This is a genomic window from Streptomyces sp. NPDC051180, assembly GCF_040689545.1.
GTDB lineage: Bacteria > Actinomycetota > Actinomycetes > Streptomycetales > Streptomycetaceae > Streptomyces.
Genome location: NZ_JBFBBC010000016.1, coordinates 113,074 through 168,873, shown reverse-complemented (window position 1 = coordinate 168,873; position 55,800 = coordinate 113,074). Strand labels below are relative to the sequence as shown.

The following is a 55,800-nucleotide window of genomic DNA, read 5'->3' as shown; positions in this document are numbered from 1 at the left end:
TTGGCACGCTGTTGAGTTCTCAAGGTGCGGACGCTTCCTTCGTTCCTGTTTCCAGGCCCTCCGGGCGCTTCCTTCGTTTCCGACTCTATCAGATCCTTTCGGTGTCTGATTCCCAGTCAGCGGGATTTGTCTTTGCGGCTGTTGGGCCGTTCCGACGAGTGAGACTTTAGCGGATTTCCTGCCTCCGACGCTAATCGGGCAGCTGCGCTCAGTCCTTCGAACGCGGATTCCTCATTTCGCAAAAACACACGGAAAGCGAGACGACACGGCAAAGCGTCGTCAGCTTCTGAGGATCTTGCGGAATGGCTGTCCGGGGCCGACCGGAGTCGGTGCTCACGTCGGACAACTCGGAGAACACTACGGATCGGGGAATCCCGTGTCAACCCCGGGCCTGGGGCGTAGCCTCTCCGTATGAGTACGCATGCGCACACCACCCAGTGGTGGGCCGCCTGACCGGCGGCCCGCACCGACGCATGTGACAAGCGGCCGCCGTCCCGGCGGCCGTTCGCGTATCCCCCTCCGGGGAGGCGGCCCTCGGGTCGGCGCCTGGAGCAGAGGGAGAACGAACGCGATGACGACGATCTTCAGCGGGGTCAAGCCCACCGGGCATCTGACGCTGGGCAACTACCTCGGAGCCGTGCGGCGGTGGGTCGAGGTGGACCAGCACCGGAGCGAGGCGCTGTTCAGCGTCGTGGACCTGCACGCGCTGACCGTGGAGCACGACCCCGCACGCGTGCGCCGGCTGAGTCGGCAGGCGGCCACGCTGCTGCTGGCGGCGGGGCTGGATCCGGAGAGGTGCACGCTCTTCGTGCAGAGCCATGTGGACGAGCACGCGAGGCTGTCGTACCTGCTGGAGTGCACGGCCACCGACGGCGAGCTGCGGCGGATGATCCAGTACCGGGAGAAGAGCGAGCGGGCGCGGGCGGCCGGCGAGGGCGTGCGGCTGTCGTTGCTGACGTATCCGGTGCTGATGGCGGCGGACATCCTGGCCTACGGGACGGACGAGGTGCCGGTGGGTGAGGACCAGCGGCAGCACGTGGAGCTGACCCGGGACCTGGCCGTGCGGTTCAACCAGCGGTACGGGCACACCTTCACCGTGCCGAGGGCGACGCAGCCGAAGGTGGCGGCGCGGGTGATGGACCTCCAGGACCCCACGTCGAAGATGGGGAAGTCGCACGCGAACGGCGCCGGGATCGTCTATCTGCTCGACGACGCGGAGACCGTGCGGCGGAAGATCATGCGGGCCGTGACCGACAGCGGTCGGGAGGTCGTCTACGACCGGGGGCTCCGGCCGGGGCTCGCGAACCTCCTCGATCTGATGGCCGCCGCGACGGACGGGAACCCGGAGGAGCTGGCCGGTGTATACGAGTCGTACGGATCTTTGAAGAAGGACACGGCGGACGCGGTCGTCGAGCTGCTGAGGCCGCTGCGGGAGCGGCATGCCGAGCTCGCGGCGGACCCCGGTCATGTGGACCGGGTGCTACGGGACGGGGCCGAGCGGGCCCGGGAGACGGCGCGGCCGGTGGTGGACCGGGCCTATCGGGCGATCGGACTGTTGCCCGCCGGGTGACGGAAGGCGTTGCGGTAGTCGCGCGGGCTGGTGGCGAGGTGCGAGGCGAAGTGCTGGCGCATCGTGATCTCGCTGCCGAAGCCCGCGCGGCGGGCCACCTCGGGGAGGGGGTGGTCGGTGCGTTCGAGGAGTTTCTGGGCGGCGGCGACGCGCTGGGTGATGAGCCAGTGCAGGGGGGTGGTTCCGGTGGTGGCCTGGAAGTGGCGGGCGAAGGAGCGGGGGGACATGCCGGCGCGGGCCGCGAGGCTCGCGACGGTGTGGGGTTCGGCGAGGTGGGCGAGTGCGTGGGCTCGGACGTCGGCCAGGGCGTCGGCGTCGCGGTCGGCGCGGGGGGTGGGGTGCTCGATGAACTGGGCCTGGGTGCCGGTGCGGAAGGGGGCGGTGACCATCGAGCGGGCGATGGCGGCGGCGGCCTCGGCTCCGTGGGCGGTGCGGACGAGGTGGAGGCAGAGGTCGATGCCTGCGGCGGTGCCGGCCGAGGTCCAGATGCCCGAGTCCTCGACGAAGAGGGCGTCGGGTTCGACCTGGACGGCGGGGTGGCGGTCCGCGAGGGTCCGGGCCAGGTGCCAGTGGGTGACGGCCCGGCGGCCGTCGAGGAGTCCGGCGCGGGCGAGCACGAAGGCGCCGGCGCAGAGCGAGGCGACGGGCACGCCGGCGGCGTGGGCGCGGCGGAGCGCGTCGAGGACGGGGGTGGGGAGGTCGGCGTCGGGGTTCTCGATGCCGGGGACCACGACGAGGTCGGTGGCGGTGAGGTCGTCGAGCCAGTCGAGCGCGCGGTCGGGGGTGAGGGTGAGTCCGCCGCGGAGGGGGACGGGGGTGTGCGGTTCGGCGGCGGCGCGGCGGAGCTCGAAGGGTGGGACGCCGCGGAGGGTGCGGTCGCTGTCCCAGACCTCGGTGATGACGGAGATGTCGAAGGCGCGGACGCCCGGGAAGGCGAGGAGCGCGATGCGCTGGGGGCGGGGCGCGGGTGACGGCGACACGTCTGGCAGTAAATCATCGATCGCTGTCATTCGCCCTGCTGGGAGGCGGGCCCCGGCGGGGGCACGATCGTGGGTATGGAGATCGCGGAGAACGCAGCGCTGGTGGTCATCGACGTGCAGAAGGGCTTCGAGGAGGAGTTCTGGGGGAAGCGGAACAACCCGGCCGCGGAGGGGAACATCGCGGCCCTGATCGACCTGTGGCAGGAGACGGGGCGTCCGGTCGCGTTCGTGCGGCACGACTCGGTGGAGGGTTCGCGGTCGCCGCTGCGGACGGGGTACGCGGGGAACGCGTTCAAGGACTTCGTCGAGGAGCGGCGTGGGAAGGGCTCCGGTCCGGAGCTGCTGGTGACGAAGACCGTGAACTCGGCGTTCTACGGGGAGCCGTCGCTGGACGGGTGGCTGACCGGGCTGGACGTGGCGCAGATCGTGATCGTGGGGATCCAGACGAACATGTGCAACGAGACGACGGCCCGGATGGGCGGGAACCTCGGGTACGAGGTGGTGTTCCCGCTGGACGCGATGCACACCTTCGACCTGGACGGTCCGTTCGGGTGGTCGCGGAGCGCCGACGAGCTGTCCCAGGCGACGGCCGTGTCGCTGCACGGCGGCCGCTTCGCGAAGGTCGTGTCGACGGAGGACGTGGTGAAGGGGGTGTCCGCCGGGGTCCGGTGACCCCGGCGGGGCCGGGTCAGCTGTTGCCGGAGGCGAGCTCGCGGCTGCGGTCGCGGGCGGCTTCCAGGGCGGCGATGAGGGCGGCGCGGACGCCGTGGTTCTCCAGCTCGCGGATGGCGCTGATGGTGGTGCCGGCCGGGGAGGTCACGGCTTCGCGGAGCTTGACCGGGTGTTCGCCGCTGTCGCGGAGCATCACGGCGGCGCCGATGGCGGCCTGGACGATGAGGTCGTGGGCCTGGGCGCGGGGCAGGCCGAGGAGGATGCCGGCGTCGGTCATGGCCTCGACGAGGAAGTAGAAGTACGCCGGGCCGGAGCCGGAGAGGGCGGTGGCGGCGTCCTGCTGGGACTCGGGGACGCGGAGGGTCTTCCCGACGCCGCCGAAGATCTCCTCGGTGTGGGCGAGGTGCCCGGGGGTGGCGTGGCTGCCCGCGGAGATGACCGACATGCCCTCGTCGACGAGGACGGGGGTGTTCGGCATGACGCGGACGACCGGGGTGCCGGCGGTCAGGCGGTCCTCGATGAAGGAGGTGGGGATGCCGGCGGCCGCGCTGATGACCAGGCGGTCGGCGGCGACGTGGGGGGCGAGCTCGTCGAGGAGGCGGCCCATGTCCTGGGGCTTGACGGCCAGGATGAGGGTGTCGGCGCGCTTGGCGGCCTCGGCGTTGGTGACGGTCTCGACGCCGTAGCGGGTACGGAGCTCCTCGGCGCGTTCGGCGCGGCGTGCGGTGACCAGGAGGTTCGCGGGGCGCCAGCCGGCGCGGATCATGCCGCTGAGGAGCGCTTCACCGATCTTGCCGGTGCCGAGGACTGCGACGGTCTGGGTCATGGCTCTGTTCACCTCGCCGGAGGGGGGTACGTGTCGTCATCCTCGCACCGGCGGGCCGGGTGGTGTGCGGGGTGTCCGAGGGGCGGTCAGGCGGTGCGCCGGCGGAGGGTGGCGGCGCCGAGGACGAGGACGAGGACGGCGCACCCGGCGACGACGAGCAGATCGCGCACGAAGGCGCCGGTGACGTCGGGGTGGCGGAGGACCTCGTTCATGCCGTCGACGGCGTACGACATGGGCAGGACGTCGGAGACGGCTTCGAGGGCGGGGGCCATCCGGTCGCGCGGGGTGAAGAGGCCGCAGAGCAGCAGCTGGGGGAAGATCACCGCCGGCATGAACTGGACGGCCTGGAACTCGGACGCGGCGAACGCGGAGACGAACAGGCCGAGGGCGGTGCCGAGCAGGGCGTCGAGGAGTGCCACCAGGAGGAGCAGCCAGGGTGAGCCGATGACGTCGAGGCCCAGGAACCAGACGGCGAGGCCGGTGGCGAGGGTGGACTGGACGACGGCGAGCAGTCCGAAGGCGAGGGCGTAGCCGCCGATGAGGTCGGCCTTGCCGAGGGGCATGGCGAGGAGGCGTTCCAGGGTGCCGGAGGTGCGTTCGCGGAGGGTCGCGATGGAGGTCACCAGGAACATCGTGATGAGCGGGAAGATCCCGAGGAGCGAGGCCCCGATGTTGTCGAAGGTGCCCGGGCTGCCGTCGAACACGTACCGGAGCAGGAAGAGCATCACGCAGGGGACGAGGAGCAGCAGGGCGATCGAGCGGGGGTCGTGGCGCAGCTGACGCAGGACGCGGGCGGCGGTGGCGAGGGTGCGTGCGGGGCTCATGTGCGGGGCTCCTCGTGGGCGGCTCGGGCGGCTGCGGCGTCGACGAGGTGCAGGAAGGCTTCCTCGACGGTGGCGGTGTCGTTGCGACGGCGGAGGTTGTCGGGCGTGTCGTCGGCGAGGATCTCGCCCTCGCGCATGAGGAGGAGCCGGTGGCAGCGTTCGGCCTCGTCCATCACGTGCGAGGAGACGAGGAGCGTGGTGCCCCGGTCGGCGGCGATCCGGTGGAAGAGCTCCCACAGGTCGCGGCGGAGGACGGGGTCGAGGCCGACGGTGGGCTCGTCGAGGACCAGCAGCTCGGGGGTGCCGAGGAGGGCGACGGCGAGGGAGACCCGGCTGCGCTGGCCGCCGGAGAGCCGGCCGGCGAGGGAGTCGGCGTGGGTGGTGAGGTCGACGTCGGCGACGGCCCGGTCGACGAGTTCGCGACGGTCGTGGCGGTGGGCGCGGCCGGGGAGCAGGACGGCGGCGAAGTAGTCGAGGTTCTGTCGGACGGTGAGGTCGTCGTAGACGGAGGGGGCCTGGGTGACGTAGCCGATGCGGGAGCGCAGTGCGGGGTCTCCGGCGGGGCGGCCGAGGACCTCCAGGGTGCCGCCGACCTTGGCCTGGGTGCCGACGATCGCGCGCATGAGGGTGGTCTTGCCGCAGCCGGACGGGCCGAGGAGGCCGGTGATCCGGCCGGCCGGGACGGTGAAGTCGAGGGAGCGGAGGACGGTGCGGTCGCCGCGGGTGGCGGTGAGGCGGTGGGCGGTGATGGCGGGAGCGGGGGCGGTGGGGGCGGGGTGTGTGGGGGCGGGGTGTGTGGGGGCGGGGTCGTGGGAGGCGCCCGCCGGGTAATTCACCATGTGATGAATAATGCGCCGGGGGGTGCGGGGCGTCAAGGACGGGGCGGGTGGCTGTTTCTCGGCGCGTGGCGGTTCGTGCGTGGCGCTTCGTGCTTTGCGCGGTGTGCTGGGCGCTGGGCGCTGGGCGCTTGCGGAAAGGGGGATGCCCGCGGCCCCTGGGGTGGGGTGCGGGCATCGGTGGCGGTGTGGGCCGGCGCGGGCCGGTGGTGGGGTTGTGCCCACCCGTTCCGCCCTTGCGGAACAGTTGCCCACAACGGGGTGGGCGCGGCGCTCGGTTATTTGCGCTTGGGGTTCTTGCGGGTGGCGGGGTTGCCGGTGCGGGAGGTGCGGCGCTTTTCGTAGCGGGTGACGGCGGTTTCGTACTCGGCGCGGTGGAGCTTTTCGCCGGGGGCCTCGAAGAGGCAGCGGAGGGCGTAGGCGAGGAGGGAGCCGATGAACCCGATGGCCTTGAGGCTGCGGAGGGACTCCTCGCGGGCGGGGTCGGCGGGCCGCCGGCCGAAGCCCTCCCAGGTCTTGCGGAAGGCGATGGCGCTGCAGACGGCGAACATGATGACGACCAGCATGTTGACGAAGCCACCGACGGCCGCGATCTCCAGCCCCTCGTAGGCGAAGCGCAGCACGAAGCAGGCCGCGACCGCGGCGGCCAGCGCGCCGAGCGCGAGGCCGGCGCGGCGCAGGGCGTAGCCGCCGCTGTGGTCGAGCCAGCTGGTGCCGAAGAAGCGGATCTCCTCCGGCTGCGGCCCGGCGGGCGTGCCGCCCGAGGGGCCGCCGGTCGTCTGGGGGGTCTGCTCGTCGTCGCTCACGAGGTCGATTATCCCCGGGACGGGGGTGTACGGGCTCAGACGCAGCGCGGTGCGACCATGCCGTCGCTGCCCGTGTGCACGTAGGCGTCGGAGACGTATTCGCCCGCTGCGATGCAGTCCCAGATGTTGGTGGTCCCGTACGGTCCGCCCACCCACTCGCCGTACTTCTGGCAGTGGATCGCGACGGTGGCGCCGAGCGCCAGGGTGCGCACGATCGCGTACTTGGTGCTCGGGCCCGAGCGCACGTTGACCCGGTAGCCCGGCGCGACCTCGTAGCGCGTGGCCGCGGCCAGCGTGTTCATGGCGTCCATGGTGTCCTCCCCCGTTGGCGGAAAAGCGCTCCGCCGAGTTTCACTCTCCGCGACGCGCAGGCTAGCAAGCCCCACCGACTTCGGGGGCGTCATGGACTAGGCTCCGTCGAGTTCGCGCGGGTGCGCGCGACGTGACGGGGAATCACACGGGGGTGGGCGATGCCACCGTTGCGCAGTACCGGATCCGACCGGGAAGCGGAGGGGCCCGAGTACGCGGGCGACTACCGCCTCCAGGCGTGTCTGGGAGCCGGCGGCATGGGCGTCGTGCACCTCGCGGCCTCGGCGTCCGGGCTCCGGCTCGCGGTCAAGGTCGTACACGCACGGTATGCGGAGGACCCCGAGTTCAGGGCGCGTTTCCGCCAGGAGGTCGCGGCCGCACGCCGGGTGAGCGGGGCCTTCACGGCGCCGGTCGTGGACGCCGACCCCGATGCCGTACGCCCCTGGATGGCCACGCTCTACGTGCCGGGTCCGACCCTCGCCGACCAGGTGAAGCGGAACGGCCCGCTGTCCCCCGCCGAACTGCGCCGGCTCACCGCGGGGCTCGCGGAGGCGCTGCGGGACATCCACCGCGCCGGCGTCGTCCACCGGGACCTCAAGCCCAGCAACGTCCTGCTCACCGACACCGGGCCCAAGGTCATCGACTTCGGGATCTCCCGGCCCGTCGACAGCGACCTCCACACGGAGACGGGGAAGCTGATCGGCTCGCCGCCGTTCATGGCGCCCGAGCAGTTCCAGCGTCCGCGCGAGGTCGGGCCAGCGGCGGACGTCTTCGCGCTCGGCTCGGTGCTGGTGCACGCGGCGACCGGGCACGGCCCGTTCGACTCCGACAGCCCGTACATCGTGGCGTACCAGGTCGTCCACGACGAGCCGGACCTCACGGGCGTGCCGGCGGAGCTGGCGCCGCTCGTGGCGCGCTGCCTGGCCAAGGAGCCCGCCGAGCGGCCGACCCCGGCGCAGATCATGTCGGCGCTGCTGCCGCCCTCGTACGAGGCGGAGGCGTTCATACCGGCGCAGCGGCGCCGGCCCTCCCTGCCGGAGGACGGTGACACCGGCCCCTCGCCCGCGTGGGACGCGGACACGCCGGTGCGGGCCGCCGCGCCGGTGCCGCCCCGTCGCCGGCGGCTGGTGGGGCGGATCCGTCCGCGTCCGACGGCCGCCGTCGTCGCCGTGCTGGCGCTGGCGGGAGCCGGGCTGTACGCGGCGCTGGGCGCCCCGGCGGGCGGCGTGCCCGCGGCCCCCGACCGCCCCGACGAGGTGGCGACGGTCTTCACCGGCTGGTCGGCGACCCTGCAGGAGAAGGGCCCGACCGCCGCGCCCGCCTGTACGCCGGGCAGCGGGGCGCTGTACTGCACGGCCCGCGGCGTCGGCCTCTCGCGGCTCGACCCCGTGACGGGCCGCGTGCTGTGGTCGCTGACCGCCCCGGTCGAGTCGGAGGCGCCGACCGCGCCGGTGCTGCTGGCGGAGGGTCTGGTGGGAGCCGCCACTCCGACGGGGCCGCTGAAGGCGTACGGGGCGGGCGACGGAGCGGCCGGCTGGAGCGCCGGCGGGGAGCTGCCCGAGGTGTACCGCGCGGCCGGCCCGTCCGTGGTGCTGACCGACGGGCGGGGCGGGGTCCGGGCGGTCGACGGCACGACCGGGAAGGAGCTGTGGCGCCACGGCCTGCCGTCCTTCACGGCGCCGGTGCTCGGCTCGTACGACGGCCCGTCCGGGCTGCTCACGGTCTCCGAGATCTCGGACGACGGCACGCGCACGCGGGTGGCCGCCCTCGACCCGCGGAGCGGCGAGACGGTGTGGCAGCGGAACATGGCCGGCGACCTCGACCCGGTGGGCCGCACCGGGGACGGTTCGCTGGTCCTCGCCGACCACTACGACACGTCGCTGGTCGACGGTCTCGTGCTGGTGGGCCCCGGAGACGACGGCGACGGCGCCGTGCGCCGGCTGAAGCTGCCCCACCGGCTCGACCTGCGCGGCATCGCCGTGGACGGGTCGGTGGTCCATCTGCTGGAGGCGGACGGGCATCTGACGGCCTTCGACACCGCGGCCGCCAAGGGCCGGGTGCTGTGGGACCTGGAGACGGCGGCCGGGAACGTCTCGCCGCCGGTCCTCGGGGCCGGTGGCCGTCTCTACTTCTCCGTGCAGGACGGGCGGCTGCTCGCCGTCGACACCGCGCGCGGGGCGCTGGTCGGCCAGACGCGGCCGCGGCTGCGCAACGGCCGGCTCGGCTACGCGCCGAGGGTGCCCGCGCCGGTGGTCGCCGGGGACCGGATCTTCGGCACGGCGCCGGACGGCTCGGTCTTCGCGGTGGACGCGCGCGATCCGGCGGCCTGGTGAGGCTGCCGGGGGCGGGGTACGACGGAGGGGAGCGGGCCCGGTGCCCGCTCCCCTCCGTCGTCGTCCTGGTGGTGCCTGGCGGGCTCAGCCCAGCTTCGTCACGTCCCTGACCGCGCCCTTGTCGGCGCTGGTCGCCATCGCGGCGTACGCGCGCAGGGCCGCCGACACCTTGCGCTGCCGGTTCTTCGGCTCGTACACGCCGTTCAGCGCCTCGCGGCGGGCGGCGAGGGTGTCCTCGTCGACCAGCAGCTCGATGGAGCGGTTCGGGATGTCGATCCGGATCCGGTCGCCGTCCTCGACGAGGGCGATGGTGCCGCCCGAGGCGGCCTCCGGGGAGGCGTGGCCGATGGACAGGCCCGAGGTGCCGCCGGAGAAGCGGCCGTCGGTGACGAGCGCGCAGGTCTTGCCCAGGCCCCGGCCCTTGAGGAAGGAGGTCGGGTAGAGCATCTCCTGCATGCCGGGGCCGCCGCGCGGGCCCTCGTACCGGATGACGACCACGTCGCCGTCGGTGATCTGCTTGTTGAGGATCTTCTCGACGGCCTCGTCCTGCGACTCGCAGACGACCGCCGGGCCCTCGAAGGTCCAGATGGACTCGTCGACGCCGGCCGTCTTCACGACGCAGCCGTCGGCGGCGAGGTTGCCGTGCAGGACGGCGAGGCCGCCGTCCTTCGAGTACGCGTGGGCCGCGTCGCGGATGCAGCCGCCGGCCGCGTCCACGTCGAGCGACTCCCAGCGCTCGGACTGGGAGAACGCGGTCGCGGAGCGGACGCAGCCGGGGGCGGCGTGGAACAGCTCGACGGCCTCGTCGGTGGCGGCGCCGCCGCGGACGTCCCAGGCGTCCAGCCACTCCTTGATGGAGCGGGAGTGGACGGAGTGGACGTCCTCGTCGAGCAGACCGGCGCGGTAGAGCTCGCCGAGGATGGCGGGGATGCCGCCGGCGCGGTGCACGTCCTCCATGTAGTACGTGCGGTCCTTGGCGACGTTCGGGGCGACCTTGGCCAGGCAGGGCACCCGGCGCGAGACCTCGTCCATGTCGGGCAGGCCGTAGTCGAGCTCGGCCTCCTGGGCGGCGGCGAGCAGGTGGAGGATCGTGTTGGTCGAGCCGCCCATGGCGATGTCGAGGGCCATGGCGTTCTCGAAGGCGGAGCGGGTGGCGATCGAGCGCGGCAGGACGGAGGCGTCGTCCTCGTCGTAGTACCGGCGGGTGATGTCGACGACGGTGCGGGCCGCGTTCTCGTAGAGCGCCTTGCGGCCGGTGTGGGTGGCGAGCAGGGAGCCGTTGCCGGGGAGGGAGAGGCCGATCGCCTCGGTCAGGCAGTTCATCGAGTTGGCGGTGAACATGCCGGAACAGGACCCGCAGGTCGGACAGGCGTTCTCCTCGATGCGGGCGATGTCCTCGTCCGAGATCTTCGGGTTCACCGCGTCGGAGATCGCGTCGACCAGGTCGAGGGTGCGGACGGTGCCGTCGACGAGGGTGGCGCGGCCGGACTCCATGGGGCCGCCGGAGACGAAGACCGTCGGGATGTTCAGGCGCAGGGCGGCCATGAGCATGCCGGGGGTGATCTTGTCGCAGTTGGAGATGCAGATCAGGGCGTCGGCGCAGTGCGCCTCGACCATGTACTCCACGCTGTCCGCGATCAGGTCGCGGGAGGGCAGGGAGTAGAGCATGCCGCCGTGTCCCATGGCGATGCCGTCGTCGACGGCGATCGTGTTGAACTCGCGCGGGATGGCGCCGGCGGCGGTGATGGCCTCGGAGACGATCCGGCCCACCGGCTGGAGGTGGGTGTGGCCGGGGACGAACTCCGTGAAGGAGTTGGCCACGGCGATGATGGGCTTCCGGCCGATGTCCGCGCCGGGTACACCGGAGGCGCGCATAAGGGCGCGTGCGCCCGCCATGTTGCGGCCGTGGGTGACTGTGCGGGACCTCAGCTCGGGCATCGTCGCTCGCTCCTCGTGATGGGTGTGCTTGCATTCGAGCGTACGCCGACGCTCCAAGATCTGGACAGGGTGTCCGGGATTCGGGACGGCTGTTCAGTCTTCGGTCAGGTAGCGCTGGAGGGTCGGGGCCACCTGGGCCACGATCTCCTCCGGGTCCGCGGAGGCCAGCGGCTCGACCTGGATCACGTACCGCATGATCACGACGCCGATCATCTGGGAGGCGGCCAGCTCCGCGCGGAGGGCCGGGTCCGGCACGTCCAGCTCGGCGGCGATCCGCTCCAGGAGCCGGCGGAGCACGAAGGTACGCAGCACCTTGGCCGCCGCCTCGTGGGTCAGCGCGGAGCGGACGGTCGCGAGGAGCGGGGCGCGGCTGACCGGGTTCTCCCAGACGCCGATGAAGAACCGTGCGAGCCGCTCGCCGAGGGCGTCGCGCGGGCCGGCGACGATCGCCGGGACGACGGCCGCGGGCTCGAAGGACACCTCGATCGCGGCGGCGAAGACGTCGTCCTTGGTCCCGAAGTAGTGGTGCACGAGCGCCGGGTCCACACCGGCCGCGCGGGCGATGCCGCGGACCGACGCCTTGTCGTACCCGCGTTCCGCGAACTCGGCGCGGGCCGCCTCCAGGATGCGTTCCCGCGCGCCCGGTCCGCTCTCCTCCTCGGTACGGGAGGGGCGGCCGCGCCGGCGCGGAGCCGGTTCCGTCACGGCCGCGGCACCCCGGAGGGGCGGGCCGCGGAGGCGAGGTGGAGCCGGGTGAAGGCCAGCGCCTCGGCGAGGTCGGCCTCGCGTTCGGCGGCTGACATCGCGCGGCGGGTGTTGACCTCGATGACGACGTGTCCGTCGAAGCCGGTGAGCGCGAGCCGCTCCAGGAGCTCGGCGCAGGGCTGGGTGCCGCGCCCGGGGACGAGGTGCTCGTCCTTCGCGGAGCCCTTGCCGTCGGCGAGGTGGACGTGGCCGAGCCGGTCGCCCATGCGGTCGATCATCGCCAGGGCGTCGGTGCGGGCGGTCGCGGTGTGCGAGAGGTCGACGGTGAAGTGCCGGTAGTCGTCCTTGGTGACGTCCCACTCGGGGGCGTACGCGAGCATCTCGCGGTCCTTGTACCGCCACGGGTACATGTTCTCGACGGCGAACCGGACGTCGGTCTCGTCCGCCATCCGCCAGATGCCGGAGACGAACTCCTTGGCGTACTGCCGCTGCCAGCGGAACGGGGGGTGGACGACCACCGTCGACGCGCCGAGCCGCTCGGCGGCGGCCTGCGCCCGGCGGAGCTTGACCCAGGGATCGGTGGACCAGACGCGCTGGGTGATGAGGAGGCAGGGGGCGTGCACGGCCAGGATCGGGACCTGGTGGTAGTCGGAGAGGCGGCGCAGCGCCTCGACGTCCTGGCTGACCGGATCGGTCCACACCATGACCTCGACACCGTCGTAGCCGAGGCGCGCGGCGATCTCGAAGGCCGTCGCCGTCGACTCCGGATAGACCGAGGCCGTCGACAGGGCGACCTTCGCATCCGGGATGCGCACCACTGGTTCTGCCACGGGGACAGGGTACGGGGCGGGCCGGGGGGCCGGAGGGTGGTTCAGGTCACGCCCGGTCCGGCCCCCCGGGTCACGCCCGGTCACGCCCGGTCGCGTCAGTGCTCCGGCAGGTGGTCCAGGCGCCGCAGGATGACGCCCTCGCGCAGCGCCCAGGGGCAGATCTCCAGCTCCTCGACGCCGAGCAGGTCCATGGCGCCCTCCGCGACCAGGGCGCCGGCGAGGAGCTGGCCGGCACGGCCCTCGGAGACGCCCGGCAGGGCGGCGCGCTCGGGGGCGGTCATCCCGGCGAGGCGCGGGACCCACTCCTCCAGGGACTTCCGGGTGAGGATCCGCTGCACGTAGAGGCCCTCGCCGGAGCCGGGCGCGCCGGCGATCCTGGCGAGCTGCTTGAAGGTCTTGGAGGTGGCGACGATGTGGTCGGGTCGGCCGAAGCGGCTGAACTCCCCGACCGTACGGGCGATCTGGGCGCGCACATGGCGGCGGAGCGCCTTGACGTCGTCGCCGGCCGCCGGGTCGCCCGGAAGCCATCCGGCGGTGAGCCGGCCCGCGCCGAGCGGCAGGGAGACGGCGGCGTCCGGGTCCTCGTCGATGCCGTAGGCGACTTCGAGGGAGCCGCCTCCGATGTCGAGGAGGAGCAGCTTCCCGGCGGACCAGCCGAACCAGCGGCGGGCGGCGAGGAAGGTGAGGCGGGCCTCCTCCTCGCCGGTGAGGACCTGGAGGTCCACCCCGGTCTCGTCCCTGACCCGGGCGAGGACGGCGTCGGCGTTGCTGGCCTCGCGCACGGCGGAGGTGGCGAACGGCAGCACCTCCTCGCAGCCCTTGTCCTCGGCGGCCAGGAGCGCGTCCCGGACGGTCGCGATGAGCCGCTCGACGCCGTCGGGTGCGATCGCGCCCCGCTCGTCGAGGAGTTCGGCGAGCCGGAGCTCCGCCTTGTGGGAATGGGCGGGCAGGGGGCGGGCGCCGGGGTGGGCGTCCACCACCAGGAGGTGCACTGTGTTCGAACCGACGTCGAGGACTCCGAGTCTCATGGGCGGAACGCTACTGCGCCCACCGTCATACGCTTGGTGTTGTGCCAAAGACGAAGAAGGCGAAGCCGGACAAAGACCGTGGCGGCGACGGCGGAGCGAAGGCCGCCAGGACCGCGCACGCGGCGAAGGCCGTGAAGGCGGTCAAGGTCGGGAAGCAGAAGCGGGGCAGGACGGAGGAACCGGACGAGAAGGGGCTGGACTTCGCGCGCGCGTGGGTCGAGTTCCCCGATCCGGCCGACGAGGAGCAGCTCTTCCGCTGTGACCTGACCTGGCTGACCTCCCGCTGGACCTGCATCTTCGGCAACGGCTGCCAGGGCATCCAGGAGGGCCGGGCGGACGACGGCTGCTGCACGCTGGGGGCGCACTTCTCCGACGACGACGACGAGAAGCGGGTCGCCGAGCACGTGGCGCGGCTCACGCCGGAGCTGTGGCAGTTCCACGACGTCGGCAGCGAGACGGGCTGGGTCCAGCTCGACGAGGACGGCGACCGGCAGACCCGCCGCTGGGAGGGGTCCTGCATCTTCCAGAACCGTCCCGGTTTCGCCGGGGGCGCGGGGTGCTCGCTGCACATCCTGGCGATGAAGGAGGGCCGGGAGCCGCTGGAGACCAAGCCGGACGTGTGCTGGCAGCTGCCGGTGCGACGGACGTACGACTGGATCGACCGCCCCGACGACAGCCGGGTGCTCCAGGTGTCGATCGGCGAGTACGACCGGCGCGGCTGGGGCCCGGGCGGCCACGACCTGCACTGGTACTGCACGACGGCGACCTCGGCGCACGTGGGCGGCGAGCCGGTCTACGTCTCGTACCGGCCGGAGCTCGTCGAGATGATGGGCCAGGAGGCGTACGAGGTGCTGGCCGGCCTGTGCGAGGCGCGGCTCGCCTCGCAGCTGCCGCTGGTGGCCCCGCACCCGGCGGACCCGGCGGTCTAGGCGTCCGGCCCGAGACCGGGGGTCCGGCCCCCGGTCTCGGGCCGTCGTGACCCGGCCCGTCACAGGGCCGGGCAAGGTGTCTGTCCGCGAGCCCGGCAGGATCGGCGGGACGCCCTTCAGGAGGACGGGTCCCCCGAAGACGGCGGCGTGCCCGGGTCCGAGGTCGTCGGCGGGGGGTCCTCTCCGGTCGGCGGCGGGGTCGTCGGTTCGGTGGTGGGCTCCGTCGTCGGCGGGGTCGTGGGCTCGGTCGTCGGCGGGGTGGTCGGTTCCGTGGTCGGCGGGGACGTGGGCGGGGTGGTCGGCTCGGTCGTCGGCGGGGACGTAGGAGGCGTGGTCGGCTCGGTCGTCGTGACCGGCGGGGGCGTGATCACCCGGTCGTCCGTCGGCGGCGGCGGCCGGTAGCCGTCGATCCGCACCACGGCGCCCGACGGGTTCACACCGATCCGTGCGCTCCAGGCGCCGAGGGGGGCGCGGCCGTGGTCGACGCGGACGGTGACGGTGACCGACTCGCCGGGGGCGAGCGTGCCCGAGGCCCGGGTCACGTACAGCCAGGGCGCGTCCGTCCACAGCGACCAGTCGACGGGGGAGCCGCCGGACGCGGTGAGCGTGAGGAGCGTCAGGTCGCCGTGGCCGCGCGCGGTGACGGTGATCCAGCCGGCGGCGGGCTCGCCGGGGCGGGACGGGGCGGGCGGTCCGCCGGGGCTGACGACCTCGACGGAGACGTCGGGGGCGCGGCTGCCCTGGGTGAAGCGGGGCTCGGGGGTGGCCCGGGCGTTGCCCGCGTTCTCGTAGTGGCGGCCGTCCGGGTCGGCCGTCCCGTCGGACTCGGGAGCGCTGACCCGGGCTCCCTCGCGGCCGCTCGCGTCCACGACCGGCGTGCCCCGGTAGGAGGTCCACAGGGCGAGGACGGGAGCGGCGACGACGGCCGCGACGACGGTGGTCGTCACCGCGCGGGCCCGCATGCGGTCGCGGCGGGCCACGTGGTCCTTGGGGTCCATGGGGAACCCGGTGGGGGCGAAGCGCGGGGCGCCGGCACGCGCGCGCGGGACGTGGAGCATCGCCATGTACGCGGCCGCCCGGGGCGCCTCGACGAGCGGCAGCCGGGCCGGGGGAAGCGCGGAGCCGCCGGGCCAGGGGCCGCCGGTGCCGACGCGCTCGGCCACCCGCCGGCAGCGCGGGCAGTCGTCGACGTGCCGGACGAGCTCGGCGCGCAGCGCGGCCGAGAGGAGCACCCGGTGGTCGCCGGTGAGCCGGGCGACGGTGGGGCAGCCGCCCGTCTCGACGACGGCGAGGGCGGCCCGGGTCCGCTCGACCTCGCAGCCGGCGGTGGCGAGGAGGTCGCGGGCGGCGGGCGGGTCCAGGGAGAGGACGGCGGCGACCTGGCGGCGGCTGAGGCCGTGCCGGACGGCGAGCTCCAGGGCCTCGCGCTGCTCGGGGGTGGTGCCGGCCGCCTCGGGCCAGGCGAGCGCGGCGAGTTCGGCGCGGCGCCGGTCGGCGGTCTCGTCGGAGACCCGGGGAGGTTCGGGGGCGGTGACGGCGGGGCGGCCGGTGTGGGCCCCCTGGCGCTTGCGGCGCTGCTCGCCGAGGCTGCGCAGGCAGGCCCAGCGGGCGAGGGCGTACAGCCAGGCCGTGCGGCCGTCCTCGTCGGAGGGGCAGCGGCCGTGGTGGCGCTCGGCGACGGCGAGGACGTCGCCGAGGACGGCGGTGGCCGTGTCGTGGTCGCAGAGCACGGAGAGGCAGTACGTGAAGAGGCCGTCGAGGGCGGCCTCGTAGCGGGCGGGGGGCCGCCGGCCGAGCGTCCGCGGTCCCCGGTCCGCGGCGCGGTGCGCCCGGTGGGCGCCGGTGGTGCCTGTGGGGGAATCCAGCCTGCTGCTCGTCACTGGGCGACCGTAGGCAAGCCGAGGGGCACTCTTCGTACCGGTTGAGCCATTCTCATTCTTACGGGTGAAGCTATCGCTCGAAAGGGGACACGACACGGGCGTTCCGACGGCGTGGCGTTCCCCCCTGTGGAGGACGGCGGCCCGTTGTCGGTGGCGGCGGATACGGTGAGGGACATGGCTGCCCGTACGAAATCCGCCAAGGAACGGCCCTCCTACCGCTGCACGGAGTGCGGCTGGCAGACGGCCAAGTGGCTCGGCCGCTGCCCCGAGTGCCAGGCATGGGGGACGGTCGAGGAGTACGGCGCGCCCGCCGTCCGGACGACCGCGGCCGGCCGGGTCTCCACCGCGGCCGTCCCCATCGCCCAGATCGACGGCCGGCAGGCGACGGCGCGGTCGACCGGCGTCGACGAGCTGGACCGGGTCCTCGGCGGGGGTCTCGTGCCCGGTGCCGTCGTGCTGCTCGCGGGCGAGCCGGGCGTCGGCAAGTCGACGCTGCTGCTCGACGTCGCGGCGAAGGCGGCGAGCGACGAGCACCGCACCCTGTACGTGACGGGCGAGGAGTCCGCGAGCCAGGTCCGGCTGCGCGCCGACCGGATCAACGCGCTGAGCGACCATCTGTACCTGGCGGCCGAGACCGACCTGTCCGCCGTCCTCGGCCACCTCGACGCGGTGAAGCCGTCGCTGCTGATCATGGACTCGGTGCAGACCGTGGCCTCCCCGGAGATCGACGGCGCGCCCGGCGGCATGGCGCAGGTCCGCGAGGTCGCCGGGGCGCTGATCCGGGCCTCCAAGGAGCGCGGGATGTCCACGCTCCTCGTCGGCCACGTCACCAAGGACGGGGCCATCGCGGGCCCGCGCCTCCTGGAGCACCTCGTCGACGTGGTCCTGAGCTTCGAGGGCGACCGGCACGCGCGGCTGCGCCTGGTCCGGGGCGTGAAGAACCGGTACGGGGCGACCGACGAGGTCGGCTGCTTCGAGCTGCACGACGAGGGCATCACGGGCCTGGCCGACCCCTCGGGCCTCTTCCTGACCCGCCGCGACGTGGCCGTGCCGGGCACCTGCCTGACGGTCACCCTGGAGGGCCGCCGCCCGCTGGTCGCCGAGGTGCAGGCGCTGACGGTGGACTCGCAGATCCCGTCGCCGCGGCGGACCACCTCCGGTCTGGAGACCTCCCGGGTCTCGATGATGCTGGCGGTGCTGGAGCAGCGGGGCCGGATCAGCGCGCTGGGCAAGCGGGACATCTACAGCGCGACCGTGGGCGGGGTGAAGCTCACCGAGCCCGCCGCCGACCTGGCGATCGCCCTCGCGCTCGCCTCCGCGGCGAGCGACACCCCGCTGCCGAAGAACCTGGTGGCGATCGGCGAGGTGGGGCTCGCGGGCGAGGTCCGTCGGGTGACGGGCGTACAGCGCCGGCTCGCCGAGGCACACCGGCTGGGCTTCACCCACGCGCTGGTCCCCTCGGACCCCGGCAAGGTGCCGGCGGGCATGAAGGTGACCGAGGTCGCGGACATGGGCGACGCCCTGCGGGTGCTGCCGCGCAGCCGCCGTGCGAAGGCGCCGGAGGGTGCCGAGGGTTAGCCGCCGGTCAGGGTGGGGACGCCTTTCGGACCACCCCGGATCGGTCGTGGGCGGAGGGCGGCGGGGTGGTGTCGCTAGACTTTGCCCTGGTCTCGCCCATCCGTACGAGCCGGAGGAGTGCAGTGGCAGCCAAGGACGGGGCAGCAGCTCCTGGAAAGTCCGGCGCGGGCTCCGGCAACGAAGCACTGATGCGCGCCGCCCTGAGCGCGGTCGCGCCGGGCACCGCGCTGCGCGACGGCCTGGAGCGGATCCTCCGGGGGAACACCGGCGGGCTCATCGTGCTCGGCCTGGACAAGACGGTCGACTCGATGGCCACCGGTGGTTTCGTGCTGGACGTCGAGTTCGCCGCCACGCGCCTGCGTGAGCTGTGCAAGCTCGACGGCGCGCTCGTCCTCGACAAGGACATCACCAAGATCCACCGTGCCGGCGTGCAGCTGGTCCCGGACGCCTCCATCCCCACCGAGGAGACCGGCACCCGGCACCGCACGGCCGACCGGGTCTCCAAGCAGTGCAACTTCCCGGTGGTCTCCGTCTCGCAGTCGATGCGGCTGATCGCCCTGTACGTGAACGGCGAGCGGCGGGTCCTGGAGGAGTCGGCCGCGATCCTGTCGCGCGCCAACCAGGCCCTCGCGACCCTGGAGCGGTACAAGCTCCGCCTCGACGAGGTGGCCGGCACGCTCTCCGCGCTGGAGATCGAGGACCTGGTCACGGTCCGGGACGTCACCGCGGTCGCCCAGCGCCTGGAGATGGTCCGCCGGATCGCCACCGAGATCGCGGAGTACGTGGTCGAGCTCGGCACCGACGGGCGTCTCCTCTCGCTCCAGCTCGACGAGCTGATCGCGGGCGTGGAGCCGGAGCGGGAGCTGGTGATCCGGGACTACGTGCCGGAGCCCACCGCCAAGCGCGCGCGGACCGTGGCCGAGGCGCTCACCGAGCTGGACGCGCTCACCCACACCGAGCTGCTCGAACTGCCGGTCGTGGCCCGGGCGCTGGGGTACAGCGGTTCGCCGGAGACCCTCGACTCGGCCGTGTCGCCGCGCGGGTACCGGCTCCTCGCGAAGGTGCCCCGGCTGCCGGGCGCGATCATCGAGCGGCTCGTGGAGCACTTCGGCGGGCTGCAGAAGCTGCTCGCGGCGAGCGTGGACGACCTCCAGACCGTCGACGGCGTCGGCGAGGCCCGCGCCCGCAGCGTCCGCGAGGGCCTGTCGCGGCTCGCGGAGTCCTCGATCCTGGAGCGGTACGTCTGACCCGTGGGCCGCACGTCTGACCCGTGGCCGTACGTCTGACCCGTGGCCGTACGTCTGACCCGTGGGCCGTGCGTACGGCCCGATGGGGAGGTACGTACGGCCCGATGGGCGGTACGTGGGAACCCCCTGGGCGTGCCCGAGGGGGTTCCGGTGGTGGTGCGGGCCGTCAGTCCTTGGTCAGCCTGAAGGAGGCCGGCGGCACCTTGGCACCGGCCATGGCGGCCTCCACCAGGTAGGTGCCGGGGCCGGCCGGGCCCGCCGGGGCGGTGGCGCACTGCGGGGCGCTGCGCCCGCGGTCCCACTCCACGGTGTGGGTGACGGTGGAGTGGGCGGGGACGCGCAGCAGGACCGGGTTGCCGGGGCGCGGGCAGTCGCCCGAGGACCAGACCGCGTCGTCCCGGGCGTCGCTGATCGTCAGGACCGCGGCACGGGGGCCGAAGTCGGCCTTGCACGCCGTGGCGGAGGTGTTCCGGGCGACGAGCTGGAAGCGGGGCTTCTCGCCCGCCTCGTAGGAGATCTTGGTGGTGCGGAGCGTCAACTGCAGCGCTCCTGCGGGGCAGTTCGGGAGCGTGGAGTTCGCCGGGACCTGCTGGCCCGCGCCGGTGCCCGCGCCGCCGTCGCCGCCGGCGCCGTCGGTGTCGCCGTTCTTGCCGCCGCTCTCGGTGCCGGAGTCCGCGCCGCCGTCGGTGCCCGCGTCCCCACCCGTGGCGCTGCCCGTGGTGGCGCCGTCGGAGTCACCGGAGTCGCCGGAGTCGTCCGACTCGTCGCGTCCACCGGGCTGTTGGCTGATCGCGGGGCCGCTTCCGGAGGGACCGGGGGTGATGGAGGGCGGGGTGGGCGACGAGCCGTTGGCGCCGTCGTTCCCCTTCTTCCCGCCCCCGCCACCGGAGGTGACGGCCCACACGGCGAGCAGGGCGAGAAGCGCCACCAGGCATACCGCGACCGCCCTCCGTCGCCAGTAGATGGTGGAGGGAAGCGGCCCGACCGGATTGCGCAAAGATCCCACGACCCGAACCTTACGAGAGATCCGGCCCAACTCCCGCCCCACCCGCCGCCCGAGACGGCAAGTTTTGCCGATGATCACATCCACGGGTTCCGGGAACTTTTCCTCGAACCCCGCTGTAAATCGGGGGGAACCGGAGCGAATCGCGAGCCCCTCCTTTCGTCGGGGGTCGATCTGGCCGTCGGCCCGGGGCGAGGCACCCGGAATTCCGGTTAGCGTCGTCCACCATGAACACCCTCCTCGACCTCTCCGACCGTCTCTATCTCGACGTCGCCGACTTCGCCCACTCCACCCCCCACTGGTTCCAGTGGCTCGCCGAGGTCTGGACCGAGGCCGGACTGCTGCTCTTCGGCGTGCTGTTCCTGGCCGGCTGGTGGCGTTCGCGCGAGGGGTCGAGCCGGGCGATGGCGCTCGCGCTGCTCGCCCCGCTCGCCACCGCCTTCGGGTACGTGGTGAGCGAGGCGTTCAAGTCGCTGGTCGACGAGGAACGGCCCTGCCGGGCGGTGGCCGGGGCACCCGCCTCGCTCGTCGCCTGCCCGCCGCACGGCGACTGGTCCTTCCCCAGCAACCACTCGGCCATCGCCGGCGCCGCCGCGATCGCGCTCGCCCTGTCCTGGCGCGGAATCGTCTGGCTGACCGTGCCGATGGCGCTGCTCATGGCGTTCTCCCGGGTCTTCGTCGGCGTGCACTACCCGCACGACGTCACCGTCGGCCTGCTGGTCGGCGCCCTGGTCGCCTTCGTCGTGATGCGGGCGGCCCGGCGGCCCGTGGGGTCCCTGGTGGGGACGGCCAGGTCGAGCCGGAACTCGGCCGTGGTGTGGTGCGCGGGGCGCGGACAGGCGGCGCACGCCGCCACACACGCTCCGGCGCACTCCGAGCAGCCCCGGCGCGCACGCCACGGCGCTTACTGATCACGTCGCGGACGTGCCAGGATCGGGGGTGCCATGACTTCCATCGACACTCCCCCCGCCTCCGAGAGCCCCGTGGCCCCGGCGCTTCCCGCCTCGCTGCACGGGCCCGTCCTCGCCTGGTTCGACCGGCACGCCCGCGACCTTCCCTGGCGCCGCCCCGAGGCCGGCGCCTGGGGGGTCATGGTCAGCGAGTTCATGCTCCAGCAGACCCCGGTCGTCCGGGTGCTGCCGGTGTACGAGCAGTGGCTCGCGCGCTGGCCGCGCCCGGCCGACCTGGCCGCCGAGGCGCCCGGCGAGGCGGTCCGCGCCTGGGGCCGGCTCGGCTATCCGCGCCGGGCCCTGCGGCTCCACGCGGCGGCCGTGGCCATAACGGAACGGCACCGCGGCGACGTTCCCAGCGACCACGGACAGCTTCTCGCGCTGCCCGGCATCGGCGAGTACACGGCGGCGGCGGTGGCCTCCTTCGCGTACGGGCAGCGGCACGCGGTCCTCGACACCAACGTGCGCCGGGTCTTCGCGCGCGCGGCGAGCGGCGTCCAGTACCCGCCGAACGCGACCACGGCCGCCGAGCGGCGGCTGGCCCGGGCCCTGCTGCCCGAGGACGAGGGGACGGCCTCCCGCTGGGCCGCCGCCTCGATGGAGCTGGGCGCGCTGGTGTGCACGGCGAAGAACGAGGACTGCGGGCGCTGCCCGATCGCCGAGCGGTGCGCCTGGCTGCAGGCCGGGAAGCCCGCGCACGACGGTCCGCCGCGGCGCGGCCAGACGTACGCCGGTACCGACCGGCAGGTGCGGGGCCGGCTGCTCGCCGTCCTGCGCGAGTCGGCGGACCCGGTGGGCCAGGCGGCGCTGGACGTCGTCTGGGACGAGCCGGTGCAGCGGGCCAGGGCCCTGGACGGGCTCGTCGCCGACGGCCTCGTCGAGCCGCTGGACGGCGGCCTCTACCGCCTCCCGCTTTCCTAGGGCCTCCCGGATCCTGCCCGGCCCGTGGTGGGGGCGGCGCGCACGCTCGCCGCGTCGTCCCCCGCCCTTCCCCTCGCCGGGCCGTTCCCACACCCTCTCCGCCCCCGCTGTTACACAACCGATGGGTAGCCGTGCGTCCGCCGACGGCTGCCCCGCACAGCTCCGTGACAACCGCTCCGTAGCGTCGGCGACGACACGAGGAACAGAGCTGGTCACGGGGATCGGAGGCGGTTCGGATGAGGCACGGCGAGGTGCTCGACTTCGAGGAGTACGTACGCACACGGCAGGACGCGCTGCTGCGCAGCGCCCGCCGGCTCGTCGCCGACCCCGTCGACGCCCAGGACCTGCTCCAGACGGCACTGGCCCGCACCTTCGGCCGCTGGGACGGCATCGCCGACAAGTCCCTGGCCGACGCGTACCTGCGCCGGGTCATGATCAACACCCGGACCGAGTGGTGGCGCTCCCGCAAGCTGGAGGAGGTGCCCACCGAGCAGCTCCCCGACGCGTGCGTCGACGACCCGACCGAGCAGCACGCCGACCGTGCGCTGCTCATGGACGTCCTGAAGGTGCTGGCCCCGAAGCAGCGCAGCGTCGTCGTCCTGCGGCACTGGGAGCAGATGAGCACCGAGGAGACGGCGGCGGCGCTCGGCATGTCGACGGGTACGGTGAAGTCGACGCTCCATCGCGCGCTCGCCCGGCTCCGCCAGGAGCTGGAGAGCCGTGACCTCGACGCCCGCGCCCTGGGGCGGACCGGGGAGCGGGCGGCCGTACGACGTGACGAAGGGGGGCGGGAGCGGTGCGCGGCGTAGACGACGGAGACGGCGGAGGCAGACGCCAGGACGGCGGCCCCGGCACGAGCGGCGGCGACGCCCGGTTCCCGACCGGACGGCGCCGCCCTCGGCGTACTCCCCGGGCGACGGGGGCGACGGCGGTGGCCGGGCTGGTCGTCGCCGCCGCCGGGCTCTCCCTGGCCGCCTGTTCCACCGGCGGCACCGGCTCGCGCGACGAGGGCGCGGCCCGCACCGACGAGGTGGCCGCGGCCGCCCCCACCCCCTCCGCCTCGGCGACCGAGGGGCCGCAGTCGGCCGAGCGGGTGGATCCGATCGCGCTGCTCAAGGCCGACCCGAAGATCGGCGAGCGGCTCAAGGCGGATCTGAAACCGTGCGTCGCCGACGCGTACCCGGTGGACGCCTCCTACGGGAACCTCACGAACGCGGCGGCCCCCGACGTCGTCGTGAACGTGATGACCTGCGGCGACGCCGTGGGCATCGGCACGTACGTCTACCGCATGCGCAGCGACCGGTACGAGAACGTCTTCATGGCCGAGGACGCGGCGGTCTACGGCACGATCGACCGGGGGGACCTCGTCGTCACCAAGCAGGTGTACGCGGAGGGCGACCCGGTGGCGTACCCCTCGGGCGAGGACGTGATCACCTACCGCTGGTCGGGGAACAGGTTCACCCAGCACGACTGGGTGCACAACGACTACAGCCGGGCGGTCGGCGACGACCCCGGGGTGACGCCCTCGCCCAGCGCACCGGCCGCCGACTGAGCCGCGGCCCCGCCGCGGCCCGTACCCACCGACCCTGACGACCGCCCGCCCACGACCTGCCGCATCCGACCGACGCCTCCGCTTCCCGCCTCCACTCCCCGAAGGGCACGCACGATGGCCGAAACCCATGTCCTGTTCGTCGAGGACGACGACGTGATCCGTGAGGCCACCCAGCTCGCCCTGGAGCGCGACGGCTTCCGCGTCACCGCCATGCCCGACGGGCTGTCCGGTCTGGACGCCTTCCGGGCGCAGCGCCCGGACATCGCGCTGCTCGACGTGATGCTGCCGGGCATGGACGGGGTCAGCCTCTGCCGCCGCATCCGCGACGAGTCCACGGTGCCCGTCATCATGCTGTCGGCGCGCGCCGACTCGATCGACGTCGTCCTGGGGCTGGAGGCCGGGGCCGACGACTACGTGACCAAGCCCTTCGACGGCTCCGTGCTCATGGCCCGCATCCGGGCCGTGCTGCGCCGCTTCGGACACGCGGGCGGCGCCGGCGGCGAGCACGGGGAGGCGCCGGGCGACGGCGGGATCCTCGCCTTCGGCGAGCTGGAGGTCGACACCGACGGCATGGAGGTCCGCCGGAGCGGCCGGCCGGTCGCCCTGACCCCGACCGAGATGCGGCTGCTCCTGGAGTTCTCGGCCGCACCGGGCACCGTCCTGTCCCGGGACAAGCTCCTGGAGCGGGTCTGGGACTACGGCTGGGGCGGCGACACCCGGGTCGTCGACGTCCATGTGCAGCGGCTGCGCGCCAAGATCGGCCAGGACCGGATCGAGACGGTCCGCGGCTTCGGCTACAAGCTCAAGAGCTAGCCCGGCATGATCCTTTTCCCCTCCACACCCGCCCCCGCCCCCTCGCCCGAGACGGGCCCGGTCCGGTGAAGCTCCGTCCCCTGAGGACCGGGGTCCGCTGGAAGATCGCCGTCGCCATCGCGGCGGTCGGCGCGCTCATCGCGGTCACCCTGAGCATCGTCGTGCACAACGCGGCCCGGATCTCGATGCTCGACAACGCGCGCGAGGTCCAGATGGAGCGGCTGCTCTTCGCCCAGCGGATGTACGAGACGTCGAAGCCCAAGGAGCCCCGCTTCGGCACGAAGATCAACGACCCGGCGCTGCCGCCCCAGCTCGACCAGCTGATGCGGGACAAGCGGCGGGGCACGTTCGTGCAGGAACACCGGCACGGCGGGCCGCCCGACGTGTGGGCCGCGGTCCCGCTGGCCAGCGGCGACGTGCTGTCGCTGCACATCCCCTTCGCCGACCGCAGCGCGACGATCATGAGCGACCTGGACCGGGCCCTGGTCATCGGCTCCGTCTCGGTCGTCTTCGGCGGCTGCGCGCTCGGCGTCCTGATCGGCGGCCAGCTCTCGCGGCGGCTGCGGAAGGCCGCCGTCGCGGCCGGCCGGGTCGCGCAGGGGAACACCGGGGTCCGGGTGCGGGACGCCGTCGGCGGGGTCGTACGCGACGAGACCGACGACCTGGCGTGGGCCGTCGACGCCCTCACCGACGCCCTGAACGAGCGGATCGAGGCCGAGCGGCGGGTCACCGCGGACATCGCGCACGAGCTGCGCACCCCCGTGACCGGGCTCCTGACGGCGGCCGAGCTGCTGCCGCCGGGGCGTCCGACGGAGCTGGTGCGGGACCGGGCGCAGGCGATGCGGACGCTGGTCGAGGACGTGCTGGAGGTGGCCCGGCTCGACAGCGCGTCGGAGCGGGCCGAGCTCCAGGAGATCGCGCTCGGCGAGTTCGTGGAGCGGCGGGTGCGCGCCCTCGACCCCGAGGTGCTCGTCCGGGTCGTCCACGACTCGTGGGTGAACACCGACCCGCGGCGGCTGGAGCGCGTCCTCGGCAACCTCCTGGCGAACGCGGCCAAGCACGGCAAGCCGCCGGTGGAGGTCACCGTCGAGGGCCGGGTGGTCCGCGTCCGCGACCACGGTCCCGGCTTCCCCGAGGCGCTCCTCAAGGAGGGGCCGAGCCGGTTCCGTACCGGGACGAGCGACCGCGCGGGCCAGGGCCACGGCCTGGGGCTGACCATCGCGGCGGGTCAGGCGCGGGTCCTTGGTGCCCGGCTGACCTTCCGGAACGTCGCCGCCGAGGCGGCGCCGAACGGCGTCGGCGGCGCCATCGCCGTCCTGTGGCTGCCGGACCACGCCCCGACGAACACGGGGAGCTTCCCGGTCCTGCGGCCGGAGTGATCCGCGGGCCTCGGGGAGCCTGCGGGTCTCGGGGGTCCGTGGGGTCCCGGGGGACCGTGGGGTCTCGGGGGTCCGTGGGGTCTCGGCGCGGTGGTCTCTCGGGGCGGTGGACCGATACGGCGGTGGACGGATACGGCGGTGGACGGATACGGCGGTGGGGCGGGCCCTGGGAAGGACCCGCCCCACCGCCGTATCCGTGCCGGGATCAGACGGTCTCGGCGACCTTCGCGGTGTCGTCGCCCGCCTCGGTCTTCGGCTCCGCGGCCGGTCCCGCGCCGCGGAGCGTCACCTCCTTGACGAAGAAGGCGAGCGCGAAGCCGAGGACGGCGACCGCGGAGGCCAGCAGGAAGGCGCCGTGGGTGCCGGTGGCGACCGCGTGCTGGTACGCCTCGCGGAGCGCGGCCGGCAGCTTGGCCAGGCTGGCCGCGTCGAGCTGTGCGGTCCGCTCGGTCAGCCCGGAGCCGCCGCGGGCGGTCATCTCGTCCTGGACGCGGCTGGTGAAGAGCGCGCCCATGACGGCGACGCCGAAGGACGAGCCGAGCGTCCGGAACAGGGTGGTGGAGGAGGAGGCGACGCCCATGTCCTTCATCTCCACGCTGTTCTGGGCGACCAGCATGGTGATCTGCATGAGGAAGCCCATGCCCGCGCCGAGGACGGCCATCCAGACGCCGGAGACCAGCCGCGAGGTGCCGGTGTCCATGGTGGAGAGCAGGAAGAGGCCGGCCACCATGAGCGCCCCGCCGGCGATCGGGAAGACCTTGTACTTGCCGGTGCTGGTGGTGACGCGGCCGACGACCAGCGAGACGACCATCATCGACAGCAGCATCGGCAGGAGCAGCAGGCCGGAGTTGGTGGCCGAGGCGCCCTGGACGGACTGCTGGAAGATCGGCAGGTAGAGGACCGCGCCGAACATCACGAAGCCGGTGATGAAGCCGATCAGGGACATCAGGGTGAAGTTGCGGCTGCGGAAGATGTGCAGCGGCATGATCGGGTCGCTCGCGCGGGTCTCGACGAAGAGGAAGGCGGCGAGCGCGGCGGCGCCGCCGACCGCGAGGCCGATGATCGTGCCGGAGCCCCAGGCGTACTCCGTGCCGCCCCAGGTGGTGACCAGGACGATCGCGGTGATGCCGACGGTCAGCAGCCCGGCGCCGAGGAAGTCGATCCGGGTGCCGGTCGCGCGCTGCTTCTTCGGCAGGTGCAGGACGGTGGTGACCATGGCGAGGGCGACGACGCCGAGCGGCAGGTTGATGTAGAAGGACCAGCGCCAGCCCCAGTGGTCGGTGATGGTGCCGCCGACGAGGGGGCCGCCGATCATGGCGAGGGCCATCACGCCGGCCATCATGCCCTGGTACTTGCCGCGCTCACGGGGCGGGATGAGGTCGCCGATGATCGCCATGACGCCGACCATGAGGCCGCCGGCGCCGAGGCCCTGGATGGTGCGGAAGCCGATGAGCTGGCCCATGTCCTGGGCCATGCCGCTGAGCGCCGAGCCGATCAGGAAGATCACGATCGAGGTGAGGAAGACGCCCTTGCGGCCGAACATGTCGCCGACCTTGCCCCAGAGCGGGGTGGAGGCGGCGGTGGCCAGGGTGTACGCGGTGACGACCCAGGAGAGGTGCTCCAGGCCGCCGAGCTCGCCGACGATCGTCGGCATGGCAGTGCCGATGATCATGTTGTCGAGCATCGCGAGCAGCATCGCGATCATCAGGGCGAGCAGGACGACACGGACACTGCGTGCAGGTGGCGCTTCCCCCTCGGCCGTCGTGGGTGTCTCGTTCGTCGCCATGTCTTTCCCTTACTTGCCGCCCGGCTAGTTACTACACTGGGGACGGTAGACGCGGCACTAGCCGGTCGTCAAGTAAGTAAGCGTGGAAGCGAGAGACCATGGCCCAGGCCCGAGGCAACACCCGCCAGCGCATCCAGGACGTGGCCCTCGACCTCTTCGCCGAACAGGGCTACGAGAAGACCTCGCTGCGCGAGATCGCGGAACGCCTCGACGTCACCAAGGCCGCGCTGTACTACCACTTCAAGACCAAGGAAGACATCCTCATCGGGATCTTCGAGGACCTGACCCGGCCCATGGACGAGCTGATCGCCTGGGCCGAGGGGCAGCCCCGCACCCTGGAGACCAAGCGGGAGGTCCTGCGGCGGTACCAGGTCGCGCTGCGCGCGGCCGAGCCGCTCTTCCGCTTCATCCAGGAGAACCAGGCCACCGTGCGCGAGCTCAGCGTCGGCCTGACCTTCAAGGAGCGCATGCTCACGCTCAGCGACCTGATCCAGGAGCCGGACCTCCCCATGGTGGACAAGGTCCGCTGCGTCAGCGCGATCTTCACGCTGCACGCGGGCACGTTCTTCATGCAGAACGTCGAGGGCGACCCGGAGGACAAGCACGGAGCCGTCCTCGAGGTCGCCCTCGATCTGATCAGTCAGGCGTATCCGGCCCGCTGAGTCGTCCGGTGTCGGATCAGATGCCGACGCCGTGGGACCGCAGGAAGGCGGCCGGGTTGACGGCGGAGCCGTAGTTCGGGGTCGTACGGATCTCGAAGTGCAGGTGGGGGCCGGAGGAGTTGCCGGTGTTGCCCGAAAGGGCGATCTGCTGGCCGGCGCCGACCTTCTGGCCGATGTGCACCTTGATCTTCGACAGGTGGGCGTACTGCGAGTAGCGGCCGTTGGCGTGCTTGACGACGATCGCGTTGCCGTACGCGGGGCCGTCGCCGCCGCCGTTCGGGCCGGCCTTCACGACGGTGCCGGCGGCCGCGGCCTTGACCGGGGTGCCGACCGGGACGGCGAAGTCCTGGCCGGAGTGCTTGTGGGCCCACATGGCACCGCCCTGGTTGAAGCTGGCGCTCAGCGTGTAGGAGCTGACCGGCTTGACCCAGGAGGGGGCCTTCTTCGCGGCGACGACCTTCTTCGCGGCCGCGGCCTTCACGGCCGCGGTCTTGGCCGCGGCGGTCTTGGCGGCGGCGGCCTTCACCTGGGCGGCGACGTGGGCCTGGGTCTCGGCCTGAGCGGCGACCGCGGCGGACGCGGTGACGGCGACCGGGGCGACGGCCTTGCCCTCGGCGGCGAAGGCGGACCCTGCTCCGGCCACCAGCGACGCTCCCAGACCCGCGGCGGCGAGGGCGACGGCGGCGGTACGGGTGGCGGGGTTCATGACGCGCTTCGACATACGGGGGAAAACCTCCGGGAAGTACGGGACCCGACGCGGAAGGGGCTCTGCGTCGGGCTTGCTCATCCTTGGTAACCCGGACCCCGGCCCAGCCCAAAACCCCCCATCTACGACATAGCGTCGTAGCGATCTCCCCGGAAGTTCGCCTCTTGACGGCCTTGGCTTCAAGTCTTGAAACCGGACATACCGGCACAAGAAAACCTGTTTAACCCCATGTCGCAGGTGCCCCGAACCGCCCGGAAGGCCACTTCCCGTCCGGTTCGGGACCCTGGGGGACCAAGGTCCCGACGGTTCGCACCGAAAAGCCCGAATCGCGCGCAATGCCTGCCACTATTCCGGTTAGTACCCCTCGAAACCCCTGTGCGCCTTGTCACCAGCCGGCCGCCCCCATTGCGACCTGGGTCACGCAACCGAAGGCTCCGGAACCCCGTCCCGGACTACGCTGACCGCTTCGGGGACCCACGGGGGGACACACATGGAACCGGCACTCATCGGCACACGCCTCGCCTCGGCGGCGATCGGCCCGATCCTGAAGAAACTGCTGGTCAGCGACGGACCGGGGGCGGGTCTCACCGGCCGGGCCGACAAGGTCAGGCTCTCCGGGCTCCTCTCCTTCCGCGGCGAGAAGCGCACCCTCGCCGAGAAGGACGTCCGCGGGCTCGCCGCCACCCTGGTCGAGCGCTCCCTCGAAGGGGGCGGCGAAGCCCCCTTCCCCGCGGACGAGGCCACCGCCGTCACCGCCACCCTCGGCACGACGCTGCTCGCCCTGGGCGACCTCGACATGGACGACGTCCAGGCCGTACGCCTCGGCCACCGCGCGCTCGCCCGCCGCCTGCGGGCCGCCGCCCCCGCACCCGACGGCCTCTCCACCGACGCGGTCCTCTACCTGGAGACCCTCACCGAGTGGGCCTGCCTGCACATCCTGGAGTTCTTCACCCAGCGCTCCACCTTCGTCGCCCGCAGCCTGGTGGAGCAGACCCGGGGCCAGTCCGAACTCATCGCCAAGATCGACGAGGTCATCCGCCGGACCCCGCGGGCCGACGGCCACGACGCGGAGTTCGAGCGCCGCTACCTGGCCCACCTGGCCCGGAAGCACGGCCGCCTCACCATCTACGGCCTCGACCTGCGCCACTCACCGGACGCGTGGCCGCTGGACCTGGCCTACCTGGCGCTGGAGGCGACCGAGAAGGGGACCGGGCCCGGCCGTCCGGCCACCGGACCCGACGACCTCGCCGCCCCTCCGGACCAGGACGCCACCGTCCGCGCCGACCTCGCCCTCACCCGCCACGACAGGATCCTGCTGCGCGGCCTCGCCGGCTCGGGCAAGACCACCCTCGTCCAGTGGCTCACCGTCTCCGCAGCGAACGAGGTCCGCACCGACGGCATGGCCTACCTCGACGGCCGCATCCCCTTCGTCCTCCCCCTGCGCGCCCTCACCCGCCACGGCGAGCGGCTCCCCGCCCCCGACCGCTTCCTCTCCGCCGCCGGCTGCCCGCTCACCCCGCCCGACGGCTGGGCCGAGCGGATCCTCGCCGACGGGCGCGCCCTGATCCTCGTCGACGGCATCGACGAGATCCCGGAGGCCGAGCGGGGCCGGGCCCGCGAGTGGCTCCGCGACCTCCTCGACGCCTACGACGGCAACCGCTGGCTCGTGACCTCGCGTCCCACCGCCGTGCGGGACGACTGGCTGGCCGGGGACGGCTTCGCCGAGCTGACCCTCGCCCCCATGAACCGCGGCCAGGTCGCCACCTTCGTACGCCGCTGGCACCGGGCCGCCGGGCCCGGTGCGGAGCCGTACGAGCAGCCGCTGCTCGACGCCCTGCGGGCCACCGAGCACGTCGCCCGGCTCGCCACCAGCCCCCTCATGTGCGGGCTCGTCTGCGCCCTCCACCTCGACCGGCGCGGCTTCCTGCCGCGCGGGCGCAAGGCGCTCTACGAGGCCGCCCTCTCCCTGCTGCTGTCCCGGCGCGACCGCGAGCGGGACATGGGCACCCCGTACGGCGTCGACCTCGACGAGGCCCCGCAGATCCAGCTGGTCCAGCGCCTCGCGTACTGGCTGACGCTCAACGGCCGGACCCAGATGGACCGCGACCACGCGGAGGCAACCGTCGCCGAGGCCCTCCCGGCCGTCCCCGAGGCCGCCGCGTACGGCCCGGACAAGGTCTTCACCCACCTCCTGCACCGCAGCGGGCTGCTCCGCGAGCCGACGGCGGACACCGTGGAGTTCGTCCACCGCACGTTCCAGGACTACCTGGCCGCCAAGGCGCTGGTGGACCGCTGGGACATCGGCGTGCTCGCCCGGCACGCCGCCGACGACCAGTGGGAGGACGTCATCCGCATGGCGGTCGGCCACGCCCGGTCCCGGGAGTGCGCCGACATCCTGCGCGAGCTGCTCGCCGCCGCCGACGCCACCGACGACCGCGAGGTCCAGCTGCGCGTCCTGGTGCTGGCCGCGACGGCCCTCGACCACGCGACGGAGGTCGAGCCCGGGATCCGCGCGGAGGTCCTGGCCAGGACGGAGGAGATCGTGCCGCCCCGCACGGCGGACGAGGCCCGGCAGCTGGCCACGGCCGGCCGCATGGTCCTCGACCTGCTGCCCGGCCCGGAGGAGGCCGACGAGCGCGCGGCCCGCCTGTCGACGGTGACCGCCTCCCACATCCCGGGCGACGCGGCGCTCCTCTACCTCTCCCGGTTCGCCGGCCACGCCTCCCTCCCGGTCCGCTCCCAGCTGGTCTGGGCCTGGCAGTGGTTCGAGACCCGCCCCTACGCCGAACAGGTCGTGGCCCGGCTGGACCCCACCGACCTGCGCTACTCGGTCCACGACGACGCCCAGGCAACGGAGCTCCTCCGGCTCGGCCTGCGGCCCGAGCGGCTCCAGATCCACCGCCGGGTCTCCCCCGCCTCGACGGTGGCGCTCCTGGAGCGGTGCGACCCCCGCGTCCTCCGGCTGGAACTGTCCGGGCTCCGGCCCGATCTCCGGCCCGTGTCGGCGCTGACCCGGCTGGACCAGCTCTACCTCGACCTCTCCCACCGGGCCGTCTGGGCGGGCGCCGACCTCCCCGGCTCCCTGACCCAGCTCTTCGTCACGGGGCTTCCCGAGGACGGGCTGCGCGGACTCGCCCCTCTGCGGCGGCTGCGCGAGCTGTACCTGTGGGACGCGCCGGTCCTCTCCCCCGAGGCGTGGCGCGACCTCGCCGGGCTGCCGGCCGTCGAGTCGCTGGCCCTGGCGGCCTCGCACCTGCGCGGCCGCCCCGCCGGGACGGTCCTGCCCGGGATCGACACCCTGCGCCTCTCCCAGGCCGACGCGTCGGCCCTCCCCCGGCTGGCCGAGCTGTTCCCCGGCCTGCGGCACCTCCGGCTGTACCCGGCCCTGGGCGAGCCGGTGGACCTCGCGCCGCTGGCCGCCCTCAGCGGGCTCGCGACGGTCCGCTCGGAGGGCCCCGTGACGGGTGCCGGGTCGCTGGGCCCGGAGGTGGTCGTCACCACCCCGTGAGCGGCCGTGTCGCGGCCGCGACACGGAAAAAGGGGCGGCCCCGGAACCATCCGGTTCCGGGGCCGCCCCTTGTCCTGCGGTGCCTTACGCGTCCTTCGAGAGGTTCGGGCCCGCTCCGCCCGAGGTCTCGATCGGCGGAGCGTCCGGCAGAGCCGTCTTCTCCTCGCCGCGGAAGGTGAACGCGCGCTCCTCGCCCTCGCCCTCCGTGTCCACGACCACGATGTGGCCGGGGCGGAGGTCGCCGAAGAGGATCTTCTCCGACAGCGTGTCCTCGATCTCGCGCTGGATCGTCCGGCGCAGCGGACGGGCGCCGAGCACCGGGTCGTAACCCTTCTTGGCGAGCAGCTCCTTCGCGGACTGGGAGAGCTCGATGCCCATGTCCCGGTCCTTGAGGCGCTCGTCGACGCGGCCGATCATCAGGTCGACGATCTGGAGGATGTCGTCCTGCGTCAGCTGCGGGAAGACGATGATGTCGTCCACGCGGTTGAGGAACTCGGGGCGGAAGTGCTGCTTCAGCTCGTCGCTGACCTTCGCCTTCATCCGCTCGTAGTTGGACTTCGTGTCGCCCTGGGCGGCGAAGCCCAGGTTGAAGCCCTTCGAGATGTCCCGGGTCCCGAGGTTGGTGGTCATGATGATCACCGTGTTCTTGAAGTCCACGACCCGGCCCTGGGAGTCGGTCAGGCGACCGTCCTCCAGGATCTGGAGAAGGGAATTGAAGATATCGGGGTGGGCCTTCTCGACCTCGTCGAAGAGGACGACGGAGAACGGCTTGCGGCGCACCTTCTCGGTGAGCTGGCCGCCCTCTTCGTAGCCGACGTATCCGGGCGGCGAACCGAAGAGACGGGAAACCGTGTGCTTCTCGCTGAACTCCGACATGTCGAGGGAGATCATCGCGTCCTCGTCGCCGAAGAGGAATTCGGCGAGGGCCTTCGAAAGCTCGGTCTTACCGACACCGGACGGACCGGCGAAGATGAACGAGCCGCCGGGACGCTTCGGGTCCTTCAGGCCGGCACGGGTACGGCGGATGGCCCGCGAGAGGCCCTTGACCGCGTCCTTCTGCCCGATGACGCGCTTGTGGAGCTCGTCCTCCATGCGGAGCAGGCGGCTGGACTCCTCCTCGGTCAGCTTGAAGACCGGGATGCCGGTGGCGGTCGCGAGGACCTCGGCGATCAGCTCGCCGTCGACCTCGGCGACGACGTCCATGTCGCCGGCCTTCCACTCCTTCTCGCGCTTGGCCTTCGCGGCGAGGAGCTGCTTCTCCTTGTCACGGAGCGAGGCGGCCTTCTCGAAGTCCTGCGAGTCGATCGCGGACTCCTTGTCGCGGCGGACGCCGGCGATCTTCTCGTCGAACTCGCGGAGGTCCGGCGGCGCGGTCATCCGGCGGATGCGCATCCGGGAGCCGGCCTCGTCGATCAGGTCGATCGCCTTGTCCGGGAGGAAGCGGTCCGAGATGTACCGGTCGGCCAGGGTCGCGGCCTGGACGAGGGCCTCGTCCGTGATGGAGACCCGGTGGTGGGCCTCGTACCGGTCGCGCAGACCCTTGAGGATCTCGATGGTGTGCGGCAGCGACGGCTCGGCGACCTGGATGGGCTGGAAGCGGCGCTCGAGGGCCGCGTCCTTCTCCAGGTACTTGCGGTACTCGTCCAGCGTGGTCGCACCGATGGTCTGGAGCTCACCGCGGGCCAGCATCGGCTTGAGGATGCTGGCGGCGTCGATCGCGCCCTCGGCGGCACCCGCACCCACGAGGGTGTGGAGCTCGTCGATGAACAGGATGATGTCGCCGCGGGTGCGGATCTCCTTGAGGACCTTCTTCAGGCGCTCCTCGAAGTCACCGCGGTAGCGGGAGCCGGCGACCAGCGCGCCGAGGTCCAGGGTGTAGAGGTGCTTGTCCTTGAGGGTCTCGGGCACCTCGCCCTTGACGATGGCCTGCGCGAGGCCCTCGACGACGGCGGTCTTGCCGACGCCGGGCTCGCCGATGAGCACCGGGTTGTTCTTGGTGCGGCGGGACAGCACCTGCATGACCCGCTCGATCTCCTTCTCGCGCCCGATGACCGGGTCGAGCTTGGATTCGCGGGCCGCCTGGGTGAGGTTGCGGCCGAACTGGTCGAGGACCAGGGACGTCGAGGGCGTGCCCTCGGCAGGACCGCCGGCCGTGGCGGCTTCCTTGCCCTGGTAGCCGGAGAGCAGCTGGATGACCTGCTGACGCACCCGGTTGAGGTCGGCGCCCAGCTTCACGAGGACCTGGGCGGCGACGCCCTCGCCCTCGCGGATCAGGCCGAGCAGGATGTGCTCGGTGCCGATGTAGTTGTGGCCGAGCTGGAGGGCCTCGCGGAGCGAGAGCTCCAGGACCTTCTTGGCACGAGGGGTGAAGGGGATGTGCCCGGACGGGGCCTGCTGGCCCTGCCCGATGATCTCCTCCACCTGCTGGCGGACCGCCTCGAGCGAAATCCCGAGGCTCTCCAGGGCCTTAGCGGCGACACCCTCACCCTCGTGGATAAGGCCCAGAAGGATGTGCTCGGTGCCGATGTAGTTGTGGTTGAGCATCCGGGCTTCTTCCTGAGCCAGGACGACAACCCGCCGCGCGCGGTCGGTGAACCTCTCGAACATCGTTAATCGCTCCTCAGAGCGGTCAGTCAGTTAGGGGTCGATCCCCTCCCTGTCCTTCCGCAGCTTAGTCCCGCAAGCGGGGACCGCTCATTCCAACTGCCGACATCCGTCCGGATCACCCCGCCTTCCGCGGGGAGACCTGCTGCCGAACAGCCGACAAATGCTCCAACCCGATGGTGCGAGACGATGTTCCCGCAGGCCAAGTAGTTACCCGCGCCATCAGTACGCCGATGGCGAACGTGAGACGCCGAAGCCCGCGAGTCGCCCCTCTCCACTAGGAATGTCTTACCCGTAAGGACGGACACTCCATGCGGCACACCCCGGTTCCCTCCGCTACCAGCGAACACCCTTGCGCGGTCGAATGCACTCGTACGCCTCATCCCGGACACCTTGCGCGACCGGGAGGGGACGCGGTGTCACGGCGGGCGTAACCAACGAGGCTCCGCGGGAGTTCCCCGGACATGGCCCTCACCGTCCCGCCGCCCCGCTCGCCGATCGACGGCGGCACCGCGCGGTGGTACGAGGACGAGCTCGGCTGGGCGACGGTGGCGGGTCCGCCGGTCCGGCTGGTCACGGGGCTGCGGTTCGACGTCCTGGAGCTGCCCGCCCCGGCCGGCCGGGGCGTCCTGCGCCGGCTGGGCGCGGCGACGGGTCCGGTGGCCCTGGCGGGGCGCCGGATGCGGCTGCTGGTGGCCGCGGGGAGCGCCGAGGAGCTCCCTGGACTGCTCGACTGGCTGGAGTGGGGCGGGATCTCACTGGATCTCGCCGCGCTGGGCGCCGACGGCCGGATGACCGCGCCCCTTCCCCCGGGGCGGGGCGGTTCCGGCGCGCCGGGCGCCGCGGTGTGGCTGCGGCCCCCCGTGCCGGGGCGCGAGGTGGAGTCCTCGCTGCCGGCCCTGCGGTCCGCGCCGTGGGGCGGTGCGGACGCCCCGTGTCTGGTGCGGCTCGTGGCCGCCGCCGCCGCGGAGTGCCACCGGGTGCGGCTGCTGAGTGTCCGGACCGGTGGGCCGGCGGCTCAGCAGCTGTCGCCTCAGCGGTTCGCGTCCTCGTAGGCCGCCTTGACGGTGGCGGGCACGCGGCCGCGGTCGTTCACGTCGTAGCCGTTCTCCTTCGCCCACGCGCGGATCTTGGCGGTGTCGGGGCTGCCGGCCGCGACACGGCCCTTGCCGCGTCCGCCGGTGGTGCGGCCACCGGTGCGACGGCCGCCCGCGGTGTACGGCTCCAGCAGGCCGCGGAGCTTTTCGGCGTTGGCGGTGGTGAGGTCGATCTCGTAGGTCTTCCCGTCCAGCGCGAACGTCACCGTCTCGTCCGCTTCGACGCCGTCGAGGTCGTCGACAAGAAGGACCTGAACCTTCTGTGCCACCGGATTTCCTTTCATCGAAAATGCAGTACGCGGAAAGGAAACCGCTTTTCCGGGAAAAACACAAACCCCTGGGAGAGGTTCAGAACCCCGGCAACGCGGGAAACGTGCGCGATTCGGACATAGGGTTACAGGTGCAGAAGCATCCGGCTGTTGCCCAAGGTGTTCGGCTTCACTCGTTCGAGACCGAGGAACTCGGCGACTCCCTCGTCATAGGAACGCAGGAGCTCGCTGTAGACATCTCCGTCGACGGGGGTCTCGCCGATCTCGACGAAGCCGTGCTTCACGAAGAAGTCGACTTCGAAGGTCAGGCAGAATAGCCGCCGCACGCCGAGCCATCGGGCGGTGTGCAACAACTTGTCGAGCACCTGATGTCCGACGCCGGCTCCCTTGAACTCCGGGTCGACGGCGAGAGTACGGACTTCGGCGAGGTCTTCCCACATGACATGGAGGGCGCCGCAGCCGACGACGGTGGCGTCCTCGTCGCGTTCCGCGACCCAGAACTCCTGGATGGACTCGTAAAGGGTCACGGTCGCCTTGTCGAGGAGGATCCCGCGCCGGACGAAAGGATCGACGAGTCGGCGGATCGCGGCGACATCACTGGTGCGGGCCCTGCGAACGGTGACGGCTTTGGCGGAGGCCGCGGAAGCGGCCGGGGAGGCAGACGGCGACATGGGGGGACGCTATCGCTCCCGGCCCCCCGCGCGGTCGGCGCCCTCCTCGGGCGCCGGGGAGATCGGCGTGTCCCGCTGGACGATTCGGATGGCGTCGTTCAGGGCCTCGCGCTGGTCCTGCGACATCATCCCGAAGAAGGCGACGAGAGCGGCGGCCGGGTTGTCGCTCTGGGCCCATGCCTCGTTCATCAGAGCGGCCGAGTAGGCGGCCCGGGTGGAGACCGCGGTATATCGATAGGCGCGGCCTTCGACTTCCCGGCGCACCCAGCCCTTCTGATGCAGATTGTCCATGACCGTCATGACGGTCGTGTAGGCGATGGACCGTTCCTGCTGGAGGTCCTCCAGAACTTCCCGGACGGTCACCGGGCGGTTCCATTGCCAGACGCGGGTCATGACGGCGTCTTCGAGCTCTCCCAAAGGACGGGGCACAACGTCACCTTAGTGCGCAAAACGCCAGGGAGTGGCCATTGACGGAAGAGATCCGACAAAAAGGACGCACGACCTCGAAAGGTCGCACGTCCCGGTGGTGCGGTGGCCGCCCCGGAGGGCGGCGGGTGCTCAGGAGGCGGCGGTGCCGTCCGCCTGGCGGGCGGCCTCGGCGCGGGCGAGCGCGGCGTCGACGACCGCGTCCTCCTTGGCCTTGTTCGGGCCGCCCTGGCTCTTCACGATCGTGACGACGAGGCCGATGAAGAAGGCGGCCATCACGACGGGGGGCAGGAGCGCGGATACGTAGTCCATGCCGACCAGAGTAGCTATCCGGCGACCCGCTCCTCGGGCGGGGGCGGGGGTACGGGCCGTCGGCGCGGCGGGAACACCTCGGACGGCTTGGGCACCGGGCGCTCGGCCGGTGCCGGCGGGGTCGGCTTGGGCTCGTCGGCCGCCGCGCGCCCGCCGGGGAGCGCCAGCAGCCGCGCCCGGGGGACGCCGGCCGCGGTGGCGGCGGTGGCCTGGGAGACCCGGGCCAGGCGGCTCCGCACGGACCGCTCGGCGAGGATCCGGCAGCGCGCGAGCAGCTCGGCGGCGGCCGGGTTGCTCCGCAGCGCGCGCAGGGCGGCGAGGTCGTCGGCCCCGGGGTCGTACCCGGCGGCCAGCGCCTCCCGCAGGAGCTCCAGATAGCCGCCGAGCGACCCCGGCAGCGCCTGGCGGTAGCGGGTCAGGTCGTCCAGGAGGAAGGCGCGCAGCCGGCCGGCCTCGCGCACGGCCTCGTCCACGGATGCGGCCAGGCGCAGGCAGTCCTGGACGTCCTCGTCCTGAAGGGGGGCGGGGTGCAGGGCGGTGGCGAGGGCGCGACGCAGGACACGCAGCTCGTCCGCGCTGAACGCCATGCCGCCGCGGGATCCGTATGGCGTGGGCATGGGCCGACACTACGCGCTAATCGGACAATTTTCTCTTAGCGATCATTCCGACGCGCCGCAGGGGGCCCCGGTCGGCGGCCCCCTCCGTACGAGGTCGGACGGAGCGCCGCCGCGACCGCCGCCCGCGGCCGAGGAGACGGCCGTATCCGTGCTGGACCGGGCGGTGTCGTCCGACGGCACCTCCGGGACGGGACGAGGGTGGTGCCTACATCCGGGAGACGTTGCGCTCGTAGACCAGGCGGAGGCCGATCAGGGTCAGCCAGGGCTCGTGCTCGTCGATCTCGGCGGACTCGCCGAGGACCATCGGGGCGAGACCGCCGGTGGCGATGACGGTGACGTCGGAGGGGTCGCCGGCGGGGCCGACGAGCTCGCGCTTCATCCGGGCGACGACGCCGTCGACCTGGCCCGCGTAGCCGTAGATGATGCCGGACTGCATCGCCTCGACCGTGTTCTTGCCGATGACGTTGCGCGGGCGGGCCAGCTCGATCTTGCGGAGCATGGCGCCCTTGACGCCCAGTGCCTCGACCGAGATCTCGATGCCGGGCGCGATCGCCCCGCCCGCGTACTCCCCGCGCGCGGTGACCGCGTCGTACGTGGTCGCCGTGCCGAAGTCCACGACGATGGCGGGACCGCCGTAGAGCTCGACCGCCGCGGCCGCGTTGATGATGCGGTCCGCGCCGACCTCCTTCGGGTTGTCGGTGATGACCGGGACGCCCGTCTTGACGCCCGGCTCCACCAGCACGGCCGGCACGTCGCCGTAGTAGCGGCGGGTCACCTCGCGCAGCTCGTGCAGCACCGAGGGGACCGTCGCGCAGATGGCGATCCCCTCGATGCCGTCGCCCAGCTCGACGCCGAGCAGCGGGTGCATGCCCATGAGGCCCTGGAGCAGGACCGCCATCTCGTCGGCCGTCCTGCGCGGGTCCGTGGAGATCCGCCAGTGCTCGACGATCTCCTCGCCGTCGAAGAGGCCGAGGACCGTGTGCGTGTTGCCGACGTCGATGGTGAGCAGCATCAGGCCCGCACCTCGCGCAGGTCCAGGCCGATGTCGAGGATCGGGGAGGAGTGGGTGAGGCCGCCGACCGCGAGGTAGTCCACGCCGGTCGCCGCGTACGCCGCCGCGTTGTCCAGGGTCAGCCGGCCGGAGGACTCCAGGACGGCGCGGCCCGCGACCAGGGCGACGGCCTCCTCGGTCTCGCCGGGGGTGAAGTTGTCGAGCAGGATCAGGTCGGCGCCCGCGTCCAGGACCTCGCGGACCTGGTGCATCGTGTCGACCTCGACCTCGATGGGCAGCTCGGGGAACAGCTCGCGGACGGCCTTGAACGCCTCGGCGACGCCGCCGGCCGCCACCACGTGGTTGTCCTTCACCAGCGCGGCGTCGGAGAGCGACATGCGGTGGTTGACGCCGCCGCCGCAGCGGACCGCGTACTTCTCCAGGGCGCGCAGGCCCGGGGTGGTCTTGCGGGTGTCGCGGACCTTGGCCTTCGTGCCCTCCAGGGCGTCCGCCCACGCGCGCGTGGCGGTGGCGATGCCGGAGAGGCGGCACAGGATGTTGAGCGCGCTGCGCTCGCCGGTGAGCAGGTCGCGGGTGCGGGCGGTGACGCTGAGGAGGGTCTCCCCGGCCTCGACGCGCGCGCCGTCCTCGACGTGCCGCTCGACCTCGAACTCGTCGGCGCAGACGATGGACAGGACGGCCTCGGCGACCCTCAGGCCGGCCACGACACCGGCCTCGCGCGCGGTGAAGTCGGCGGTCGCGACGGCGTCCTCGGGGACGGTGGCCACGGTCGTCACGTCGACGCCCCCGTCGAGGTCCTCGGCGATCGCCAGGTGGGCGATGTCCTCGACCTGGACGGGGTCGAGGCCGGACTCGGCGAGCAGCTCGGCCAGCGCGGGGTCGAGCCCGCACTCGAACTCCTCGCCGCCGCAGGCGCAGTCGTCGCCGCAGCCGCCGGCCTCTTCGGGGGAGACCGTGGTGATCTGGATGAGAGGGACGTCCACGGGCTCGGGACGGGCTTCCTCGGGCGTGCTCACTTACGGCTCCCTGGGGGCGTCGAGGGTGGGGGGAAAGTCGAAGCTGTCGGTGGTGCGGACGTCGAGGGTCCGCTCCGGGGTGAGGCGGACGACCAGGTGCCGGCGCCAGTTCTCGTCGTCGCGGTCGGCGTGGTCCTCGCGCCAGTGGCAGCCGCGGGTCTCCTCGCGGTGGCGGGCCGCGGCGACCAGGACCCGGGCGACGCACAGCAGGTTGGTGGTCTCCCAGGACTCCACGCCCGGCTCGGCGGCCTTGGTGTCGTCGGTGCCGCCGGCCACGGCGTCGCTGTGCAGCGCGTCGAGGGCCTCGGCGGCCGTCCGCAGGCTGTCCTCCGAGCGGAGCACGCCCGCGCCGGCCGTCATCACCCGCTGGACGCGGGTGCGGGCGCCCGCCACGGGCAGCGGCAGGGTCACCGGCGTCGGGTGCGGCACCGGGGTCCCGGCCACGCGCGGCGCGGCGGCGATGATGTCCTCGGCGATCCGCTCGGCGAAGACCAGGCCCTCCAGGAGCGAGTTCGAGGCCAGCCGGTTGGCGCCGTGGACGCCCGTGCAGGCCACCTCCCCGCACGCGTAGAGCCCGGGGACCGTGGTCCGGCCGCGCAGGTCGGTACGGACGCCGCCGGAGGCGTAGTGGGCGGCGGGGGCGACCGGGATGGGCTCGGTCACCGGGTCGATGTCGTGCGACCGGCAGGCGGCCAGGATGGTGGGGAAGCGCTGCTCCCACATCTCGGCGCCGAAGTGCCGGGCGTCGAGGTACATCTGCTCGGTGCCCTGCTCCTGCATCCGGCGCGTGATCGCCTTGGCGACGATGTCCCGGGGCGCGAGCTCGGCCAGCTCGTGCTGCCCGAGCATGAAGCGGACCCCGTCGGCGTCGACCAGGTGGGCGCCCTCGCCCCGGACGGCCTCGGAGACCAGCGGCTGCTGTCCCTCGGAGCCGGCGCCGAGGAAGAGCACCGTGGGGTGGAACTGGACGAACTCCAGGTCGGAGACCTCGGCGCCGGCCCGCAGGGCGAGCGCGACGCCGTCGCCGGTGGAGACGGCCGGGTTGGTGGTGGCGGAGAAGACCTGGCCCATGCCGCCGGTGGCCAGGACCACCGCGGGGGCGTGGACGGCGCCGACGCCGTCGTGCTGGCCCTCGCCCATGACGTGCAGGGTCACGCCCGCGGTGCGGCCCTCGGCGTCCGTGAGGAGGTCCAGGACGAGGGCGTGCTCGATGGTGCGCACGCCCCGGTCCCGTATCGCCTCGACCAGGGCGCGGGAGATCTCGGCGCCGGTCGCGTCACCGCCTGCGTGCGCGATGCGGCGGCGGTGGTGGCCGCCCTCGCGGGTCAGCGCGATCTCGCCGTCGGCGGTCTTGTCGAAGTCGGCGCCGGTCGCGATCAGCCGGCGGACCGCGTCGGGGCCCTCGGTGACCAGCGCGCGCACGGCCCGCTCGTCGCAGAGTCCGGCCCCGGCGACGAGCGTGTCGTCGAGGTGCTGCTCGGGGGTGTCGCCGTCGCCGAGGGCGGCGGCGATGCCGCCCTGGGCCCAGCGGGTGGAGCCGTCGTCGAGCCGGGCCTTGGTGACGACGACCGTGCGCAGTCCGGCGGCGGTGCACCGCAGGGCGGCGGTGAGACCGGCGACGCCGGAGCCGACCACGACGACGTCGGCGTCGATGTCCCAGCCGGGTGCGGGTGCGTGCAGCCGTATTCCGGTCACTTGGCGGCTCCGAAGGGGGTGGTTCCGGGCAGGTCGGCTCCGGACAGGGTGGTGCCGACCAGGGTGGTCCCCAAGAGAAGGGGGACGTTGTCGATCAGTCGGGTGGCGCCCACGCGCGCGGCGACCGCGAGGATCGCCTCCCCGTCGTGGTCGTCGGCGACCTCGGTGAAGTCGGCCGGGTCGACGAGGGCCAGGTAGTCCAGGGTGAGCGGCGGCCGCGCCTTGGCCGCCTCCTCCAGCACGGACCGGGCCGCGGCCCGGACCGCTTCGGCGCCCCCGCCCTCGGCGGCCTGCGCGACCGCGTGGGCGTCGGCGGCGGCACGGGCCTCGCCGAGCCGGGAGAGCGCCTCGGCGCGGTTCTCGACCCGGCCCTGGGCGCCGGGCAGCGCGTCGGCACGCGCGCGCAGGGCCGACTGCGCGGCGAGCCGGTCGCAGGCGGTGAACAGGGCGCGGGACAGCGCGAGCGCCGTACGGCGCTCCTCGGCCGACAGGTACCGGTTGCGGCTCGACAGGGCGAGGCCGTCGGCCTCCCGCACGGTCGTGACCCCGACGATCTCGACGGGGAAGTTCAGGTCGCGGACCATCCGGCGGATCAGGGCCAGCTGCTGCGCGTCCTTCTGGCCGAAGAAGGCCAGGTCGGGGGCGGTGAGGTGGAGCAGCTTGGCGACGACGGTCAGCATGCCGTCGAAGTGTCCGGGCCGGGAGGCGCCTTCGAGGCGCTCGCCCATGGGGCCCGCGGTGATCCGGACCTGGGGCTCGCCGCCGGGGTAGACCTCGTCGACGGCGGGTGCGAAGACGGCGCTCGCCCCCGCCTCGACGGCCAGGGCCAGGTCGGCGTCGAGGGTGCGCGGGTAGCGGTCGAGGTCCTCGCCCGCGCCGAACTGGAGCGGGTTGACGAAGACCGTGACGACGACGGAGCCCCGCTCCCCGACGCGCTCGCGTGCGGCGCGGATCAGGGTGGCGTGGCCCTCGTGCAGGGCGCCCATGGTCATGACCACGGCCCGGGGCGCGCCGCCGCCGTCCAGGGCGCGCAGTTCCCGCGCCGTGCGGACGGGCGCGAGGGGGGCGGCGGGAGTGGTGTTCATCGGGAGTCCCCCTCGGCGAGTACGCCCAGCAGGTCCTCGGCCAGCTCGGGCTTGAGCAGACCGTGCGCGAGCGCCCGGTCCGCGGTCGTGCGGGCCATCGCCAGGTAGCCGGCGACGGTGCCGGGCGCGTGCTTGCGGAGCTCGGCGACGTGGGCGGCGACCGTGCCGGCGTCCCCGCGCGCGACGGGGCCGGTGAGGGCCGCGTCCCCGGACCTCAGGGCGTTGTCCAGGGCGGCGCCGAGGAGGGGGCCGAGCATCCGGTCGGGGGCGGCGACGCCGGCCTTGTGGAGCAGTTCCATCGACTGGGCCACCAGGGTGACCAGGTGGTTCGCTCCGAGGGCCAGGGCCGCGTGGTAGAGCGGACGGGCCTCCTCGGCGATCCACTCGGGCTCGCCGCCCATCTCGATCACCAGGGCCTCGGCGGCCAGCCGCAGCTCCTCGGGGGCGGTCACCCCGAAGGAGCAGCCGGCGAGCCGCTGGACGTCGACCGGGGTGCCGGTGAAGGTCATGGCGGGGTGCAGGGCGAGCGGCAGGGCGCCGGCCCGGCGGGCGGGGTCGAGGACCCGTGCCCCGTACCGCCCGGAGGTGTGGACGATCAGCTGGCCGGGACGGACGGCTCCGGTGTCGGCGAGGCCCTCGACGAGTCCCGGCAGCGCGTCGTCGGGGACGGTCAGCAGGACCAGGTCCGCGAGGGCGAGGACCCGGGCGGGCTCGACGACCGGGACGTCGGGCAGGAGCTCCGCGGCGCGGCGGCGGGAGGCGTCGGAGACGGCGGAGACGGCGACGGGGCGGTGTCCGGCGAGCCGGAGGGCGGCGGCGAGGGCGGGGCCCACGCGGCCGGCGCCGACGACTCCGACGGTGAGCCGGGCGGGTCGGTCCTCGGCTCGGGGCTCTGGCGCTGCTGGTGCGTTCACGGTGGGGACGGCCTTCCGTTCCAGTCCTCGGCGGGTACCGGACGATTTCTGGTCATGCTACGCCAGCCTTGACACCCGCTCCGTGGCTGTCCACAGGGTGTGGGCGGTGGTGTGATGATCGGCCCATGAATCCTGTGAGTCCTGACGGTCCTGTGGACGAGGAAGCGGCCCGGCTCCACCGGGCGAAGGTCTGGGGCGGCGCCGACCGCAAGCTGTGGGACACCTCGGTGGACGGCGCGGTCGGCCCCCGGCTGCGCGAGCTGGCCGACTGGGCGCAGGCGGCCGGACACGGCGACGCCCCGCTCGACACCTACGGCAACGGGCTCGTGGAGGAGCTGGAGCGCCGGGTCGCCGAGGAGCTCGGCATGCCCGCCGCCGTGTTCTTCCCGACCGGCACCCAGGCCCAGCAGGTGGCCCTGCGCTGCTGGGCCGGGCGCACCGGCAACCCGGTCGTCGCGCTCCACCCGCTCGCCCACCCCGAGGTCCACGAGGGCGGGGCGCTGTCGGCCGTGTCCGGGCTGCGGACCGTCCACCCCACCGACGCTCCGCGGCTGCCGACCGCCGAGGAGGTGCGGGACCACCCGGAGCCCTTCGGGACGCTGATGCTGGAGCTCCCCCTGCGGGACGCCGGTTTCGTGCTGCCGACCTGGGAGGAGCTGACCGGCGCGGTGGAGGCGGCCCGGGAGCGGGACGCGGTCGTCCACTTCGACGGGGCGCGACTGTGGGAGTGCCCGACGCACCTCGGCCGTCCGCTCGCGGAGATCGCGGGGCTCGCCGACAGCGTCTACGTGTCGTTCTACAAGTCCCTCGGCGGCCTGTCCGGGGCTGCGCTTGCCGGCCCCGAGGACGTCATGGAGGAGGCCCGCGTCTGGCGGCACCGGTACGGCGGGCTGCTCTTCCAGCAGTACCCGGCGGCGCTCGCCGCGCTCCGGGGCCTCGACGTCGAGCTGCCGCGGCTGCCCTCGTACGTGGCCCACGCGCGCGTGGTGGCCGACGCGCTCCGGGACGGGCTCGCGGAGGCGGGCGTGGGCTGGTTCCGGATCCACCCGGAGGCCCCGCACACCCACCAGTTCCGGGTCTGGCTGCCGTACGACGCCGAGGTGCTCACGGCGGCGGCCGTGGCCCAGACCGAGGCCACCGGCACCGCGCTGTTCCGCCGCTGGTTCGCGCCCGGCGCGGGCGGGCCGCCCGGAGTGGCCCTCACCGAGCTGACGGTGACGTCGCCCGGCCTGGCCTGGACGGCACAGGACGTCAAGGAGGCCGTACGGGACTTCCTGTCCCGCGTCGGCGTCTGACCCTGTCCGGGCGGGAGTCCACCGGCCCCGTCCGGGCGGGAGCCCACCGGCCTTCCCGGGCGCGAGCCCACCGGCCCTTCCGGGCGCGAGCCCGCCCACCGGCCCTGTCCGGGCGGGGAGGGGCATCGGCCGTGCGCCGGCCGTCAGCGTGCGGGGCGGGACCCGCGGCGGAAGGCGTCCAGGACGCTCCGGCGCGGGCTCCGGCCCTCCCGGCGGGCCTCGGCGACGCGCGCGAGGCGGCGCCGTTCGCGGACGGCCTTCAGGAGGGCGAGTTCGCCGGTGCCGGGGGCCGGGGGCGCGGGCTCGCCGAGCCGGGCGGCGCGGTAGGCGTCGAAGAGGTACTGGTGCATCGCGTTCATGCCCTCACCGTGCGCCGGGCCCGTCCGGCCCGGCCCGCCGATTGACGGCACCCGTCAAACGGAGGGCCGTCGATTGACGGGTGCCGTCAAACGAGGCGACAGCTCCCCCTCCGCACCCCGCACCATGGACGGGTGAGCGTGACCATCGACATCACCGGACTGCCGCACGAGCGGATCGCCTTCTGCCCCTCGCCACTGGCCGAGCTGGGCGCCGCCCTGCACGCGCTGGCCGAGCCGGCGCACCACGCCCGGCTGCACGCCTGGACCACCACGACGGCGGCCGCGCTGAAGCCGGAGCTCGCCGACCGGCTCCACGAGGCCGACTTCATGTGGAACGCCACCCGCTCGGACATCCTGCTGCCGCCCCGGCCCCGCGAGACCCTCGCGGAGGAGCTGGACGACCTCGACCTCATGGACGACGAGAAGTTCGTGGCCTCGGCCCTGGAGATCTCCTGCGCCAGCCACTACTCGGACGGCGCCCCCTCGCCGCTCGTCGACGCCCACATGCGCCGCCGCGCCCTCGACCTCGCCGCCGCGCGCGGTCCGCGCCAGGCCGCGTTCGTGGAGCGGATGCTGGCCGACCCGCCCGGCACGCGCGCGTGGATCCGTCGGCTCCTGGAGACTGCGACGAGGCGTTCTTCGCCGACACCTGGCGCCGGGTGCGGGTCCAGCTGGCAGCCGACGCCCGCCACAAGACCGAGCTCATGCGCCGCAAGGGCCTGGCCGAGGCGATCGCCGACGCGTCCTCCGCGATGGTCCTGGAGCAGGACGCGGACGGCTCCCGGATCGTCGTCGACAAGCTCGGCCACGCCCGCACCAGTGCCGAAGGCTCCGGGGTGACGTTTCTGCCGACCGCCTTCGGCTGGCCGCACCTCATCGCGCTGCACGCGCCGGGCTGGCTGCCGGTCGTCCAGTACCCCGTCCCCACGCGCGAGCTCGGCGGCGGCGTCCCGGTCGACACGGTCAAGCTGCGTCTGGAGGCGGTGGCCCACCCGATGCGGATGCGGCTGAGCCGCAGCCTCGCCCGGGGCACGTACACGACGAGCGAGCTGGCCGACGCCTACGGCATCAGCGCGCCCGAGGTCTCCCGGCACCTCGCGGTCATGAAGAGGGCCGGCCTGCTCACCACCCAGCGGCGCGGCCGGTACGTCCTCCACCAGCTGGACGTCTCCGTCGTCGCCCGGCTCGGCAGCGACTTCCTGGAGTCGGTGCTGCGGTAGTGCCCGGGACACGGCGGGTCGGGTCCCGCCGGTCGGACCCCGCCGGTCGGGTCCCGCCGGTCGGGCGGTGCCGGTCAGGCCCCGTCGGTCAGGCCGTGCCGCCGCCCGCCCTGACCAGGCCCGACTCGTAGGCGAGGACCACGACCTGGACCCGGTCCCGCAGACCGAGCTTGGTGAGGATGCGGCCCACGTGGGTCTTGACCGTCGCCTCGGAGAGGACCAGCCGGGCGGCGATCTCGCCGTTCGACAGGCCCTGCGCGACCAGCATCATCACCTCGCGCTCCCGGTCCGTCAGCCGCGCCAGCGCGCCGTCGACGGCACGGGTCTCCTTGCCGCTCGACGGCAGCATCGGCGAGAAGCGGTCCAGGAGCCGGCGGGTGGTGGAGGGCGCCACCACCGCGTCGCCGCTGTGCACGGAGCGGATCGCGCCGAGCAGCTCGGCCGGAGGCACGTCCTTCAGCATGAAGCCGCTCGCACCCGCCTTCAGGCCCGAGAACGCGTACTCGTCGAGGTCGAAGGTGGTCAGGATCAGCACCTTGGGCGCGTCCGGCTGCGAGCAGATGCGACGGGTCGTCTCCACCCCGTCGAGCTTGGGCATCCGCACGTCCATCAGGACGACGTCGACCGCCGTCGAGCGCAGCACCTCCAGGGCCTCGACCCCGTCGCCCGCCTCCGCCACGACCTCCATGTCCGGCTGGGCGGCGAGCACCATGCGGAAACCGGTGCGCAGCAGCACCTGGTCGTCGACGAGCATCACACGGATGGACATGTCAGGAAGATCCTCTTCTGGTGGGCGGGCCTGGGGGAGACCTAGTGGGCGGGCTTGAGGGGGAGCAGGGCGCTGATCCGGAAGCCGCCGCCCGGACGCGGCCCCGCGTCCAGCGTGCCGCCGACCATGCCGACCCGCTCCCGCATGCCGATCAGACCATGGCCGCGGCCGTCGGCGCCCCCGTCCTCGTACATCTCCTGCGGCGCTCCGCGGCCGTCGTCCTCGACGAGCAGCCCGAGACCGTCGTCGAAGTAGACCAGCCGGACACTGGCGCCGACGTCCGGCCCGCCGTGCTTGCGCGTGTTGGTGAGGGCCTCCTGCACGATGCGGTACGCGGTCAGCTCGACGCCGCTCGGGAGCGGGCGCGGGCTGCCCTCGATCGCGAAGTCGACGGTGAGACCGGCGCCGCGGACCTGCTCGACGAGGTCCTCGATCTGCTGCACGTCGGGCTGGGGCACGTACTCCCCGGCCTCCTGGTGCTCGCCGGTCCGCAGGATGCCGAGGAGCCTGCGCATCTCGGCGAGCGCCTGGCGGCCGGTGGTGGAGATCGTCTCCAGGGCCTGCCGGGCGGTCTCCGGGGAGGACTCCATGACATAGGCGGCGCCGTCGGCCTGGACGACCATCACCGAGACGTTGTGCGCGACGACGTCGTGCAGCTCGCGGGCGATCCGGGCCCGCTCGGCGGCGACGGCGACCTTGGCCTGGGCCTCGCGCTCCTTCTCCAGGCGGGAGGCCCGCTCCTCCAGCTGCGCGAAGTAGGCGCGGCGGGTGCGCAGCGAGTCGCCGAGGACCCAGGCGAGCGCGAACGGCACGGTCATGATGATCGTGAAGAAGACCTTGGCGGCCCCCGAGTCGGTGCCCTCCATCGGCCATCTCAGCTGGGAGAGCGTGGAGGCGACGAGGCCGCCCGCGAGCGCGAGCCGGGACGCCCAGCGGGGTCCGTCGTGCGCCGCGACGGTGAAGATGATCACCAGCATGGCGAAGTCGGCCAGGAACGGGGGCAGGTCGAAGGCGAGCTGGGCGACGCCCAGCGCGACCGCGAGGAGCAGCATCTTCTCGGGCGCCCGCCGGCGCAGGGCCACGACCAGGGAGAAGAGCACGGCGACGAGGCCGTACCCGACGGGGTTGCCGTCCGGCGGGTCGGCCGTCCCCACCCACAGCAGGGAGAACCCGAGCAGGACGACGGCCCAGAAGGTGTCGACGCCCGTCGGGTGTCTGCGGAGGAAGTCGTAGAGGCGCTGCACGTCACCCAGAGTAGGGACAGTGAGATGGTCCAGGGATCAACCGTGGGGTCGATCCTTGGCGAGGGGCCCGTACTCCCCGAGGTGGAGACTGGGGCCCGTGACGGATGAGACGTGTCAGTGGCAGGGGTGGCGGGCGGCCGCCGAGCGGGCGCTGTACGGCCCCGGGGGCTTCTATCGGCGACCCGAGGGGCCGGCGGGGCATTTCCGCACCTCGGTGCACGCCTCCCCGCTCTTCGCCGCCGCCGTGGCCCGGCTGCTCGGGGAGGTCGCGGAGGAGCTGGGGTCGGCCGAGGTGGACCTGGTGGACGTGGGCGCGGGCCGCGGCGAACTGCTCACCGGGGTCCTCGCGGCGACCGCCGGCCGGGGGCTCTCGGTCCGGGCGGTCGCGGTCGAGCGCGCGGACCGGCCGGCCGGGCTCGACCCCCGGATCGTGTGGACGGACCGGGTGCCGGACGGGGTGCGCGGGCTGCTCTTCGCGAACGAGTGGCTCGACAACGTGCCGGTGGACGTCGCCGAGGCGGACGCGACCGGCACCGCCCGGTACGTGGAGGTCGACGCCGGCGGCACGGAACGGCTCGGACCGCCCGTCTCCGGCCCCGACGCCGACTGGCTGGCCCGCTGGTGGCCGCCGGCCGGCCCGGGCGCCCGGGCCGAGATCGGGCGCCCCCGCGACGCGGCCTGGGCCGCCGCGGTCGCCTCCGTCTCGGCGGGCCGCGCGGTGGCCGTCGACTACGCGCACGTACGGGCCGGCCGGCCGCCCTTCGGCACCCTCACCGGCTTCCGCGCGGGCCGCGAGGTGCCACCCGTCCCCGACGGCACCTGCGACCTGACGGCCCACGTGGCCCTGGACGCGTGCGCGGCGGCGGTCGCCGGGGCCGTGTCGGGGGCGCGGGCCGCGGCGGGAGGACTGCCCGCCGCCGAGCTGACGACCCAGCGGGAGGCGCTGGGTCGGCTCGGGGTGTCCGGGGGGCGGCCGCCGCTCTCGCTCGCCTCGTCCGACCCGGCCGGCTACCTGCGCGCGCTGTCCTCGGCCGGCGAGGCGGCCGAGCTCACCGCGCGCGGCGGGCTGGGCGACTTCCTGTGGCTGGTCCAGCGGGTCCCGGCCGGCCCGTGAACGGGGCGGGCGGCGGGCTCGGGGCGCGGGGGATACTGTCCCGCATGACGGAGACGACGGTCGGAATCGGCGGCGCGGCGGAGAGCACCGACATGGTGCTGAACATCGGGCCGCAGCACCCCTCGACCCACGGCGTGCTCCGGCTCCGGCTCGTGCTCGACGGCGAGGTCGTCCGGCAGGCCGAGCCGGTGATCGGCTACATGCACCGGGGGGCCGAGAAGCTCTTCGAGGCGCGGGACTACCGGCAGATCATCATGCTGGCCAACCGTCACGACTGGCTCTCCGCGTTCTCCAACGAGCTCGGCGTGGTGATGGCCGTCGAGCGGATGCTGGGCATGGAGGTCCCCGAGCGCGCCGTCTGGACCCGCACGCTCCTCGCCGAGCTGAACCGGGTCCTCAACCACCTGATGTTCCTCGGCTCCTACCCCCTCGAACTGGGCGGCATCACCCCGGTCTTCCACGCCTTCCGGGAGCGCGAGGAGCTCCAGACGGTGATGGAGGAGGTGTCCGGCGGCCGGATGCACTACATGTTCAACCGCGTCGGCGGCCTCAAGGAGGACCTGCCGGCCGGCTGGCTCGGACGGGCGCGGCAGGCCGTCGCGGACGTGCGGTCGCGGATGGACGTGTACGACCGGCTGGTGCTCGGCAACGAGATCTTCCGCGGCCGCACCCGCGGGATCGGCGTCCTCTCCCCGGCCGCGGTCCACGCGTACGGGGTGTCCGGGCCCATCGCCCGCGCCTCCGGCGTCGACTTCGACCTGCGCCGCGACGAGCCGTACCTCGCCTACGGGGAGCTCCAGGACGCCCTGCGGGTCGCCGTGCGCGAGGAGGGCGACTGCCTCGCCCGCTTCGAGTGCCTCCTCGACCAGACCCACAACTCCCTGGACCTCGCCGACGCCTGCCTGGACCGCATGGCCGACCTCCCCCAGGGGCCGATCAACCAGCGGCTGCCGAAGGTCCTCAAGGCCCCCGAGGGCCACACGTACGCCTGGACCGAGAACCCCCTCGGCGTCAACGGCTACTACCTCGTCTCCAAGGGCGAGAAGACCCCCTACCGGCTCAAGCTGCGCTCGGCCTCCTTCAACAACATCCAGGCGCTGGTCGAACTGCTTCCGGGGACGCTCGTCGCGGACATGGTCGCGATCCTGGGCTCGCTCTTCTTCGTCGTCGGCGACATCGATAAATAGGCCCGCGCCGCGCCTTCGCCCGCGGTGCGCCTTCGCCCCGCCGGGACGGCGCGCACCTTCACGGCGGGCGGGGCCACCCCCGTTGTGGGCAATCGTTCCGCTGGGGCGGAACGGGTGGGCACAACGGACGGCGCCCCCTGCCGGGCCCAGGCTCCAGGCCCCGGCCCGCACCCCATGCGCGGCGCACTACTCGTGCGGGTCCAGGCACAAGGGGCGGAGGCGCGGCCGAGCGCGCCGTCCCGTGTGCCCACCCGTCCCGCCCCAGCGGGACGATTGCCCACACGGAGGGTGGCCCGGGCCTCCGGGGCTGTGGAGGGGGCGGTCAGGAGTTGACGGCGCCTCGGAGTTCGGCGACGTCGAGTTGTTCGGTCTCGTCGTGGGCGGTGAGGTCGATGACGTGGCCGATGGTGCGGGGCGGGGCGACCGGGGTGAGGAGGGGCGCGCCGGCCGGGGTGCCGGCGGCGAGGACCTCCTCGCCCACGACGTCGGCGAGGTCGGTGTGCTGGACGGCCTCGATGGCGGCCGCCGCCTTCTGCGTACCGAAGAAGTCGAAGCCGCCCTCGGGGCGCGGGACGGGCCTGCGGGCCGCGTAGGGGACGATCGCGCTCGCGGTCGGCACCGCGGGCAGGGCGGCGGGGGCCGGTGCGGCCGGGAGGGCGAGGGCGGCGGCCGGGCGGGAGTGCTCGGTTCCGGCGGCCGCCGCGTGCTTCCCCTGCGGCTCCTCCGTCTCGCGGGCGCGCTCGGCGAGGTCGCGGGCGCGGGCGGCCTCGGTGGTGCGGCGGGCCTGCTGGGCGGCGGCGTTGCGCGGGAGGTCGCGCAGGGCCTGCGCGGCGCGGCGGTAGGCGTCGGGGGTGGGCGCGGACCCGCCGGCCGGCAGTGCGCGGGCGCCGCCGGTGGTCTCCAGGGCGAGGACGCGCCCGGCCTCCAGGGCGCTGGCGCGCTCGGTCTCGGCCGTGGCGTACCGGCGGAGGAGGTCGGCGTGCTCGCCGCGCAGCCCGGCGAGCTCCACGCGCTTGGCACGGAGCTTGGCGTCGAGCTTGGCGCGCAGGGCGCGGGACTCGTCGAGGTCGGACTCCAGTTCGGCGGTCCGTTCCTCGGCCTTCCACTGGTCGGCGGTGCGGGCGCGGTCGAGTTCGGCGACCCGCAGTCCGGCGCTCCGGTCCCAGCTGCGCATGAGGACGGCACCGGTGACGGCGGCGGCCGCCGCGGCCGCGGCGAACAGCCGGACGACCACCAGGTCGCCGGGGAGCCAGGCGGCCGCGGCGCACACGACCGCGGCGCCGGCGACCGCGGAGGGCGGCATCAGCTTGTGCAGAGGCGGGGAATGGCGGTGGCGTCCACGTGGCATGGCCTGAAATTTACCGTGCGTAGGCACGGCGTGGGGTGTCGGCCCGGTAATCTCTTGGCCACTTCTCGCCACCGGAAGTGGATATCCACCGTTCCGGTTCCGCTTCGGGCCGACTCCCCCCGTCCGCGGACTACTTGTCGACCAGCCCCTTCTCTCCCAGATATGCCGTGGCGACGTCCTCGGGCTTCGCCCGCTCGGCGTCCACCTTGCGGTTGAGTTCGGCGAGATCCGCTGTGGTCAGCACCTGGGTGAGCCGGTCGAGGGCGGCGGCTATCTCGGGAGAACCGGCGTCCTTGGCGTTGACCACGGGCAGCACGTTGTCCGCGTTCTGCAGCTTCTTGTCGTCGGTGAGGAAGACGAGCCCGTAGCCGTCGATCGTGGCGTCCGTGGTGGTCGTCAGGACCAGCTGGTCCACCCCGTCCTTGACCGCCTGCTTCGCCTGCGGGGTGCCGACGCCCTTGGGGTCGACACCCGTCACGTCGATGCCGTACGTCTTCTTCAGACCGGGTGCGCAGAAGGGCCGTACCGCGCATTCGTCACCGGCCGCGATCTTCACCTTCAGCTTGGAACGGCCGAGATCGGAAAGGGTCGTCAGCTTGTTCTTCGCGGCGAATTCCTTCGTCACCGCGAAGGCGTTCTGATCGACCGCGGCGCCGACCGCGAGCACCTTCAGACCGCGGGGTTCGGCGAGCTTCCGCAGCGCCTCGACCGTCGCCGTCGCGTCGCCCGAGGCGACCGGCTTCTCCTCCGGGGCCTTCGGCCCGTTCACCTTCGCGTTGAGGAATTCCGCGATCGTCGCCGCGTATTCCGGTACGACGTCGATCTCGCCCTTCTCCAGCGAGGGTTCGTACAGTTCGCGATTCTTCACGGTGGTGACGGAGACGGAGTATCCGGCGTCCCGCAGCACCTGCGCGTAGAGCTCGGCGAGCACCTTGGCCTCGGTGAAGGCGGCCGCGCCCACCACCAGCGAACCCTTCTGGCCGCTCCCGGTGCCCCCGGAGCCCTTCTTGCCCTCCTCCAGGCTGTCACCGCCGCACGCGGCGAGCGCGACGGTCAGCGCCGCCGTGCCCAGCACCGCGCCCGCGATACGCGAGACCCTGTTCACGAGATCACCCATCTCCAGTCAGCGTTGGTCGAGTCGTTCGAAGCGTGTGAGTCCGTCGAGGCGCGCGAGCCGGTCGAAGAGACGCTCGGCGCCCACCGTCACGCCCTCCACGAGGAGGGCCAGCAGGGCCACGAGCACGGCGCCCGCGACGACCTGCGCCGTGTCGTACGTGGCGAATCCGGCGGTGATGATCCGGCCCAGGCCGCCCTGGCCCACCATCGCCGCGACCGTCGCCGTGGCCACCACCTGCACCGCCGCCGAGCGCACCCCGGTCATCACCACCGGCCGGGCCAGCGGGAGTTCGACCTTCCGGAAGAGCTGGCCGCCCGTCATCCCCATGCCCCGCGCCGCCCGCACGGCGGACCGGTCGACCTCCCGCACACCCACGTAGGCGTTGGTGAGGAGCGGGGGTATCGCGAAGAGGACCAGGGCCACGACGGTCGGCACGTATCCCGCGTTGCGCAGGGGGGACACCATGAACAGGGCGAGGACCGCGAAGACGGGGATCGCCCGCCCCACGTTCGACACGTTCACCGCGAGCGCCCCGCCGCGGCCGAGGTGGCCGAGCCAGAGCCCCAGCGGCAACGCGAGCGCGGCGGCGATCAGCAGCGCCGCCCCGCTCACGTACACGTGCTCGGCGAGCCGGTGCGCGATGCCCTCCTCGCCCGTCCAGTGCGCGCCGGTGGTGAGCCAGACCCAGGCATCCGTCACGACCCCCATCTCACTCACCCCCCGGCGCGGTCCGTATCCGGGTCCACGGCGTGAGCAGCCGCTGGAGGCCCAGGAGGAGCAGGTCGGCGACGACGGCGAGGAGCACGCACAGCACCGAGGCGGCGAGCATCTGCGCCTTGAAGAACGTCGGCAGCGCGTCCTCGATGAGGTTGCCCAGTCCCCCGCGGCCGACGACCGAGCCGATCGTGGTCAGCGCGATCGTGGAGACCGTCGCCATCCGGACGCCGGCCATCAGCACCGGCAGGGCCAACGGGAGTTCGACCTGCCACAGCAGGCGCCAGGAGCCGTATCCCAAGCCGCGCGCGGCCTCCCTCGTCTCGGCCGGCACCGCGGCGAGTCCCGCCAGGGTGTTCCGCACGAGGATCGTCAGGGCGTACAGGACGAGGCCGGTCACCACGAGCGCCGCGGACAGCCCGAAGAGGGGGAGCAGCAGCGAGAACATGGCGAGGGACGGCACCGTGTAGAGCAGGGTCGTCAGTCCGAGGACCGGTCCCGCGAAGCGGGGCCTGGCCCGCACGAGCAGCGCGAGGGGCACCGAGACGGCGAGCGCGATCAGCACGGACGCGACCGTGATTCCCACATGCTGGAGCAGCGCGTCGGTCAACTCGCCGCTGCGCGTGCGGAGGTACTCCCCGCAGATCCAGTCGTTGGCGACCAGACAGTTCGGTGCGCTCATCGTCCCTCCCCCCGTACCGTCGACCTTCCCGAACGCTTGTCCGGCGACCCTAACCCCCGCCACCGACAATCACGGGAACTCGCCACAATGCGGCAACACGCCCTTCACACACCCCCGGCGGCCAGGGGCCAGAATGGGGAACCATGATCCGGTTCGAGCACGTGACCAAGCGGTACGCCGACGGCACGACCGCCGTGGACGACCTCTCCTTCGAGGTGGCCGAGGGCGAACTCGTCACCCTGGTCGGGCCGTCCGGCTGCGGCAAGACGACCACGATGATGATGGTGAACCGGCTGGTCGAGCCGACCTCGGGCCGCGTCCTCGTGGACGGCGAGGACATCTCGGGCGTCGACCCGGTCGCCCTGCGCCGCAAGATCGGCTACGTCATCCAGCAGGTCGGCCTCTTCCCGCACCGCACGGTCCTCGACAACACGGCGACCGTCCCCGCGCTCCTCGGCTGGA

51 protein-coding genes and 1 pseudogene (1 of these 52 only partly in view) are annotated in these 55,800 nt (G+C 73.3%); 20 read left to right on the top strand and 32 right to left on the bottom strand.

All coding sequences use genetic code 11. The features are described 5' to 3' along the window. Nucleotides 1-571: 571 nt before the first annotated feature. The gene (gene trpS / locus AB0424_RS26025) at nucleotides 572-1,570 is read left to right on the top strand and encodes a tryptophan--tRNA ligase (RefSeq protein WP_366308954.1); all 999 of its coding nucleotides are present in this window, start codon (nucleotides 572-574) and stop codon (nucleotides 1,568-1,570) included. On the opposite strand, the gene AB0424_RS26020 is transcribed toward trpS, so the two are convergent. Continuing rightward, entirely contained in the window at nucleotides 1,537-2,580 is a 1,044-nt protein-coding gene (locus tag AB0424_RS26020; RefSeq protein WP_366308953.1) for a helix-turn-helix domain-containing protein, read from the bottom strand. The genes trpS and AB0424_RS26020 overlap by 34 nt on opposite strands. 45 nt (nucleotides 2,581-2,625) lie before the next feature. On the opposite strand from AB0424_RS26020, the gene AB0424_RS26015 reads away from it, so the two are divergent. Continuing rightward, on the top strand, nucleotides 2,626-3,222 hold the full coding sequence (locus tag AB0424_RS26015) for a cysteine hydrolase family protein (RefSeq protein WP_366308952.1): 597 nt from the start codon (nucleotides 2,626-2,628) through the stop codon (nucleotides 3,220-3,222). Between the two features lie 16 nt (nucleotides 3,223-3,238). Here AB0424_RS26015 and proC read toward each other — a convergent pair whose 3' ends face one another. From proC to AB0424_RS25990, 5 genes are all read right to left on the bottom strand, one after another. Further along, complete coding sequence (gene proC / locus AB0424_RS26010; protein WP_366308951.1) at nucleotides 3,239-4,048, bottom strand: pyrroline-5-carboxylate reductase; 810 nt, start codon at nucleotides 4,046-4,048, stop codon at nucleotides 3,239-3,241. An 86-nt stretch (nucleotides 4,049-4,134) separates the two neighbouring features. Beyond that, on the bottom strand, nucleotides 4,135-4,872 hold the full coding sequence (locus AB0424_RS26005; RefSeq protein WP_366308950.1) for an ABC transporter permease: 738 nt from the start codon (nucleotides 4,870-4,872) through the stop codon (nucleotides 4,135-4,137). After that, on the bottom strand, nucleotides 4,869-5,711 hold the full coding sequence (locus AB0424_RS26000) for an ABC transporter ATP-binding protein (protein WP_366308949.1): 843 nt from the start codon (nucleotides 5,709-5,711) through the stop codon (nucleotides 4,869-4,871). The genes AB0424_RS26005 and AB0424_RS26000 overlap by 4 nt, the downstream gene beginning before the upstream one ends. Before the next feature lie 275 nt (nucleotides 5,712-5,986). Further along, nucleotides 5,987-6,514, bottom strand: a complete 528-nt coding sequence (locus AB0424_RS25995; RefSeq protein WP_366308948.1) for a hypothetical protein — start codon at nucleotides 6,512-6,514, stop codon at nucleotides 5,987-5,989. Between the two features lie 35 nt (nucleotides 6,515-6,549). Further along, nucleotides 6,550-6,825, bottom strand: a complete 276-nt coding sequence (locus AB0424_RS25990) for an SH3 domain-containing protein (protein WP_366308947.1) — start codon at nucleotides 6,823-6,825, stop codon at nucleotides 6,550-6,552. 159 nt (nucleotides 6,826-6,984) lie between these two features. Here AB0424_RS25990 and AB0424_RS25985 point away from each other — a divergent pair, with 159 nt between their 5' ends. Further along, nucleotides 6,985-9,156 carry a PQQ-binding-like beta-propeller repeat protein gene (locus AB0424_RS25985; protein ID WP_366308946.1) on the top strand — a complete coding sequence of 724 codons (2,172 nt, stop codon included), beginning with the start codon at nucleotides 6,985-6,987 and terminating at the stop codon, nucleotides 9,154-9,156. An 84-nt stretch (nucleotides 9,157-9,240) separates the two neighbouring features. On the opposite strand, the gene ilvD is transcribed toward AB0424_RS25985, so the two are convergent. The 4 genes from ilvD to AB0424_RS25965 all read right to left on the bottom strand — a co-directional run bounded on the left by ilvD (nucleotide 9,241) and on the right by AB0424_RS25965 (nucleotide 13,657). After that, on the bottom strand, nucleotides 9,241-11,094 hold the full coding sequence (gene ilvD, locus AB0424_RS25980) for a dihydroxy-acid dehydratase (RefSeq protein ID WP_366308945.1): 1,854 nt from the start codon (nucleotides 11,092-11,094) through the stop codon (nucleotides 9,241-9,243). Nucleotides 11,095-11,187: 93 nt separating this feature from the next. Beyond that, nucleotides 11,188-11,799, bottom strand: coding sequence for a TetR family transcriptional regulator (locus tag AB0424_RS25975; protein WP_366308944.1), 612 nt, complete (start codon nucleotides 11,797-11,799; stop codon nucleotides 11,188-11,190). Continuing rightward, a complete protein-coding gene (locus AB0424_RS25970) occupies nucleotides 11,796-12,629 on the bottom strand; it encodes a sugar phosphate isomerase/epimerase (protein WP_366308943.1) in 834 nt (277 codons plus the stop codon). Before AB0424_RS25970 ends, AB0424_RS25975 begins: the two co-directional genes overlap by 4 nt. A 95-nt stretch (nucleotides 12,630-12,724) precedes the next feature. Next, on the bottom strand, nucleotides 12,725-13,657 hold the full coding sequence (locus AB0424_RS25965; RefSeq protein ID WP_366308942.1) for a Ppx/GppA phosphatase family protein: 933 nt from the start codon (nucleotides 13,655-13,657) through the stop codon (nucleotides 12,725-12,727). Nucleotides 13,658-13,788: 131 nt separating this feature from the next. Here AB0424_RS25965 and AB0424_RS25960 point away from each other — a divergent pair, with 131 nt between their 5' ends. Beyond that, on the top strand, nucleotides 13,789-14,586 hold the full coding sequence (locus tag AB0424_RS25960) for a hypothetical protein (protein WP_366308960.1): 798 nt from the start codon (nucleotides 13,789-13,791) through the stop codon (nucleotides 14,584-14,586). A gap of 116 nt (nucleotides 14,587-14,702) precedes the next feature. On the opposite strand, the gene AB0424_RS25955 is transcribed toward AB0424_RS25960, so the two are convergent. Next, complete coding sequence (locus AB0424_RS25955; RefSeq protein ID WP_366308941.1) at nucleotides 14,703-16,466, bottom strand: hypothetical protein; 1,764 nt, start codon at nucleotides 16,464-16,466, stop codon at nucleotides 14,703-14,705. Between the two features lie 174 nt (nucleotides 16,467-16,640). Here AB0424_RS25955 and radA point away from each other — a divergent pair, with 174 nt between their 5' ends. Continuing rightward, complete coding sequence (radA, locus tag AB0424_RS25950) at nucleotides 16,641-18,044, top strand: DNA repair protein RadA (RefSeq protein ID WP_366308940.1); 1,404 nt, start codon at nucleotides 16,641-16,643, stop codon at nucleotides 18,042-18,044. Nucleotides 18,045-18,166: 122 nt separating this feature from the next. Continuing rightward, complete coding sequence (gene disA / locus AB0424_RS25945; RefSeq protein ID WP_366308939.1) at nucleotides 18,167-19,291, top strand: DNA integrity scanning diadenylate cyclase DisA; 1,125 nt, start codon at nucleotides 18,167-18,169, stop codon at nucleotides 19,289-19,291. Nucleotides 19,292-19,457: 166 nt separating this feature from the next. Here disA and AB0424_RS25940 read toward each other — a convergent pair whose 3' ends face one another. After that, nucleotides 19,458-20,297: a hypothetical protein gene (locus AB0424_RS25940; RefSeq protein ID WP_366308938.1), complete on the bottom strand. Its 840-nt coding sequence runs from the start codon at nucleotides 20,295-20,297 to the stop codon at nucleotides 19,458-19,460. Nucleotides 20,298-20,521: 224 nt separating this feature from the next. Between AB0424_RS25940 and AB0424_RS25935 the strand changes: the two genes are divergently transcribed. The 6 genes from AB0424_RS25935 to cseC all read left to right on the top strand — a co-directional run bounded on the left by AB0424_RS25935 (nucleotide 20,522) and on the right by cseC (nucleotide 25,909). Then, nucleotides 20,522-21,205: a phosphatase PAP2 family protein gene (locus AB0424_RS25935; RefSeq protein WP_366308937.1), complete on the top strand. Its 684-nt coding sequence runs from the start codon at nucleotides 20,522-20,524 to the stop codon at nucleotides 21,203-21,205. Nucleotides 21,206-21,238: 33 nt separating this feature from the next. Continuing rightward, complete coding sequence (locus AB0424_RS25930; protein WP_366308936.1) at nucleotides 21,239-22,165, top strand: A/G-specific adenine glycosylase; 927 nt, start codon at nucleotides 21,239-21,241, stop codon at nucleotides 22,163-22,165. Between the two features lie 236 nt (nucleotides 22,166-22,401). Continuing rightward, complete coding sequence (locus tag AB0424_RS25925) at nucleotides 22,402-22,974, top strand: SigE family RNA polymerase sigma factor (protein ID WP_366308935.1); 573 nt, start codon at nucleotides 22,402-22,404, stop codon at nucleotides 22,972-22,974. A gap of 122 nt (nucleotides 22,975-23,096) precedes the next feature. Then, the gene (locus AB0424_RS25920) at nucleotides 23,097-23,717 is read left to right on the top strand and encodes a hypothetical protein (protein WP_366308934.1); all 621 of its coding nucleotides are present in this window, start codon (nucleotides 23,097-23,099) and stop codon (nucleotides 23,715-23,717) included. 114 nt (nucleotides 23,718-23,831) lie between these two features. Further along, nucleotides 23,832-24,530 carry a two-component system response regulator CseB gene (gene cseB, locus AB0424_RS25915; protein ID WP_366308933.1) on the top strand — a complete coding sequence of 233 codons (699 nt, stop codon included), beginning with the start codon at nucleotides 23,832-23,834 and terminating at the stop codon, nucleotides 24,528-24,530. 65 nt (nucleotides 24,531-24,595) lie between these two features. Beyond that, on the top strand, nucleotides 24,596-25,909 hold the full coding sequence (cseC, locus tag AB0424_RS25910) for a two-component system sensor histidine kinase CseC (RefSeq protein WP_366308932.1): 1,314 nt from the start codon (nucleotides 24,596-24,598) through the stop codon (nucleotides 25,907-25,909). Between the two features lie 205 nt (nucleotides 25,910-26,114). Here cseC and AB0424_RS25905 read toward each other — a convergent pair whose 3' ends face one another. Continuing rightward, nucleotides 26,115-27,695 carry an MDR family MFS transporter gene (locus AB0424_RS25905; RefSeq protein WP_366308931.1) on the bottom strand — a complete coding sequence of 527 codons (1,581 nt, stop codon included), beginning with the start codon at nucleotides 27,693-27,695 and terminating at the stop codon, nucleotides 26,115-26,117. 98 nt (nucleotides 27,696-27,793) lie between these two features. Here AB0424_RS25905 and AB0424_RS25900 point away from each other — a divergent pair, with 98 nt between their 5' ends. Beyond that, entirely contained in the window at nucleotides 27,794-28,357 is a 564-nt protein-coding gene (locus tag AB0424_RS25900) for a helix-turn-helix domain-containing protein (RefSeq protein WP_366308930.1), read from the top strand. 16 nt (nucleotides 28,358-28,373) lie between these two features. On the opposite strand, the gene AB0424_RS25895 is transcribed toward AB0424_RS25900, so the two are convergent. Beyond that, nucleotides 28,374-29,078 (bottom strand): M23 family metallopeptidase, encoded by a 705-nt coding sequence (locus AB0424_RS25895; RefSeq protein WP_366308929.1) that lies wholly within the window; start codon nucleotides 29,076-29,078, stop codon nucleotides 28,374-28,376. 475 nt (nucleotides 29,079-29,553) lie between these two features. Between AB0424_RS25895 and AB0424_RS25890 the strand changes: the two genes are divergently transcribed. Then, a complete protein-coding gene (locus AB0424_RS25890) occupies nucleotides 29,554-32,571 on the top strand; it encodes an NACHT domain-containing protein (RefSeq protein ID WP_366308928.1) in 3,018 nt (1,005 codons plus the stop codon). 84 nt (nucleotides 32,572-32,655) lie between these two features. Here the strand turns inward: AB0424_RS25890 and AB0424_RS25885 are convergent, their stop codons facing one another. Further along, nucleotides 32,656-35,178 (bottom strand): ATP-dependent Clp protease ATP-binding subunit, encoded by a 2,523-nt coding sequence (locus AB0424_RS25885; protein ID WP_366308927.1) that lies wholly within the window; start codon nucleotides 35,176-35,178, stop codon nucleotides 32,656-32,658. A gap of 461 nt (nucleotides 35,179-35,639) precedes the next feature. Between AB0424_RS25885 and AB0424_RS25880 the strand changes: the two genes are divergently transcribed. Then, nucleotides 35,640-36,230, top strand: coding sequence for an SCO3374 family protein (locus AB0424_RS25880; protein WP_366308926.1), 591 nt, complete (start codon nucleotides 35,640-35,642; stop codon nucleotides 36,228-36,230). Here AB0424_RS25880 and AB0424_RS25875 read toward each other — a convergent pair. The 10 genes from AB0424_RS25875 to AB0424_RS25830 form a co-directional block, all read right to left on the bottom strand. Then, nucleotides 36,209-36,541 carry an Lsr2 family protein gene (locus AB0424_RS25875; RefSeq protein ID WP_017240029.1) on the bottom strand — a complete coding sequence of 111 codons (333 nt, stop codon included), beginning with the start codon at nucleotides 36,539-36,541 and terminating at the stop codon, nucleotides 36,209-36,211. The genes AB0424_RS25880 and AB0424_RS25875 overlap by 22 nt on opposite strands. A 125-nt stretch (nucleotides 36,542-36,666) precedes the next feature. Then, a complete protein-coding gene (locus AB0424_RS25870) occupies nucleotides 36,667-37,212 on the bottom strand; it encodes an amino-acid N-acetyltransferase (RefSeq protein WP_366308925.1) in 546 nt (181 codons plus the stop codon). 9 nt (nucleotides 37,213-37,221) lie between these two features. Next, nucleotides 37,222-37,641, bottom strand: a complete 420-nt coding sequence (locus AB0424_RS25865) for a BlaI/MecI/CopY family transcriptional regulator (RefSeq protein WP_366308924.1) — start codon at nucleotides 37,639-37,641, stop codon at nucleotides 37,222-37,224. A 129-nt stretch (nucleotides 37,642-37,770) separates the two neighbouring features. Further along, nucleotides 37,771-37,950, bottom strand: coding sequence for a hypothetical protein (locus tag AB0424_RS25860; RefSeq protein WP_366308923.1), 180 nt, complete (start codon nucleotides 37,948-37,950; stop codon nucleotides 37,771-37,773). Between the two features lie 14 nt (nucleotides 37,951-37,964). Beyond that, complete coding sequence (locus AB0424_RS25855) at nucleotides 37,965-38,537, bottom strand: hypothetical protein (RefSeq protein WP_366308959.1); 573 nt, start codon at nucleotides 38,535-38,537, stop codon at nucleotides 37,965-37,967. A gap of 235 nt (nucleotides 38,538-38,772) precedes the next feature. Further along, nucleotides 38,773-39,579 (bottom strand): type III pantothenate kinase, encoded by an 807-nt coding sequence (locus tag AB0424_RS25850; RefSeq protein WP_366308922.1) that lies wholly within the window; start codon nucleotides 39,577-39,579, stop codon nucleotides 38,773-38,775. Then, the gene (gene nadC / locus AB0424_RS25845) at nucleotides 39,579-40,595 is read right to left on the bottom strand and encodes a carboxylating nicotinate-nucleotide diphosphorylase (protein ID WP_366308921.1); all 1,017 of its coding nucleotides are present in this window, start codon (nucleotides 40,593-40,595) and stop codon (nucleotides 39,579-39,581) included. The genes AB0424_RS25850 and nadC overlap by 1 nt, the downstream gene beginning before the upstream one ends. Next, complete coding sequence (locus AB0424_RS25840; protein WP_366308920.1) at nucleotides 40,596-42,290, bottom strand: L-aspartate oxidase; 1,695 nt, start codon at nucleotides 42,288-42,290, stop codon at nucleotides 40,596-40,598. After that, on the bottom strand, nucleotides 42,287-43,375 hold the full coding sequence (gene panC / locus AB0424_RS25835) for a pantoate--beta-alanine ligase (RefSeq protein ID WP_366308919.1): 1,089 nt from the start codon (nucleotides 43,373-43,375) through the stop codon (nucleotides 42,287-42,289). Before panC ends, AB0424_RS25840 begins: the two co-directional genes overlap by 4 nt. Continuing rightward, nucleotides 43,372-44,289, bottom strand: a complete 918-nt coding sequence (locus AB0424_RS25830; protein ID WP_366308918.1) for a DUF2520 domain-containing protein — start codon at nucleotides 44,287-44,289, stop codon at nucleotides 43,372-43,374. Before AB0424_RS25830 ends, panC begins: the two co-directional genes overlap by 4 nt. 125 nt (nucleotides 44,290-44,414) lie before the next feature. On the opposite strand from AB0424_RS25830, the gene AB0424_RS25825 reads away from it, so the two are divergent. After that, the gene (locus AB0424_RS25825; protein ID WP_366308917.1) at nucleotides 44,415-45,584 is read left to right on the top strand and encodes a beta-eliminating lyase-related protein; all 1,170 of its coding nucleotides are present in this window, start codon (nucleotides 44,415-44,417) and stop codon (nucleotides 45,582-45,584) included. A gap of 143 nt (nucleotides 45,585-45,727) precedes the next feature. Here AB0424_RS25825 and AB0424_RS25820 read toward each other — a convergent pair whose 3' ends face one another. Next, nucleotides 45,728-45,943, bottom strand: a complete 216-nt coding sequence (locus tag AB0424_RS25820) for a hypothetical protein (protein ID WP_366308916.1) — start codon at nucleotides 45,941-45,943, stop codon at nucleotides 45,728-45,730. Nucleotides 45,944-46,075: 132 nt separating this feature from the next. Here AB0424_RS25820 and AB0424_RS25815 point away from each other — a divergent pair. Beyond that, nucleotides 46,076-47,163 (top strand): annotated as a pseudogene (locus AB0424_RS25815) (DUF5937 family protein). 88 nt (nucleotides 47,164-47,251) lie between these two features. On the opposite strand, the gene AB0424_RS25810 reads toward AB0424_RS25815, so the two are convergent. Together AB0424_RS25810 and AB0424_RS25805 are read right to left on the bottom strand one after the other, a co-directional pair. Next, nucleotides 47,252-47,932, bottom strand: coding sequence for a response regulator transcription factor (locus tag AB0424_RS25810; RefSeq protein ID WP_366308915.1), 681 nt, complete (start codon nucleotides 47,930-47,932; stop codon nucleotides 47,252-47,254). Between the two features lie 41 nt (nucleotides 47,933-47,973). Next, complete coding sequence (locus tag AB0424_RS25805) at nucleotides 47,974-49,176, bottom strand: sensor histidine kinase (protein WP_366308914.1); 1,203 nt, start codon at nucleotides 49,174-49,176, stop codon at nucleotides 47,974-47,976. Between the two features lie 97 nt (nucleotides 49,177-49,273). Between AB0424_RS25805 and AB0424_RS25800 the strand changes: the two genes are divergently transcribed. Then, nucleotides 49,274-50,290 carry an SAM-dependent methyltransferase gene (locus AB0424_RS25800; RefSeq protein ID WP_366308913.1) on the top strand — a complete coding sequence of 339 codons (1,017 nt, stop codon included), beginning with the start codon at nucleotides 49,274-49,276 and terminating at the stop codon, nucleotides 50,288-50,290. A 44-nt stretch (nucleotides 50,291-50,334) separates the two neighbouring features. Continuing rightward, nucleotides 50,335-51,477, top strand: a complete 1,143-nt coding sequence (locus tag AB0424_RS25795; RefSeq protein WP_366308912.1) for an NADH-quinone oxidoreductase subunit D — start codon at nucleotides 50,335-50,337, stop codon at nucleotides 51,475-51,477. A 322-nt stretch (nucleotides 51,478-51,799) separates the two neighbouring features. Here the strand turns inward: AB0424_RS25795 and AB0424_RS25790 are convergent, their stop codons facing one another. The 4 genes from AB0424_RS25790 to AB0424_RS25775 form a co-directional block, all read right to left on the bottom strand. Further along, the gene (locus AB0424_RS25790; RefSeq protein ID WP_366308911.1) at nucleotides 51,800-52,825 is read right to left on the bottom strand and encodes a hypothetical protein; all 1,026 of its coding nucleotides are present in this window, start codon (nucleotides 52,823-52,825) and stop codon (nucleotides 51,800-51,802) included. Between the two features lie 130 nt (nucleotides 52,826-52,955). Beyond that, nucleotides 52,956-53,942 carry an ABC transporter substrate-binding protein gene (locus AB0424_RS25785; RefSeq protein WP_366308910.1) on the bottom strand — a complete coding sequence of 329 codons (987 nt, stop codon included), beginning with the start codon at nucleotides 53,940-53,942 and terminating at the stop codon, nucleotides 52,956-52,958. A gap of 6 nt (nucleotides 53,943-53,948) precedes the next feature. Then, entirely contained in the window at nucleotides 53,949-54,650 is a 702-nt protein-coding gene (locus tag AB0424_RS25780) for an ABC transporter permease (protein ID WP_366308909.1), read from the bottom strand. Between the two features lies 1 nt (nucleotide 54,651). After that, nucleotides 54,652-55,338 carry an ABC transporter permease gene (locus AB0424_RS25775; protein WP_366308908.1) on the bottom strand — a complete coding sequence of 229 codons (687 nt, stop codon included), beginning with the start codon at nucleotides 55,336-55,338 and terminating at the stop codon, nucleotides 54,652-54,654. Between the two features lie 143 nt (nucleotides 55,339-55,481). On the opposite strand from AB0424_RS25775, the gene AB0424_RS25770 reads away from it, so the two are divergent. After that, nucleotides 55,482-55,800, top strand: partial view of an ATP-binding cassette domain-containing protein gene (locus tag AB0424_RS25770; protein ID WP_366308907.1) — the 5' end (the start) only. It continues 644 nt past the right edge of the window; the window shows 319 of its 963 coding nt (coding positions 1-319); its start codon is at nucleotides 55,482-55,484; its stop codon lies beyond the right edge, outside the window.

What these genes read in the sequence shown, in the direction of transcription:
- AB0424_RS25930 (WP_366308936.1), top strand. Translation starts at nt 21,239, where the DNA reads ATGACTTCCATCGACACTCCCCCCGCCTCCGAGAGCCCCGTGGCCCCG.
- cseB (WP_366308933.1), top strand. Translation starts at nt 23,832, where the DNA reads ATGGCCGAAACCCATGTCCTGTTCGTCGAGGACGACGACGTGATCCGT.
- AB0424_RS26000 (WP_366308949.1), bottom strand. Translation starts at nt 5,711, where the DNA reads ATGGTGAATTACCCGGCGGGCGCCTCCCACGACCCCGCCCCCACACAC.
- AB0424_RS25780 (WP_366308909.1), bottom strand. Translation starts at nt 54,650, where the DNA reads ATGGGGGTCGTGACGGATGCCTGGGTCTGGCTCACCACCGGCGCGCAC.
- AB0424_RS25825 (WP_366308917.1), top strand. Translation starts at nt 44,415, where the DNA reads ATGAATCCTGTGAGTCCTGACGGTCCTGTGGACGAGGAAGCGGCCCGG.
- trpS (WP_366308954.1), top strand. Translation starts at nt 572, where the DNA reads ATGACGACGATCTTCAGCGGGGTCAAGCCCACCGGGCATCTGACGCTG.
- AB0424_RS25985 (WP_366308946.1), top strand. Translation starts at nt 6,985, where the DNA reads ATGCCACCGTTGCGCAGTACCGGATCCGACCGGGAAGCGGAGGGGCCC.
- AB0424_RS25855 (WP_366308959.1), bottom strand. Translation starts at nt 38,537, where the DNA reads ATGGCGTTCAGCGCGGACGAGCTGCGTGTCCTGCGTCGCGCCCTCGCC.
- ilvD (WP_366308945.1), bottom strand. Translation starts at nt 11,094, where the DNA reads ATGCCCGAGCTGAGGTCCCGCACAGTCACCCACGGCCGCAACATGGCG.
- AB0424_RS25850 (WP_366308922.1), bottom strand. Translation starts at nt 39,579, where the DNA reads ATGCTGCTCACCATCGACGTCGGCAACACGCACACGGTCCTCGGCCTC.
- AB0424_RS25785 (WP_366308910.1), bottom strand. Translation starts at nt 53,942, where the DNA reads ATGGGTGATCTCGTGAACAGGGTCTCGCGTATCGCGGGCGCGGTGCTG.
- AB0424_RS25990 (WP_366308947.1), bottom strand. Translation starts at nt 6,825, where the DNA reads ATGGACGCCATGAACACGCTGGCCGCGGCCACGCGCTACGAGGTCGCG.
- AB0424_RS25905 (WP_366308931.1), bottom strand. Translation starts at nt 27,695, where the DNA reads ATGGCGACGAACGAGACACCCACGACGGCCGAGGGGGAAGCGCCACCT.
- AB0424_RS26015 (WP_366308952.1), top strand. Translation starts at nt 2,626, where the DNA reads ATGGAGATCGCGGAGAACGCAGCGCTGGTGGTCATCGACGTGCAGAAG.
- AB0424_RS25890 (WP_366308928.1), top strand. Translation starts at nt 29,554, where the DNA reads ATGGAACCGGCACTCATCGGCACACGCCTCGCCTCGGCGGCGATCGGC.
- proC (WP_366308951.1), bottom strand. Translation starts at nt 4,048, where the DNA reads ATGACCCAGACCGTCGCAGTCCTCGGCACCGGCAAGATCGGTGAAGCG.
- AB0424_RS25790 (WP_366308911.1), bottom strand. Translation starts at nt 52,825, where the DNA reads ATGCCACGTGGACGCCACCGCCATTCCCCGCCTCTGCACAAGCTGATG.
- AB0424_RS25925 (WP_366308935.1), top strand. Translation starts at nt 22,402, where the DNA reads ATGAGGCACGGCGAGGTGCTCGACTTCGAGGAGTACGTACGCACACGG.
- AB0424_RS25795 (WP_366308912.1), top strand. Translation starts at nt 50,335, where the DNA reads ATGACGGAGACGACGGTCGGAATCGGCGGCGCGGCGGAGAGCACCGAC.
- AB0424_RS25880 (WP_366308926.1), top strand. Translation starts at nt 35,640, where the DNA reads ATGGCCCTCACCGTCCCGCCGCCCCGCTCGCCGATCGACGGCGGCACC.
- AB0424_RS25870 (WP_366308925.1), bottom strand. Translation starts at nt 37,212, where the DNA reads ATGTCGCCGTCTGCCTCCCCGGCCGCTTCCGCGGCCTCCGCCAAAGCC.
- radA (WP_366308940.1), top strand. Translation starts at nt 16,641, where the DNA reads ATGGCTGCCCGTACGAAATCCGCCAAGGAACGGCCCTCCTACCGCTGC.
- AB0424_RS25935 (WP_366308937.1), top strand. Translation starts at nt 20,522, where the DNA reads ATGAACACCCTCCTCGACCTCTCCGACCGTCTCTATCTCGACGTCGCC.
- AB0424_RS25775 (WP_366308908.1), bottom strand. Translation starts at nt 55,338, where the DNA reads ATGAGCGCACCGAACTGTCTGGTCGCCAACGACTGGATCTGCGGGGAG.
- panC (WP_366308919.1), bottom strand. Translation starts at nt 43,375, where the DNA reads ATGAACACCACTCCCGCCGCCCCCCTCGCGCCCGTCCGCACGGCGCGG.
- AB0424_RS26020 (WP_366308953.1), bottom strand. Translation starts at nt 2,580, where the DNA reads ATGACAGCGATCGATGATTTACTGCCAGACGTGTCGCCGTCACCCGCG.
- AB0424_RS25900 (WP_366308930.1), top strand. Translation starts at nt 27,794, where the DNA reads ATGGCCCAGGCCCGAGGCAACACCCGCCAGCGCATCCAGGACGTGGCC.
- AB0424_RS26005 (WP_366308950.1), bottom strand. Translation starts at nt 4,872, where the DNA reads ATGAGCCCCGCACGCACCCTCGCCACCGCCGCCCGCGTCCTGCGTCAG.
- AB0424_RS25860 (WP_366308923.1), bottom strand. Translation starts at nt 37,950, where the DNA reads ATGGACTACGTATCCGCGCTCCTGCCCCCCGTCGTGATGGCCGCCTTC.
- AB0424_RS25810 (WP_366308915.1), bottom strand. Translation starts at nt 47,932, where the DNA reads ATGTCCATCCGTGTGATGCTCGTCGACGACCAGGTGCTGCTGCGCACC.
- AB0424_RS25820 (WP_366308916.1), bottom strand. Translation starts at nt 45,943, where the DNA reads ATGAACGCGATGCACCAGTACCTCTTCGACGCCTACCGCGCCGCCCGG.
- AB0424_RS25965 (WP_366308942.1), bottom strand. Translation starts at nt 13,657, where the DNA reads ATGAGACTCGGAGTCCTCGACGTCGGTTCGAACACAGTGCACCTCCTG.
- AB0424_RS25895 (WP_366308929.1), bottom strand. Translation starts at nt 29,078, where the DNA reads ATGTCGAAGCGCGTCATGAACCCCGCCACCCGTACCGCCGCCGTCGCC.
- AB0424_RS25885 (WP_366308927.1), bottom strand. Translation starts at nt 35,178, where the DNA reads ATGTTCGAGAGGTTCACCGACCGCGCGCGGCGGGTTGTCGTCCTGGCT.